This is a genomic window from Chromatiales bacterium (genome assembly GCA_020445605.1).
GTDB lineage: Bacteria > Pseudomonadota > Gammaproteobacteria > JAGRGH01 > JAGRGH01 > JAGRGH01.
This window is the reverse complement of the sequence record JAGRGH010000055.1, coordinates 56,504-102,179: the sequence shown is the minus strand read 5'-3', so window position 1 is coordinate 102,179 and position 45,676 is coordinate 56,504. Positions and strand designations below refer to the sequence as shown.

45 protein-coding genes (1 of these 45 only partly in view) are annotated in these 45,676 nt (G+C 67.4%); 28 read left to right on the top strand and 17 right to left on the bottom strand.

Annotated elements, in window-relative coordinates:
- Positions 1-659: hypothetical protein (locus KDG50_14425; protein ID MCB1866610.1), on the top strand; the 659-nt coding region annotated here is incomplete at its 5' end.
- Between the two features lie 16 nt (positions 660-675).
- A complete protein-coding gene (locus KDG50_14420) occupies positions 676-1,059 on the top strand; it encodes a hypothetical protein (GenBank protein ID MCB1866609.1) in 384 nt (127 codons plus the stop codon).
- 356 nt (positions 1,060-1,415) lie between these two features.
- On the opposite strand, the gene gatB is transcribed toward KDG50_14420, so the two are convergent.
- From gatB to gatC, 3 genes are read right to left on the bottom strand one after another with little or no spacing between them, the layout of a single operon-like run.
- Positions 1,416-2,858, bottom strand: coding sequence for an Asp-tRNA(Asn)/Glu-tRNA(Gln) amidotransferase subunit GatB (gene gatB / locus KDG50_14415; GenBank protein MCB1866608.1), 1,443 nt, complete (start codon positions 2,856-2,858; stop codon positions 1,416-1,418).
- A gap of 3 nt (positions 2,859-2,861) precedes the next feature.
- Positions 2,862-4,313 (bottom strand): Asp-tRNA(Asn)/Glu-tRNA(Gln) amidotransferase subunit GatA, encoded by a 1,452-nt coding sequence (gene gatA, locus KDG50_14410; protein ID MCB1866607.1) that lies wholly within the window; start codon positions 4,311-4,313, stop codon positions 2,862-2,864.
- 18 nt (positions 4,314-4,331) lie between these two features.
- Complete coding sequence (gene gatC, locus KDG50_14405) at positions 4,332-4,619, bottom strand: Asp-tRNA(Asn)/Glu-tRNA(Gln) amidotransferase subunit GatC (GenBank protein MCB1866606.1); 288 nt, start codon at positions 4,617-4,619, stop codon at positions 4,332-4,334.
- Positions 4,620-4,783: 164 nt separating this feature from the next.
- Between gatC and KDG50_14400 the strand changes: the two genes are divergently transcribed.
- The 14 genes from KDG50_14400 (at position 4,784) to KDG50_14335 (ending at position 17,895) form a co-directional block, all read left to right on the top strand.
- Positions 4,784-5,830 (top strand): rod shape-determining protein, encoded by a 1,047-nt coding sequence (locus KDG50_14400; GenBank protein MCB1866605.1) that lies wholly within the window; start codon positions 4,784-4,786, stop codon positions 5,828-5,830.
- An 88-nt stretch (positions 5,831-5,918) separates the two neighbouring features.
- Positions 5,919-6,767: a rod shape-determining protein MreC gene (gene mreC / locus KDG50_14395; protein ID MCB1866604.1), complete on the top strand. Its 849-nt coding sequence runs from the start codon at positions 5,919-5,921 to the stop codon at positions 6,765-6,767.
- A gap of 6 nt (positions 6,768-6,773) precedes the next feature.
- Positions 6,774-7,250 (top strand): rod shape-determining protein MreD, encoded by a 477-nt coding sequence (gene mreD, locus KDG50_14390; protein ID MCB1866603.1) that lies wholly within the window; start codon positions 6,774-6,776, stop codon positions 7,248-7,250.
- Positions 7,251-7,253: 3 nt separating this feature from the next.
- A complete protein-coding gene (gene mrdA / locus KDG50_14385) occupies positions 7,254-9,059 on the top strand; it encodes a penicillin-binding protein 2 (GenBank protein MCB1866602.1) in 1,806 nt (601 codons plus the stop codon).
- Between the two features lie 101 nt (positions 9,060-9,160).
- On the top strand, positions 9,161-10,195 hold the full coding sequence (gene rodA, locus KDG50_14380; GenBank protein MCB1866601.1) for a rod shape-determining protein RodA: 1,035 nt from the start codon (positions 9,161-9,163) through the stop codon (positions 10,193-10,195).
- Positions 10,195-11,181, top strand: coding sequence for a lytic murein transglycosylase B (mltB, locus tag KDG50_14375; GenBank protein MCB1866600.1), 987 nt, complete (start codon positions 10,195-10,197; stop codon positions 11,179-11,181). Before rodA ends, mltB begins: the two co-directional genes overlap by 1 nt.
- Positions 11,153-11,941 carry a septal ring lytic transglycosylase RlpA family protein gene (locus tag KDG50_14370; protein MCB1866599.1) on the top strand — a complete coding sequence of 263 codons (789 nt, stop codon included), beginning with the start codon at positions 11,153-11,155 and terminating at the stop codon, positions 11,939-11,941. The genes mltB and KDG50_14370 overlap by 29 nt, the downstream gene beginning before the upstream one ends.
- A gap of 64 nt (positions 11,942-12,005) precedes the next feature.
- Positions 12,006-13,163 (top strand): D-alanyl-D-alanine carboxypeptidase, encoded by a 1,158-nt coding sequence (locus tag KDG50_14365; GenBank protein ID MCB1866598.1) that lies wholly within the window; start codon positions 12,006-12,008, stop codon positions 13,161-13,163.
- Between the two features lie 13 nt (positions 13,164-13,176).
- On the top strand, positions 13,177-14,037 hold the full coding sequence (locus tag KDG50_14360) for a D-amino acid aminotransferase (protein MCB1866597.1): 861 nt from the start codon (positions 13,177-13,179) through the stop codon (positions 14,035-14,037).
- A complete protein-coding gene (locus KDG50_14355) occupies positions 14,034-14,300 on the top strand; it encodes a DUF493 domain-containing protein (GenBank protein ID MCB1866596.1) in 267 nt (88 codons plus the stop codon). The genes KDG50_14360 and KDG50_14355 overlap by 4 nt, the downstream gene beginning before the upstream one ends.
- Before the next feature lie 17 nt (positions 14,301-14,317).
- Entirely contained in the window at positions 14,318-14,947 is a 630-nt protein-coding gene (gene lipB / locus KDG50_14350; protein ID MCB1866595.1) for a lipoyl(octanoyl) transferase LipB, read from the top strand.
- Positions 14,944-15,921 (top strand): lipoyl synthase, encoded by a 978-nt coding sequence (gene lipA, locus KDG50_14345; GenBank protein MCB1866594.1) that lies wholly within the window; start codon positions 14,944-14,946, stop codon positions 15,919-15,921. Before lipB ends, lipA begins: the two co-directional genes overlap by 4 nt.
- Before the next feature lie 11 nt (positions 15,922-15,932).
- Positions 15,933-16,718 carry a YdcF family protein gene (locus KDG50_14340; protein ID MCB1866593.1) on the top strand — a complete coding sequence of 262 codons (786 nt, stop codon included), beginning with the start codon at positions 15,933-15,935 and terminating at the stop codon, positions 16,716-16,718.
- 235 nt (positions 16,719-16,953) lie between these two features.
- Complete coding sequence (locus KDG50_14335; protein MCB1866592.1) at positions 16,954-17,895, top strand: MBL fold metallo-hydrolase; 942 nt, start codon at positions 16,954-16,956, stop codon at positions 17,893-17,895.
- 131 nt (positions 17,896-18,026) lie between these two features.
- Here KDG50_14335 and KDG50_14330 read toward each other — a convergent pair whose 3' ends face one another.
- Genes KDG50_14330 through KDG50_14320 form a run of 3 tightly spaced genes read right to left on the bottom strand, consistent with a single transcriptional unit; the run spans position 18,027 to position 19,766 of the window.
- Positions 18,027-18,446: a sel1 repeat family protein gene (locus KDG50_14330; GenBank protein ID MCB1866591.1), complete on the bottom strand. Its 420-nt coding sequence runs from the start codon at positions 18,444-18,446 to the stop codon at positions 18,027-18,029.
- A 13-nt stretch (positions 18,447-18,459) separates the two neighbouring features.
- On the bottom strand, positions 18,460-18,984 hold the full coding sequence (locus KDG50_14325) for a DUF4442 domain-containing protein (GenBank protein MCB1866590.1): 525 nt from the start codon (positions 18,982-18,984) through the stop codon (positions 18,460-18,462).
- Positions 18,951-19,766 (bottom strand): inositol monophosphatase family protein, encoded by an 816-nt coding sequence (locus KDG50_14320; protein MCB1866589.1) that lies wholly within the window; start codon positions 19,764-19,766, stop codon positions 18,951-18,953. Before KDG50_14320 ends, KDG50_14325 begins: the two co-directional genes overlap by 34 nt.
- Positions 19,767-20,013: 247 nt before the next feature.
- Here KDG50_14320 and KDG50_14315 point away from each other — a divergent pair, with 247 nt between their 5' ends.
- Positions 20,014-21,942 (top strand): transglycosylase SLT domain-containing protein, encoded by a 1,929-nt coding sequence (locus tag KDG50_14315; protein MCB1866588.1) that lies wholly within the window; start codon positions 20,014-20,016, stop codon positions 21,940-21,942.
- A gap of 10 nt (positions 21,943-21,952) precedes the next feature.
- Here the strand turns inward: KDG50_14315 and KDG50_14310 are convergent, their stop codons facing one another.
- Entirely contained in the window at positions 21,953-24,316 is a 2,364-nt protein-coding gene (locus KDG50_14310; GenBank protein ID MCB1866587.1) for a hypothetical protein, read from the bottom strand.
- A 61-nt stretch (positions 24,317-24,377) separates the two neighbouring features.
- On the opposite strand from KDG50_14310, the gene KDG50_14305 reads away from it, so the two are divergent.
- Both KDG50_14305 and KDG50_14300 read left to right on the top strand, forming a co-directional pair.
- Positions 24,378-24,893 carry a hypothetical protein gene (locus KDG50_14305; protein ID MCB1866586.1) on the top strand — a complete coding sequence of 172 codons (516 nt, stop codon included), beginning with the start codon at positions 24,378-24,380 and terminating at the stop codon, positions 24,891-24,893.
- 95 nt (positions 24,894-24,988) lie between these two features.
- Positions 24,989-25,957 (top strand): complex I NDUFA9 subunit family protein, encoded by a 969-nt coding sequence (locus tag KDG50_14300; GenBank protein MCB1866585.1) that lies wholly within the window; start codon positions 24,989-24,991, stop codon positions 25,955-25,957.
- Positions 25,958-26,086: 129 nt separating this feature from the next.
- Here the strand turns inward: KDG50_14300 and KDG50_14295 are convergent, their stop codons facing one another.
- On the bottom strand, positions 26,087-26,686 hold the full coding sequence (locus KDG50_14295) for a hypothetical protein (GenBank protein ID MCB1866584.1): 600 nt from the start codon (positions 26,684-26,686) through the stop codon (positions 26,087-26,089).
- Between the two features lie 88 nt (positions 26,687-26,774).
- Here KDG50_14295 and hemC point away from each other — a divergent pair, with 88 nt between their 5' ends.
- The 4 genes from hemC to KDG50_14275 all read left to right on the top strand — a co-directional run bounded on the left by hemC (position 26,775) and on the right by KDG50_14275 (position 31,565).
- A complete protein-coding gene (gene hemC, locus KDG50_14290; GenBank protein MCB1866583.1) occupies positions 26,775-27,707 on the top strand; it encodes a hydroxymethylbilane synthase in 933 nt (310 codons plus the stop codon).
- A gap of 41 nt (positions 27,708-27,748) precedes the next feature.
- Positions 27,749-28,546, top strand: a complete 798-nt coding sequence (locus KDG50_14285; protein ID MCB1866582.1) for a uroporphyrinogen-III synthase — start codon at positions 27,749-27,751, stop codon at positions 28,544-28,546.
- A 380-nt stretch (positions 28,547-28,926) separates the two neighbouring features.
- Positions 28,927-30,294: a uroporphyrinogen-III C-methyltransferase gene (locus KDG50_14280; GenBank protein ID MCB1866581.1), complete on the top strand. Its 1,368-nt coding sequence runs from the start codon at positions 28,927-28,929 to the stop codon at positions 30,292-30,294.
- Positions 30,291-31,565, top strand: a complete 1,275-nt coding sequence (locus KDG50_14275) for a heme biosynthesis protein HemY (protein ID MCB1866580.1) — start codon at positions 30,291-30,293, stop codon at positions 31,563-31,565. Before KDG50_14280 ends, KDG50_14275 begins: the two co-directional genes overlap by 4 nt.
- 67 nt (positions 31,566-31,632) lie before the next feature.
- Here the strand turns inward: KDG50_14275 and KDG50_14270 are convergent, their stop codons facing one another.
- A complete protein-coding gene (locus KDG50_14270) occupies positions 31,633-32,658 on the bottom strand; it encodes a CDP-6-deoxy-delta-3,4-glucoseen reductase (protein MCB1866579.1) in 1,026 nt (341 codons plus the stop codon).
- Between the two features lie 151 nt (positions 32,659-32,809).
- On the opposite strand from KDG50_14270, the gene KDG50_14265 reads away from it, so the two are divergent.
- Together KDG50_14265 and KDG50_14260 are read left to right on the top strand one after the other, a co-directional pair.
- Entirely contained in the window at positions 32,810-33,661 is an 852-nt protein-coding gene (locus KDG50_14265; protein ID MCB1866578.1) for an SDR family oxidoreductase, read from the top strand.
- Positions 33,662-33,992: 331 nt separating this feature from the next.
- Entirely contained in the window at positions 33,993-35,003 is a 1,011-nt protein-coding gene (locus KDG50_14260) for a hypothetical protein (GenBank protein MCB1866577.1), read from the top strand.
- Positions 35,004-35,174: 171 nt separating this feature from the next.
- Here KDG50_14260 and KDG50_14255 read toward each other — a convergent pair whose 3' ends face one another.
- Positions 35,175-35,822 carry a ParA family protein gene (locus tag KDG50_14255; protein ID MCB1866576.1) on the bottom strand — a complete coding sequence of 216 codons (648 nt, stop codon included), beginning with the start codon at positions 35,820-35,822 and terminating at the stop codon, positions 35,175-35,177.
- Between the two features lie 159 nt (positions 35,823-35,981).
- Here KDG50_14255 and KDG50_14250 point away from each other — a divergent pair, with 159 nt between their 5' ends.
- Positions 35,982-37,145 carry a 4-phosphoerythronate dehydrogenase gene (locus KDG50_14250; protein ID MCB1866575.1) on the top strand — a complete coding sequence of 388 codons (1,164 nt, stop codon included), beginning with the start codon at positions 35,982-35,984 and terminating at the stop codon, positions 37,143-37,145.
- Positions 37,142-38,410 carry an MFS transporter gene (locus KDG50_14245; protein ID MCB1866574.1) on the top strand — a complete coding sequence of 423 codons (1,269 nt, stop codon included), beginning with the start codon at positions 37,142-37,144 and terminating at the stop codon, positions 38,408-38,410. The genes KDG50_14250 and KDG50_14245 overlap by 4 nt, the downstream gene beginning before the upstream one ends.
- An 11-nt stretch (positions 38,411-38,421) precedes the next feature.
- Here KDG50_14245 and KDG50_14240 read toward each other — a convergent pair whose 3' ends face one another.
- The 7 genes from KDG50_14240 to KDG50_14210 all read right to left on the bottom strand — a co-directional run bounded on the left by KDG50_14240 (position 38,422) and on the right by KDG50_14210 (position 45,323).
- Positions 38,422-38,751, bottom strand: coding sequence for a DUF2007 domain-containing protein (locus KDG50_14240; GenBank protein MCB1866573.1), 330 nt, complete (start codon positions 38,749-38,751; stop codon positions 38,422-38,424).
- Positions 38,748-39,680 carry an oxygen-dependent coproporphyrinogen oxidase gene (gene hemF / locus KDG50_14235; GenBank protein MCB1866572.1) on the bottom strand — a complete coding sequence of 311 codons (933 nt, stop codon included), beginning with the start codon at positions 39,678-39,680 and terminating at the stop codon, positions 38,748-38,750. Before hemF ends, KDG50_14240 begins: the two co-directional genes overlap by 4 nt.
- A 22-nt stretch (positions 39,681-39,702) precedes the next feature.
- A complete protein-coding gene (locus tag KDG50_14230) occupies positions 39,703-40,278 on the bottom strand; it encodes a Sua5/YciO/YrdC/YwlC family protein (protein MCB1866571.1) in 576 nt (191 codons plus the stop codon).
- On the bottom strand, positions 40,250-40,753 hold the full coding sequence (gene purE, locus KDG50_14225; protein ID MCB1866570.1) for a 5-(carboxyamino)imidazole ribonucleotide mutase: 504 nt from the start codon (positions 40,751-40,753) through the stop codon (positions 40,250-40,252). Before purE ends, KDG50_14230 begins: the two co-directional genes overlap by 29 nt.
- Before the next feature lie 13 nt (positions 40,754-40,766).
- Positions 40,767-43,064 carry a type I DNA topoisomerase gene (gene topA / locus KDG50_14220; protein ID MCB1866569.1) on the bottom strand — a complete coding sequence of 766 codons (2,298 nt, stop codon included), beginning with the start codon at positions 43,062-43,064 and terminating at the stop codon, positions 40,767-40,769.
- A gap of 110 nt (positions 43,065-43,174) precedes the next feature.
- Positions 43,175-44,284: a DNA-processing protein DprA gene (dprA, locus tag KDG50_14215; GenBank protein MCB1866568.1), complete on the bottom strand. Its 1,110-nt coding sequence runs from the start codon at positions 44,282-44,284 to the stop codon at positions 43,175-43,177.
- Between the two features lie 13 nt (positions 44,285-44,297).
- Complete coding sequence (locus KDG50_14210; protein MCB1866567.1) at positions 44,298-45,323, bottom strand: LysM peptidoglycan-binding domain-containing protein; 1,026 nt, start codon at positions 45,321-45,323, stop codon at positions 44,298-44,300.
- A gap of 141 nt (positions 45,324-45,464) precedes the next feature.
- On the opposite strand from KDG50_14210, the gene KDG50_14205 reads away from it, so the two are divergent.
- Positions 45,465-45,676, top strand: the beginning of a protein-coding gene (locus tag KDG50_14205; GenBank protein ID MCB1866566.1) for a peptide deformylase. 325 nt of this gene lie beyond the right edge of the window; 212 of the gene's 537 nt are visible here — the first part of the coding sequence; the start codon lies at positions 45,465-45,467; the stop codon falls past the right edge of the window.

The window sequence follows — 45,676 nt, the reverse complement described above, 5'->3', positions numbered from 1 at the left end:
GAACGTGCCACGATCAACATCAGGCGCGTCTGTCTGCAAACGGCGACAATCGGTCAATCGGAACGTCGCATCCGCCGGAACGAATCACGCCTCGTCGTCAAACACGGTTTTTCGACAGGCTCGTTAGAGCGATTATGGCTCGGCGGTTGCTATACATTGTGATTCTGGCGTTGCTCTCGACGGCTTGCTCCCGGGCACAAGAGCCCACAAGACTGCCTTTGCCAAGTGGCGCAGATGGTGCTGAGGAGTACCAACTTTTCGGTGATGGTGCCTATCAGACGTCGTTCAGTATCAATGTGGCGTATCCTGCGAATCCGGCTTTCGAACATTACGCTGCGGCATTAGATATCACATGGGGGCTCTGCGACTCGATGCCGGAGTGGTCGAGTTTCATCGATGGAACTGTTACTCCCAATCGGACGGTTCATCAACATATTTCCTATTGGGTAAACCGTCCCAAGAAAAGAATGATGATGCTAGCAACCCGTTATTATTCATCAGAGAATTGTGCTGGCCCTCCTGAAAACGACGATCAGATGGTTGATCTAGTGGAATATTTTGACGCCGAACTCGACGAAACACTTAAACGATTAGGGCTCGCGTGTCCGGTAGTTCGCTCTAACCAGTCACTCCAGCCGACCGCCTCCGGCGGCGGCTGAGTTTTGACGTTAAGCAATGGAAGAAGTCAAGCCGTTTGAGGCCATACACACTCTCTTATCGAGGTTAGAAGGTCTGCGGGTGATTAGATCTGTCGCTGGCGGACAATTTTCGAGAATAGAATTTACTGTGTCATCCTCTTACACACGTCTGCTTCTTCATTTTTGCGCAGAAGCAGCGAACATCGGTATACACAGTTGGGCGAATTGTAGGCCATCTGATTTGGATGATGCTGCTGATATTGATTCCCATCTGGTGTATAGGTTAAGTTTTAAATCCGCGGATGATTCAAATGTTTTCGGAGCGCATTTGGTCTGGGAAATGAACCGATGTAAAATTTTAAATTCAGATGAAGAGAAGAGTTTTGCAAAAATATTTCGCGCTGTCAGCCGATCTGCTTAACTAATCGCGGCAGCTGACATCCGCGTCCTTTTCAACATGGCAACCGAAAAGCGCCGTTTCCGGTTGAGCACGAAAATCAAACACCCGCCTGTTCGATCTTCGGGCGAGAGTCCCCTGCGTCGCGATGGCAGGCGGTTGAAATAAGAATTTCAACGGCCTGCTGACACGCGGTCCAACATCTGCATGGCCGTTCCCGGATTCCACGTCGGTCAAACTCCGTGCAGGGCTTTGGGGTGATTCGATCGGGTCGATCCGGCGTGGGAACTGTGACGACCGTTGTGCGTCGATTTACCGCCAGACGTAATGGATGTGCGAAGGAGGCGCGGTTGCTGGTGAGAGGCGCGTCTGTTGAACAATCAGTCGAGCTTGCTGCGCAGCAGCTCGTTGACCTGCTGCGGATTCGCCTTGCCCTGGGTGCGTTTCATGATCTGGCCGACGAAGTAGCCGAGCATTTTCGGGCGCTTCGCGGCATCGGCCGCGCGATAGTTTTCGACCTGAGCCTGGCTGGCCGCGAGTACTTCGTCGACGATCGCCTCGAGTGCGCCGCTGTCGCTGATCTGCTGCAGGCCGCGTACCTGAATGATCGTGTCCGCGTCGCCTTCGCCGGCCCACATGGCTTCGAACACCTGCTTGGCGATCTTGCCGGAAATCGTGCCGTCGGCGATGCGTGCGAGCAGCCCGGCGAGTGCGCTCGGCGGCACCGGCGCGCGTTCGATCGCGCAGTCGTCGCGATTCAGGGCGGCGGCCAGTTCGCCGTTGATCCAGTTTGCGGCGGCCTTTGCCTCCGCACCTGCCGCTACGGTCGATTCGAAATATTTGGCCGTCGCGCGATCGGTGGCAAGCGTGACGGCATCCGCGTGGCCGAGGCCGTGCGTCTGTTCAAAACGCAGTGCCCGCGCATCCGGAAGTTCCGGCAGGCCGGCACGCACCTTGTCGATGAACGCCGGTTCGATCACGACGGGCAGCAGGTCGGGGTCCGGGAAGTAGCGATAGTCGTTTGCCTCTTCCTTGCTGCGCATCGGGCGGGTCTCGTTGCGTTCGGCGTCATACAGGCGGGTTTCCTGCACGACCTTGCCGCCGGACTCGATGATGTCGATCTGTCGCTCGATTTCGAAATTCACCGCGCGTTCCAGAAAGCGGAACGAGTTCAGGTTCTTGAGCTCCGCGCGCGTGCCGAGTTTTTTCTGGCCGCGCGGGCGCACCGAAACGTTGGCGTCGAAACGCAGTGAGCCTTCCTGCATGTTGCCGTCGCAGATGCCGAGCGAGGTCACGATCGCGTGAACCTTGCGCGCGTACGCGGCGGCCTCCTGCGCCGAGCGCAGGTCCGGTTCCGAGACGATCTCCAGCAGCGGCGTGCCGGCGCGGTTGAGATCGATGCCGGTCAGCCCGTGGAAGTCTTCGTGCAGTGACTTGCCGGCGTCCTCTTCCAGATGCGCGCGGGTCACGCCGATGGTCTTCGCGCTGCCGTCGGCGCATTCGATCGTGACGTGGCCGCGACCGACGATGGGCAGCTCGTACTGGCTGATCTGGTAGCCCTTCGGCAGGTCCGGGTAGAAATAATTTTTGCGCGCGAACACCGAGCGCGCGCCGATTTCGGCATCGATCGCCAGCCCGAACATCACGGCCATGCGTACGGCCTCGGCATTGAGCACCGGCAGCACGCCGGGCAGACCGAGGTCAACGGCGCAGGCCTGCGTGTTGGGGGCGGCGCCGAATTCCGTGGACGCGCCGGAGAAGATCTTCGAGCGTGTCGCGAGCTGGGCGTGAATCTCGAGCCCGATGACGGTTTCCCATTCCATCGCTCAGGACTCCCTCGGCGAGCGCGTGTGCCAGTCCGTGAGCAACTGGTACTGATGCGCGGCGGCCAGCAGTCCGCCTTCGGCGAGGTAATTGCCCACGAGTTGCAGGCCGACCGGCAGACCGCTGACCAGGCCGCAGGGCAGGGACATGGCGGGCAGTCCCGCGAGATTCGCCGCGATCGTATAGATGTCGGACAGATACATCTGCACGGGGTCGCCGGTGCGCTCGCCGAGCCGGAACGCCGGGCCCGGGGCGGTCGGACCGGCGACGAGATCGACCGATTCGAACGCCGCGCGAAAATCGTCCGCGATCAATCGGCGCACCTTCTGGGCCTTCAGGTAGTACGCGTCGTAGTAGCCGGCCGACAGCGCGTAGGTGCCGATCATGATGCGGCGTTTAACCTCCGCGCCGAAGCCCTCGGCCCGTGAACGCTTGTAGAGGTCCTCGAGATCGGCCGGTGCCGCGCAGCGGTGACCGAAGCGCACGCCATCGAAACGCGAAAGGTTGGACGAGGCCTCGGCCGGCGCGACGACGTAGTACGCCGGCACCGACAGGCCGACGTTCGGCAGGCTGATCTCGACGAGCTTCGCGCCGGCGCGCTCGAACTCCGCAAGGGCCGCGTGCACGACATCACCCGTGGCGGCGTCCAGTCCGGCGTTGAAGTATTCCTGCGGCAGACCGATGCGCACGCCCGCGAGCGGCCGGTCGAGCGCCGCGACATAGTCCGGCACCGGCTCTTCGAGCGCGGTCGAGTCGCGCGAGTCGAAGCCGGCCATGGCGCCGAGCACGCGCGCACAGTCGGCGGCGCTGCGCGCCATCGGCCCTGCCTGGTCGAGGCTGGATGCGAACGCGATCATCCCGTAGCGGGACACGCGGCCGTAGGTCGGCTTCAGTCCGGTGAGCCCGGTCAGCGCGGCCGGCTGGCGGATCGATCCGCCGGTGTCCGTGCCCGTGGCGACCGGGGCGAGCCGCGCGGCCACGGCGGCCGCCGAGCCGCCCGACGAACCGCCGGGCACCCGTTCGGTGTCCCACGGATTGCGCACCGGACCGTAGAAGCTGGTCTCGTTCGACGAGCCCATCGCGAACTCGTCCATGTTCGTCTTGCCGAGCATGACCATGCCGGCGGCATCGAGCCGGGCGGTCACGGTCGACTCGTAGGGCGCGATGAAGTGGTCGAGCATCCGCGAGCCACAACTCGTGCGGACGCCGTCCGTGCAGAAGATGTCCTTGTGCGCGATCGGCGCGCCGGTCAGTGGGCCGGCACGCCCCGCGGCACGCGCGGTGTCGGCCGCCGCGGCCTGGGCCAGCGCGATTTCGGGGGTGACGGTGACGAAGGCGTTCAGCCGGGGCTGGTGGGACTCGATGCGCGAGAGCAGCGCGCCGGTCAGCTCCACGGCCGAAAAATCGCCGGCCGCGAGTCCGGCGGCGATGCCGGCCAGATCGAGTTCGTGCAGTTCGCTCATCGGCGGCGCCTATTCGACGACGCGCGGCACGAGGTACAGCCCGTCCTCGACCGCCGGCGCGATGGCCTGGAAGCGCCCGCGCTGGTCGGTTTCGCTGACCTCGTCGGCGCGCAGTCGCTGGGCGAGATCCAGCGGGTGGGCCATCGGCTCGACGTGGCGGGTGTCCGTCGCCTCCATCTGGTCGACCAGATCGAGGATGCGCGAAAGCTCGCCGGCCGAGTGCGCGGCCTCTTCGGGCGCGAGCGCGAGTCGGGCGAGATGCGCGATGCGCGCGACTTCGTCTGGACCGAGCGACATGGACTGAAAACATGGCGGAAAACGGCCCGGCACGTTATCACAGCCGACCGGCATCGGGCAGCCGGCCGCTTGCCGCACGCCCCACGCATTGCTAGATTACGGCGGCTTTCCGCCCTCTGCGCGCCACCGCGCGCGCCGCCTCCGTTCACCATCCCGGAATTTCGATGTTCAAGAAGATTCGCGGCCTGTTTTCGAACGATCTCTCGATCGATCTGGGCACGGCCAACACGCTGATTTACATCCGCGGTCACGACATCGTGCTGAACGAGCCGTCCGTGGTCGCCATCCGCGAGGACCGCGGTCCGGGGCACTCGCGATCGATCGCCGCCGTCGGCGCCGAGGCCAAGGCCATGCTCGGGCGCACGCCCGGCAACATCACGGCGATCCGTCCGCTCAAGGACGGGGTCATCGCGGATTTCACCGTGACCGAGAAGATGCTCCAGTACTTCATCGACAAAGTGCACGAGCGCCGCCTGCTGCGGCCGAGCCCGCGTGTGCTGGTCTGCGTGCCCTGCGGCTCGACCCAGGTTGAACGCCGCGCGATCAAAGAATCGGCGGCCGGCGCAGGCGCCCGCGAGGTCTATCTGATCGAGGAGCCGATGGCCGCGGCCATCGGCGCGGACCTGCCGATCTCCGAGGCGCGCGGTTCGATGGTGCTCGACATCGGCGGCGGCACCTCCGAAGTCGCGATCATTTCGCTCAACGGCATCGTCTACTCGAACTCGGTGCGCATCGGCGGCGATCGGCTCGACGAGGCCATCGTCAGCTATGTGCGCCGCAACTACGGCATCCTGATCGGCGAGGCCACGGCCGAGCGCATCAAGCACGAGATCGGCTCGGCGTTCCCGGGCAACCAGGTGCGCGAGATGGAGGTCAAGGGCCGTTCGCTGGCCGAGGGCGTGCCGCGCAGCTTCACGCTCAATTCCAATGAGATTCTGGAAGCCCTCCAGGAACCGCTCGCCGGCATCGTCGGTGCGGTGCGTCACGCGCTCGAACAGACCCCGCCGGAACTCGGCGCGGACGTCGCCGAATCCGGCATCGTGCTCACGGGCGGCGGCGCGCTGCTGCGCGATCTCGACAAGCTCATCGCCGAGGAAACCGGCCTGCCGGTGGTGGTCGCCGACGACCCGCTGACCTGCGTCGCGCGCGGTGGCGGCAAGGTGCTGGAACTCATGGACGAGCGCGGGCCGGAGTTGTTCGCGGTCGAATGAATGACTGCGACCGGCCGCAGGCCGCCGCGCGGCGTGCCGCCCGGGACGAACCCGGCGCGTTGTTGATCGCCACCGGTTCGCGCCTGCCGTGAAACCGATCTTTGCCGCCGCGCCATCGGCCAGCGCGCGGCTGGCGCTGGTCGTCATCATTTCCGTGGCGCTGATGGTCGCCGACCATCGCTTCGACCGCGTGCAGGGCCTGCGACGGGCCATTGCCGTTGTGCTGACCCCGGTCCAGTACCTCGTCGACGCGCCGAGCCGGTTGTGGCGCTGGGCCGCCGAGAGCCTGGCCGAGCGCGACCGATTGCTTACCGAGAACGCCGACCTGCGTGAACAGCAGCTGTTGTTGCGCGCCCAGACCCAAAGGCTGTCGGCGCTCGAATCGGAAAACCAGCGCCTGCGCGAACTCCTGAACTCCTCCATCGAGGTTGGCGACGAGGTGCTGATCGCCGAGCTCGTATCGGTCGATCTGAACCCGTACAGCCACAAGATTCTGCTCAACCGTGGCTCGTTCGACGATGTGTATACCGGTCAGCCGGTGGTGGACGCGCGCGGGGTCGTCGGCCAGGTCACGGAGGTGACGCCGCTGACGGCGACGGTGCTTCTGATCACCGATGCCCAGCACGCAATCCCGGTCCAGGTCGATCGCACCGGGCTGCGCACGATCGCGGTCGGCACCGGTCGCAGCGGCGTGATCGAGCTGCCCTATCTGCCGAACAACGCCGATATCGACGTCGGCGACGTGCTGGTGACCTCGGGTCTGGGCCAGCGGTTTCCGGTCGGCTATCCAGTGGCGCTGGTCGACCGCGTCGACCTCAGTCCGGGCCGGCCGTTCGCGCAAATCGAGGCGATCCCGAGCGCCGAACTCGAGCGCTCGCGCGAGTTCCTGCTGGTGTGGCCGCGGGCGCGCACACGCGCCCTGGCGGTGGACGGCTGAAGTCCGATGTGGCGCGCGATTGCGGTCATCGGCGGCAGCCTGCTCGTCGCCCTCATCCTGGCCCTGCTGCCGCTGCCCGACGGCGCGGAACCCTGGCGGCCCGACTGGGTCGCACTGGTGCTGATCTACTGGTGCATCGCGCTGCCCGACCGCGTCGGCGTGGGCATCGGCTGGGCGGTCGGGCTCGCGCTCGACGTGCTGTCGGCAAGCCTGCTCGGACTGAATGCGCTCGGGTTCGCCTTCATCGCGTATGTGGCGCTGCGCTGGCACCTGCGCGCACGCGTCTATCGCACCTGGCAGCGCATGCTGTGGGTCGCGATCCTGATTCTCGTCGAACGTGGCTTCATCACCTGGGTGCATGCGCTGACCGGGCATCCCGTCGATCCGATCCTGATCTGGGCGCCGGTGCTCACCAGCGCCGCGCTGTGGCCGTGGGTGTTCGTGATCCTGCGGGACCTGCGCCGTCGCGCGCAGTTGCGCTAGGCCATGGCCCAGCCGCTACGCATCAACGACTATTTCCGCGAGAGCCAGACCTTTCTCGCCCGAGCCGTCGCGGCGTTCGTGCTGGTCGGACTGCTGGTCGGCGCCATCGTCGCGCGCATGGCGTTCTTGCAGGTGCACGAGTACGAGCACTTCGCGACGCTGGCCCGCGGCAACCAGGTCAAGGTCGAGCCGCTCGCGCCGACGCGTGGCCTGATCTACGACCGCAACGGTGTGCTGCTCGCCGACAACCTGCCGTCCTATGACCTGGAGCTCGTGCCTGAGCGGATCGCGGACCTGGACGCGACCATCGCGCGCCTGCGCGAACTGCTCACGATCGACGAGAACGACCTGGAGCGTTTCGAGAAGCTGCGCCGGCAGTCGCGCCCGTATGCGGGCGTGCCTCTGCGCATCCGCCTGTCGCCCGACGAGGTTGCGAGCTTTGCGGTGAACCGGCACCGGTTCACCGGCGTCGAAGTCAACGCGCGGCTCACCCGGCATTACCCGCTCGGCGCCGATCTCGTGCACGCGGTCGGCTACGTGGGGCGCATCAACGCCGAGGAAGTCGAGCGGATCGACCGTGCCAGTTACAACGGCACCAGCCATATCGGCAAGATCGGCATCGAGCTGAAATATGAAGACCGGCTGCATGGCAGCGTCGGTCTGCAGCGCGTGGAGACCAACGCCTTCGGTCGCGTGCTGCGTCTGCTGGACGGCCGCGAGGCGCTCTCCGGTGAGCCGCTGGAACTGGCGCTGGACGTGCGCCTGCAACGCGAGGCGCTGCTCGCGCTTGGTAACCGCAATGGCGCGGTCGTCGCGATCGATCCCAACAACGGCGAGGTGCTGGCCCTGGTTTCCAAACCCGGGTTCGACCCGAACGCCTTCGTCAACGGCATCGGCCATGCGGCTTATGCGCAGCTCGAGCGCTCGCCGGACAAGCCGCTGTTCAACCGCGCGTTGCACGGGCAGTACCCGCCGGGCTCGACGATCAAGCCGCTGCTCGGACTGGCGAGCCTTTCGAGCGGGCTGGTGCCGGCGGGCTCGCGCAGTTTCTGCCCCGGTCACTATCAGCTGCCGAACCAGGACCACAAGTACCGCGACTGGAAAAAGGGTGGGCACGGCTGGATGACGCTCGACGATGCGATCGTGCAGTCCTGCGATGTGTACTTCTACGAGCTGTCGCGCGTGCTGGGCATCGACCGCATGCACGACTTTCTCGCCGGTTTCGGCTTCGGGCGGCCAACCGGCATCGATGCGCTTGGCGAACGCGATGGCCTGCTGCCGTCGCGGCAGTGGAAGCAGGCCGCGCGCGGCGAGGTCTGGTTTCCGGGCGAGACACTGATCACCGGCATCGGGCAGGGGTTTTTCCTCGCCACGCCGCTGCAACTGGCCAGCGCGACGGCAACCATTGCCGCGCGTGGCCGGCATTTCCGGCCGAGCCTGCTGCGTCTGGACGACGGCGTCGAGCCGGATTCGATTGTCGAGGCCGCGCCTGAGCACTGGTCGCGCGTGATCGGGGCGATGCGCGAGGTTGTGCACGGTCTGCGCGGGACCGCACATGGCGTCCAAACGGATCGCTATTCAATTGCCGGCAAGACCGGCACCGCGCAGGTCTATACCGTCGGCCAGGACGAGGAATACGACAAGGAAAACGTCGACGAACGCCTGCGCGATCACGCCTTGTTCGTCGGTTTCGCACCGGTCGAATCACCGCGCATCGCCGTTGCCGTCGTCGTCGAGAACGGCGGCGGCGGCGGCACGGTCGCGGCACCCGTGGCGCGCCGCGTCATGGACCGCTATCTGCTGCCGTGAGAGTACGCAATGCCGAGGCGCTGGCGAATGCCGGCTACTCCGCGCGCCATCGCGGGCTCGCCTATCGATGGCACGTGGACGTGCCGCTGCTGCTCCTGGTCATGGCGCTGGCGCTGTTCGGCCTGGTCGTGCTCTACAGCGCCGCCGGTGGCTCGACGGCCGTGGTGTTTCGTCAGGGCGCGCGCTTTGGCATTGGGCTGCTGGCGATGCTCGTCATCGCGCAGATCCCGCCCGAGCGGCTGCGGCGCTGGTCGCCGGTACTGTTCGGTGTCGGCTTGGCGCTGCTGGTCACCGTGCTGTGGATCGGACACGTCGGCAAGGGTGCGCAGCGCTGGATCAACCTGGGCTTCATGCGCTTTCAGCCGTCCGAACTGGTCAAACTCGCCACGCCGATGATGATCGCGTGGTTCATCGCCGCGCAGCCGCTGCCGCCGCGCTGGTGGCGCGTGGTTGCGGCGCTCGCCTGGGTCGCGCTGCCCGTGGTACTGACCGCGTTGCAGCCGGATTTGGGCACGGCCATCCTGATCGGCACGGGTGGCGCCGTCGTACTGTTTTTTGGCGGCATGTCCTGGCGCTGGGTCGGCGGCTTCGTCGCGGCGGTTGCGGCGGCGGCACCGGCACTGTGGTGGTGGGCGATGCACGACTACCAGCGCGAGCGCGTGCGCACGCTGCTTGATCCGGAGCGCGATCCGCTGGGCGCCGGCTATCACATCATCCAGTCGAAGATCGCGATCGGCTCGGGTGGCGTGTATGGCAAGGGCTGGCTGAACGGCACGCAGTCGCAGCTCGAATTTCTGCCCGAGCGCACCACGGATTTCATCTTCGCGGTGCTCAGCGAGGAGTTCGGATTCGTCGGGGTGCTGTTGCTGTTGGCCCTGTACATGGCCATCATTGCGCGCGGTCTGTATATCGCCACGCGCGCGCAGGACAGCTACACGCGCCTGCTGGCCGGCGCACTGGTGCTGTCGTTCAGTGTCTATGTCATCGTGAACACCGGCATGGTGTCGGGGTTGCTCCCCGTGGTGGGTATCCCGCTGCCGCTGGTGAGCTACGGCGGCACCTCGGTCGTGACCTTGCTCATCGGATTTGGAATCCTCATGTCCATTCATACCCATCGCAAGCTGCTGCCCACATGATGCGGGCAGTCGTTGTCTGTTTCGCGGCGTTGCTGCCATTAGCCGCTGCCGGTTCCGGGGCGGACCCTGCCGCCGTGGAGCGATTCGCGCGCGATGCGGCCGGTCGCTACGGGCTGGACGCGGCTGAAATCGGCGCGACCCTGGCGCAGGCGCAATGGAAGCCGGTGATTCTCGAGGCCATTTCGCGTCCGGCCGAGACCAAGCCCTGGCACGAGTACCGGAAGATCTTTCTGACCGAGGCGCGCATCGCCGGAGGCGTGGCGTTCTGGAATCGCAACGCCGAACTGCTGGACCGCGTCGAGGCGGCCTATGGGGTGCCGCCACAGATCGTCACGGCGATCATCGGCGTGGAAACCCGCTATGGCGCGAACACCGGCAGCTTCCGCGTGCTCGACAGCCTCTACACGCTCGGCTTCGGCTACCCGAAACGCAGTGAATTCTTTCTCGGCGAACTGGCGCAGTTTCTGGCGCTGGCGCGCGAGGAGCGCGTGGACCCGCTCGCCGCGACCGGCTCGTACGCCGGCGCGATGGGCATGCCGCAGTTCATCTCCTCGAGCTACCGGCGTTATGCGGTGGATTTCGACGGCGACGACCGCCGTGATCTGTGGAACAGCACCGCGGACATCATCGGCAGCGTCGGCAACTACTTTGCCCTGCATGGCTGGCGCGCCGCGGCGCCGGTCGCCTACCGGGCAACCGTGGCGGGCGAACCCGGCGACGACCACGGCACGCGCGGCCTCAAGCCGTGGACGACCCTGGCCGAACTGGCCGCGGCCGGGGTCGAGATCAATCCGAACCTGCCGGGCACGACACCCGCCGCGCTGATCCGTCTGGACCAGACCGAGGGGCCCGAATACTGGGCCGGACTCGACAACTTCTACACCATCACCCGCTACAACCACAGTGCGCTGTATGCGATGGCGGTGTTCCAGTTGTCCGAAGAGATCCGCGAGCGCCATGAACAGGCACATTCACTGTTCCCCTGAGCGGGCATGGGGCTGGCGGTCGGGCCTGCTTGCCCTGTTCGGCCTGCTCGCCGGCTGCGGCAGCGGGCCGCAGGGCGACGGCCCGCCGCCCGAGCCGATCGACGTCGCGGGGCTTGCCGAGCCCGAACCGCGCGTCGAGCGCCGCTCGCGCACGGCCAACCCACCTGTCTACGAGGTCAACGGCGAGCGCTACATGGTGCTGGCCGACGCCCACGGCTATCGCGAGCGTGGCATCGCCTCGTGGTACGGGCGCAAGTTTCACGGCCGCAACACGGCGCTCGGCGAGGTCTACGACATGTACGGCTTCAGCGCCGCGCACCGCAGCCTGCCGCTGCCGAGCTATGTGCGTGTCACCCGACTGGAAACCGGCGCATCGGTCGTGGTGCGGGTCAACGACCGCGGACCGTTCCACCCGGAGCGGCTGATCGACCTGTCCTGGGCGGCCGCCGAGCGGCTCGGGATCACCGCAGTCGGCACCGCGCCGGTCGAGGTGGTTGTGCTGGCGCCCGATGCACAGGCCGATGCCAGCGGTCAGTGGTATCTGCAGGTCGGCGCGTTCACGCAGGCCGAGAATGCCGAGCGCATGCGCCGTCGGCTTGAGAGTGACGGATTCCGCGAGGTTTCCGTCATCGCGGTGCCCGAGCGCGGCATCCAGCGCGTGCGCGTGGGCCCGGTCACGCGGCTCAGTGAACTCAACGCCCTGCGCGAGCGTCTGCACACGCGTGGCTACGACACGGTGCGCCTGCTGGACGCCGAGTAGCGCGCGGCGGGACCCGCTACACTGTGCGCCGCCGCAATTCCCCCGCCCACTGACCGAATCGAAGATGCTCCGAGCTGTCCGTTTATTGATCGCCGCCATCGTGCTCTCGTTCGCGCTGGCGCCTGCCGCCGCCCGCGCCCAGGCCGTTGCCGGCCCCGGCCCGACGCCTCCCGACCTCGACGCGCGCGCCTTTCTGCTGCTCGACTACGACAGCGGTCAGGTGCTTGCGGCCAGTCGCGCCGACGAGCGCATGGAGCCGGCGAGCCTGACCAAGATGATGACCGCGCATATCGTCTTCGACGAGGTGCAGGCCGGACGGATCGCGCTCGGCGACATGGTCACCATCAGCGAGAAGGCCTGGCGTACCGGCGGCTCGCGCATGTTCGTCGAAGTTGGCAAACAGGTTTCGGTCGAAAATCTGCTCAAGGGCCTGATCATCCAGTCCGGCAACGATGCCTCCGTGGCGCTCGCCGAATTCATCGCCGGCGACGAGACGGCCTTCGCCGGCATGATGAACCGCGCGGCGGAGCGGCTCGGCATGCGCGGCTCGCATTTCGTCAACGCGACCGGGCTGCCCGACGCCGACCACTACGTCACCGCCGCCGATCTCGCGAAACTCGCGGTGGCAATGGTGCGCGAGCACCCGCAGTTCTATTCGTGGCATGCGATCCGCAGCTATCAGTACAACGACATCACGCAGTACAACCGCAACAAGCTGCTGTGGCGCGACGACAGTGTGGACGGCATCAAGACCGGACACACCGAATCGGCCGGCTATTGTCTGGTCGCCTCGGCGAAACGCGATGCGATGCGCCTGATCTCCGTGGTCATGGGCTCCGGCAGCGAGGAGTCGCGCGCCGACGCCAGCCAGGCCCTGCTGAACTGGGGCTTCCGGTTCTTCGAAACCCACCATCCCTTCCGCGCCGGCAGCCCACTGGTGAGCGCGCGCGTGTGGAAGGGCGCGGAAGCCGAGGTCGACGTGGTGCCGCTCGCCGATGTCGTCGTCACCGTGCCGCGCGGTCGCTATGCCGATCTCGGCGCGGAGCTGAAGCTCGACGATCCGCTGCTCGCGCCGCTGGCGGCAGGTCAGACCATCGGCACGGTCGAGGTGACGCTCGACGGCCAGCTCGTCGCGAGTGCGCCGGTCGGCGTCGGCCGCGAGGTCGCCGCCGGCGGATTTTTCTCGCGCCTGGTCGACGGCCTGCGTCTGGCGCTACGCTGATCCCGGCATGTCCATACCCGTCGTATATCTGAACGGCGAATTCGTGGCCCTGGACGCCGCGCGGGTGTCCGTGCTCGATCGCGGTTTCCTGTTCGGCGACAGCGTCTACGAGGTCATTCCCGTGTACGGGGCGCGGCTGTTCCGCTTCGCGCAACACTGCGACCGGCTGTGGCGCAGCCTCGACGCGGTGCGCATGGCTGCGCCGTTCACGCGCGAGCAGTTGCAGACGCTGCTGGACGATCTTCTGGCGGCGAACCCGTCCGCGCACGATCGCTATGTCTATCTGCAGATCACCCGCGGCGCGCCGCCGCGGCGTGATCATGCGTTCCCGGCCGACATCGCGCCGACCGTGTTCGCAATGAGCGGAATCATCAGTCATGGTGCCGAACTCGCGAAGGGCGTCGCGGCCGTGACGCTGCCGGACGAACGCTGGCTGCGCTGCGACATCAAGTCCACCGCCCTGCTTGCGAACGTGCTGGCGCGTCAGCATGCCGTGGATGCCGGTGCCGTGGAGGTGATTTTGCTGCGCGACGAGGCCGTCACCGAGGGCGCGGCAAGCAATGTGTTCGTCGTCAGGGCCGGAGCGATCCGCACGCCGCCGGACGGGCCGGGGATCCTGGCGGGCATTACGCGCGACCTGGTGCTCGAAATCGCCCGCCAGCACGGACTCGACGCCGCGATGGCCCCGGTTTCGAGTGCGGACCTGCTGACGGCGGACGAGGTCTGGCTGACCAGTTCGACGCGCGAGATCCTGCCCGTCGTCACGCTGGACCGCCGACCGGTTGGTGCCGGTGCGCCGGGCCCCATGTTCGCGCGCATGCAGGCGCTGTATGGCGGCTACAAGCAGGCCGTGCGCGCGGGCCGCGCGGCATGAGCAACACCGAATCGCTGATGGAGTTTCCCTGCGACTTCCCGATCAAGGCGATCGGCGAGGCCGGCTTCGCGTTCGATGCCGTGGTGGTCGAGATCGTCAACCGCCACGCACAGACCGTTGGCGAGGGCGCGGTGACCACGCGCGAGAGCCGCGGCGGTCGCTATCTCGCGGTCACCGTCACGGTGCGTGCGCAAAGCCGCGAGCAGCTCGATGCGATCTATCAGGACTTGACCGCCGACCCGCGCGTGACCATGGCGCTGTGAGCGCATCCGCGCTCGGCGTGCGAGCGTGGCGGCGCTGGTCGTATCGCGACTGTCTCGCGGCGATGCGGGCGTTCACCGACCGCCGCGATGCCGGGACTGCCGACGAACTCTGGCTGGTCGAGCACGAGCCGGTATTCACGCTGGGGCTCAGCGGGCGGCGCGAGCACCTGCTGGCGCCGGGCGATATCCCGGTGGTCGAGACCGAACGCGGCGGGCAGGTCACCTATCACGGGCCGGGCCAGGTCGTGGCCTATCCACTGATCGATGTGCGCCGTCGCGGGATCGGGCCACGCGCGCTGGTGACGGCGCTGGAGTCGGCCGTGATCGAACTGCTGGCCGGCTACGGTCTCGAGACACACGCGGACCCGAAGGCGCCGGGCGTCTATCTCGGCTCCGCCAAGATCGCCGCCGTCGGACTGCGCATCCGCCGCGGGGCGAGCTATCACGGCGTCGCGCTGAACGTGGACATGGACCTCACGCCGTTTGCGCGGATCAACCCCTGCGGCCATCCGGGACTGGCCGTGACCCAGCTCCGCGAGCATTTCCCCGGGGTCGCCGCGGCCGATGTCGCGGCGCAGCTCGGTGCAGGCATTGCACGGGGGCTCGGTTACACTGGGACGATCGATCTGCCCGATTCCTTGCCATGAGCGTTCCCGACGATCTCGCACCACGTTCGCGTTCCACGCCCGACACCCACCAGCGTGGCGGCGACAAGCTCGCGCGCATTCCGGTGCGGGTCGAACGCACGGTTGAACCGCTGCGCAAGCCCGCGTGGATTCGCGCGAAACTGCCGGTCGGTCCGCGCGTCGCCGAGGTACGTCGCGTGCTGCGCGAGAACGGGCTGCACTCGGTCTGCGAGGAGGCCGCCTGTCCGAACCTCGCGGAATGCTTCGGCCATGGCACGGCGACCTTCATGATCATGGGCGACATCTGCACGCGCCGCTGTCCGTTCTGCGACGTCGCCCACGGCAAACCGAAGCCGCTGGATGCCGACGAGCCACGGCATCTGGCCGAGACCGTGGCCGCGCTGAAACTGGGCTATGTGGTGGTGACCTCGGTCGATCGCGACGATCTGCGCGACGGCGGGGCCGGGCACTTCGTGGAATGTATCCAGGCGCTGCGCGAGCGCAGCCCGGCCACCCGGATCGAGGTGCTGGTGCCGGATTTTCGCGGCCGCATGGAGGTTGCCATTGCGATCATGCGCAGCGCGCCGCCGGATGTCTTCAACCACAACCTCGAGACCGTGCCGCGCTTGTACCGCATGGCGCGGCCCGGCTCGGACTACGCGCATTCGCTCGGCCTTTTGAAGGCCTTCAAGGCTGCGCACCCGCAGGTGCCGGCCAAGTCCGGTCTCATGCTCGGACTGGGCGAGACCAACGATGAGGTGCTTGAGGTCATGCGCGACCTGCGCGCGCATGACTGCGACATGCTGACGCTGGGCCAGTACCTGCAACCCAGCCTCGATCACCTGCCGGTCGCGCGCTACGTGACACCGGACGAATTCGACGCCCTGCGCGTTGCCGGCGAGGCGATGGGATTCCGGCATGTCGCGAGCGGCCCGCTGGTGCGGTCGTCCTATCACGCGGACCAGCAGGCACACGCCGCGTCGAACGCCGGCTGAATCCGATCCAGATGGACGCGCGCTTCGAACAGATCGCTGAACTCCTGATCCTGCCGCCGGGTGGCCCCATCGTGCTGCTCGTGCTGGCGCTGTTCGTGTTCGCGCGCCGGCGGCGGTTTGCGTGGCTATTGAGTTTCATCGCCATGTTTGGGCTGTATGTGCCCTCGACACCCTGGTTCGTCGACTGGATGTATCCGCGCATCGCGACCTACGCGGCGCTCGATGTGCAGACGCTCCCGCAATCCGGCGCGCAGGCCATCGTCGCGCTCGGCGCCGGGCGCTACTACGGGGCGCCGGAATACGGCGGCGACAGCGTGGGCATGGATACGCTTGCACGCCTGCGTTACGCCGCGCGACTGGCACGTCAGTCCGGCTTGCCGCTGCTGGTCAATGGTGATTCAAAGGAACGTGGCCTGTCGCTCGCGGAACTCTCGCGTGATGTCGTGCAGAACGAGTTCGGGGTGCCCGTGCACTGGGTCGAGCCGGACTCGCGCACCACTCAGGAGAACGCCGATTTCGCCGCGCGGCTGCTGTTGCCTCGCGGGGTCAAGACCATCGTTCTGGTCACGCATGCGATCCACATGCCGCGTTCGGTCGCGGTGTTCGAGAAGGCCGGATTTGCGGTTGTCCCGGCGCCAACCCTGCTGGCCGGCGATCTGCTCGAAGGCGAGCCGTGGCGGACCTGGCTTCCGGACGCCGGCTCATTGTCCGCATCGCGCCTTTTGCTGCACGAATGGTTGGGCAGCCGCTGGTACGAACTGCGTGGGTGGTTTTCGGACGTCTTAGGGAAGCTCTGATCAATCCGTCCCGGATTGTCAGAGCAGCGAAAACGAAAAAGTGTGATTTTTCGTTTTCTTTCATTTTCAACGGCATGCCGCCGCTGAGAATGTCAGCGCCTCCGTGTGCTGAGGTCTTGACCCTGACCCGGGCCGGCACCAGGAACAGAATTGTCTGACCGGCAGGACATTGGAGCCATGTCCGGTCGGTCATGCCGGTTCTGCGCCGAGTCACCCTGAATCGAGAGCAGAATACATGTCCAGATCCAATGTTTTTACCGGCCTGCTGACGACAACGATCATGTTGCTTGCCGCTGTGGTGCAGGCGGCCGATCACGGCGACAGCCTCCGCCTGCAGAAGGTCAGCGACGGTGTTTATGCGATCGTTGGCCCCTTCGGCAACCGCTCGCCCGACAATCTGGGCAACAACGCCACCTTCGGATTCGTGGTGACGGACGAAGGTGTCGTGCTGGTCGACCCCGGTGGCAGTCACCAGGGGGCGGCAGCGATCGACGCGCTGATACGCCGGGTTACCGGTCAGCCGGTCCGAATCGTCATCAACAGCGGCGGACAGGATCACCGCTGGCTGGGCAACGGATTCTTCAAACATCAGGGCGCCCGCATCATTGCGAGTCGCGCCGCGGTTGACGATCAGCGTGCGCGTGGCGCGGAGCAGTTATCCGTGCTGCACATGCTCGTGGGCGCGGCGGGGATGGCCCACACCGAGCCTGTCTACGCGGACGAGACCTTCGAAGAACGCCTGGATTTTTCGCTGGGCGGTACCGCTTTCGAGTTGCGCAGGGTGGGACCGGCCCACACGCCGGGCGACAGCCTGGTGTGGCTTCCGCAACAGCGCATCGTATTCAGTGGCGACGCGGTCTATGTCGGCCGCATGCTGGGTGTGTTGCCACAATCGAAGAGCGCTCTCTGGATCGAGGCGTTTGCGGCCATGGCCGCACTCGAACCGGCAACCGTCATTCCGGGACATGGCCCTGTCGCTGACCTGGCGCGGGCGCGGGCCGATTCGCTCGACTACCTGGTGTTCCTGCGCGAAACCGTCGGCGCCCTGATGGAGACCGGCGGCGACATCACCCAGATTGGCACACTCGACCAGTCGCGCTTTTCGTACCTCGAGGACTACGAGACGCTCAAGGGTCGCAATGCCCAGCAGGTATTCCAGGAGATGGAGTGGGAGTGAGGCGGCAGTTGTCTGTTGACGTTGCCAAGGTGGCAGTCGGGGCCAGACGTTGGCCGGAGTCTGATCCCTGAACCGCCCCGAAAACCGGGAAAACGTGTGACGTGGCGGAATGGACGAGCGCTGCGCGCCCGTCAATTCAGATCGTCGAAGCCCGCGCGCTTGAACCAGTGGCTGGCCTTTTCGGCATCCGGGGCCACGCCATTACCGTCGCGATACATCATCGCCAGCGTGGTCATGGAACCGACCAGTCCCTGCTCGGCGGCGCGTTCGAACCAGAGCGCGGCGGCTGCCGGGTCGGCGGCGGTGCATTCGCCCTCGAGCAGCATGAAGCCGAGGCCGTGTTCGGCAAGGCTGAAACCGCTCTCGGCGGCCTGCTTCATGTATGCGTACGAACGTTTTGCATCCACGGCCATGCCCAGACCGTTCTGCAGCATGATCGCCATGCGGTATTGCGCGTCAGAGTTGCCGGCGTCGGCCAGTGGCGACAGCAGTTGCGCGGCGCGCGAGAAGTGTTTGGCCTCGAATGCGGCAATGCCGCTGCGCAGGTCCATTTCCTGGTTGGGATCAATCATCGGCGGTTTCGGGTCGGGCGGGGCGGTAGCCCCGCGGGCGGATGGCGATGCGCGCGTGCACCACGGTGCACAGGCGGCCGGAGCTGTCATGGTAGCCGTATTCAAACTGCGGCGTCGCGCGGCCACGTGCGGCAAGCTCGGTACGAATCTGCTCGATCTGCAGGTCGGTGAACTCAAACCGCAGATCCAGATCGCCGCGCGCCTCGTGCATGAAGTCGATCGAAAGCGAGCGTGTCCAGACCGAATGGCCGGGGAAGTTGCGTGCGCAGGCGAGTGCCGCGATCGGGTCGGCGAGCGCGGCCTGGCTGCCGCCGAACATCGTCCCGCCCGGATTGCGGGTCAGTCGCGTAAGCGGCAGCCGGATGCGCACCCGGCGCCAGTGCGGGTCGAGTTCCACGATCTTCAGGCGCATGAGCCAGAACGGCGGATACAGCGCCAGGCGCAGGCGCGGCGGCAACCGGGCCGCGAGGCCGCGCCGGCGCCCTATGGACTGCGGCTCGCCGCGGCTGACAGCCATTCGCGCCAGTCGTTGAACAGCGCCGTACTGGTGGCGGCGACCGCGGAACGCGGAGTCAGGCTCGCCTGCGCCTGATCGAGCCCGTCGAGCGTCGCGCTGACGCCGCCGGCCTCGCGCAGGATCAGTTCGCCGGCGGCCCAGTCCCACAGGCGCTGGCCGCCGTGCAGGTAGACATCGCAGCGCCCGTCGGCGAGCCAGCACCAGTCCAGTGCGACCGAGCCGATCGAACGCTGCGAGCGATACGGCGCAGCGCTGGCAAGTGCCCACGACAGCGGCGGCTTCAGTCGCTTGAAGTCGATCAGCGCAATCGCGCGCCGCAGGTTCGGCGCCGGATCGGTGACTTCCAAGCGACGGTCGCCGAGCCACGCGCCGGCACCGAGTTCGGCATGAAAGCACTCGTCGCGCACCGGGTCGTAGACCACGCCGAACACGCTGCGGCCTGCAACAAGCAGCGCCAGCGAGATTGCGAACACGGGCACGCCGGAGACGAAATTGCTTGTGCCGTCCAGCGGGTCCAGGCACCACAGCGGGCCATCGCCGGCGAGCAGGCGTGACTGCTCGTCGGCCGACATCTCCTCGCCGAGCAGCGCGATACCGGGCGCGATCGCGGCCAGACGCGCGGTTGCCTCCTGCTGGATCGCCAGGTCGATCTCGGTGACCACCGAGCCGTCATGCTTGCGCGTGGACTGCGTGCGCGCGAAACCGGGCAGCGCAATCTCGCGGCCGAGTTCGCGTATCAGGGCGCGAACGGCTGCAAAGTCGATGTCGGGTATTTGGGTCATCAAAACAAATCGGGAATGCCGCGCCGGGGTGATTGAAGCCCGGGAACCGATCGACGATCAAGCTTACGGAGCTACCCTGGCGTGCCGCAGCCCACGCCATCTGCGTCTGAACTGAGCAGCATCTCGGCGAGATCAGCGATGTCGCAATCATTGTAATGGCTATGACTGCGCGGCGATGTATGTTTGTCAGGCTGTATGCGGCGGCCCGATGGCGATAAAATCTCCGTGCGTCTGGAGACGCTCTACCATGAAATACCGGGCGAAACTTTCGATTCTGGCGTTTCTTGTCTGGCTGCCGGTGCAGTCGCTGGCCGCGGCTGCGCTCACCGGCGAGCAGACGGATTTTCTTGCCGCGGAAAAAGCACTCGAACGCGGCGATCAGAAAACCTTTGAAACACTGCGTAAACAACTCGCCGGCTATCCGCTGGCGCCCTACCTGGATTTTGCGCAGCTCAACGCGCGCCTGGCGAAGGCCGGTGCTGACGAGGTCCGCGCATTCATCGACAGCCGCGAGCGCATGCCGCTCGGTTCGCGACTGTTGCACGAATGGCTGGATCTGCTCGCGGCCAGGGGGCGCTGGAACGAATATCTGGATTTCTATCGGGCCGACGAGGCCGGCACCACCGAGCAGTGCTGGCAGGCGCGTGCGCTGCTGGCGACCGGCCGAACGGACGAGGCCTGGGCAGGGGCGCGCCGGCTGTGGCTGGTCGGTCGCTCGCAGCCGTCGGCCTGTGACCCATTGTTTGCGGCCTGGACCAAGGCCGGCGGCCGTGACGACGGGCTGATCTGGCAGCGCGTCGCGCTGGCGATGGAAGAGGGCGAGGTCTCGCTCGCGCGCTGGCTCGTCGAACAACTGCCCTCGGCGGATCGCGCCGCCGCCGCGAACTGGTTCGTTGCGCAGCAAAAGCCCGAGCGGCTGCTCGCGACCAAAGCCGCCTACGCACCGCATGCGTGGCGCGACGCCTGGCTGATCCATGCGCTGGTGCGCTTCACCCGTGACGATCCGCTCGCGGCGCACGCCTACTGGCAGCGCTGGCGGCGTGACCAGACCGTCGATGCCGAGCAGTTCGTGCAGGCGACGCCGCGACTGATCCGCGCGCTGTCTTCGACCGACCAGCGCTCGGCGCTGGCGTTCCTGAACGATCTCGTTCCGGAGCAGACCGATTTCGACGTCCACGAGACCCGCGTGCGCACGGCGTTGGGTTTCGCCGACTGGGATCTCGCCCTGCGCTGGATCGGCGAGATGCCTGCGGCGCTGGCCGAGCGCGCGACCTGGCGCTACTGGCGCGCGCGCGGGCTGGCCGAGCGCGGCCATGCGGGCAAGTCCCGCTCTCTGCTGGATGCGCTCGCCGGCGAGCGGGATTTCTATGGCTTTCTGGCGGCCGATCGGCTTGGCCGAGACTACAAGATCGCCGCCGACCCGGAGACCGTGAACGCCGCGCGCATCGACGCGCTCGGCACCACGCCGGCGGCACGGCGCATCGTCGAGCTGCGCGCACTGGATCGCGATCTGGATGCGCGCCGCGAGTGGCGCGACTGGACTGCCGCACTGGATGCCGACGATCTCGTGGCCGCCGCGAAACTCGCCGCGCGCTGGGATTGGCATCGTCAGGCGATTCTGACGGTCGCCCGCGCCGAGGAGTGGGACCACCTGGATCTGCGCTTTCCGATCGCCTACCGCGACGCCATCGAACGCAACGCAGCGGCGCAGTCGCTGGAGGTGGACTGGGTGTTCGGTCTGGTGCGCCAGGAGAGCGCGTTCGACCCGGCGGTGCGTTCGCCGGTCGGGGCGACCGGCCTGATGCAGCTGATGCCGCAGACCGCCCGCTCGGTCGCCCGCACGGCCAAGCTGCGCCGTCCGCGACTCGCCGACCTCAAGACCGCCGATACCAACCTGCGGCTTGGCACGACCTACCTGAAATCCATGCTGGAACGTTTCGACGGCAATCGCGTACTGGCGACGGCCGCCTACAATGCCGGCCCGCAGCGGGTAAAGCGCTGGCTGCCCGATGCCGAAATGCCTGCGGATCTATGGATCGAGACGATCCCCTATCGCGAGACCCGCGACTATGTGCGCCGCGTGTTCGCCTACAGCGCGATCTACCGCTTCCAGATGGGCGTCGGCGATGGCCGGCGGGTCAGCGACTGGCTCGCACCGGTCGCAGCCCAAGTCTGAAGGTACCCGCTCAGCCGGGCACGCCGCCCGGGTCTTCCGTTGCGCGGCCCGCGGCGAGCGCCTTGCGAACGTTGCTCAGCGCGCCGGCCGGCGTGACCACCTCGTAGAACGCCGGTTCACCTTCCGGCAGGCCGATGCCCGACGAGCCCGGCCACGGCTCGGGATGGACCTCGCGCACGATCAGCCAGCGCAGGTTTCCCGCGCCGTCGGGATAACGCCCGGCATACACGCGCTCCATGCGGCCGTCCTCGAACAGGTCGATTTCGATGCGGTGCAGCGAAACGTCGCGCCGCAGGCGTGCGAAACCGTCCGGACTCAGGGCGATGCCATCGACGTTGTGCCAGAGCTTCTCGCCGTCGCGCTCGAAGCTGCGCACACGGTTCTGGGTCGCGGTTGCGCCCTTGCGCGCAAGACTGCTGCTCGACGAGGCGCGGTCGGCCGCGGAGATCGCCGGTGAGATGGTGATCCGGCGTTCGCCGTCGTACAGAAACGTCGGTTTGCCCGGGGCGATGGCGATCCCGATGCCGATTTCCAGCGCCGGCACGTCGTATTTGCGGATCTGATCGTTCTGTGCCTGCACGACCCGCAGGATCTCGCGCGCCAGCCCGCAGGCGCGTGCGACGGTCAGTCGTTCGCTGCGCGTGTTCGTGTACTCGTACAGGGCGAGGATGATCGCGTCGCCCTCGATGAACACCTTTTCCGCCTCGAACTCGCCGATCAGTTTGTCGATCGGCGTGTAGAAGTTCACGCTGAAATGCGAGGCCGGATTCAGGCCGCGTTTCAGCAGCTGTTCGGTCAGGATCGTCGATCCGCGCAGGTCCGCCTTGATGACGACATGGTGGCGCGCCTCGCGCGCCTCGTTCGCGGGCCGGGCGCTGGCGTCGGGCGCGAAGTCGTACAGGGTGCTGTTGGTGCGCGAGAGCGTGAGATCGGACTCCGCTGACAGCACCCGCACCTGTTCCATGGCGCGAAACAGCAGATAGGCGTATTTGAGATCGCGCCGGAACCGTGCGAAGTCCACGAGATATTGCGCGGCGAGTTCGCGCGCGCCGTGGGTCGCGCGTGAATGAACGTGTTCGGCGGTCTGTTCGAGCAGGTTCAGGTCGACCGGCTCGGGCGCGGTCTCCGAGAGCGTCTCGATCTTGCGCCGCAGGTGCCGCTGGCCGCGTGGATCGGCGACATAGGCATGCAGCGTCTCGACCGGAACGGTGTACTGGAACGCGACGTTGAGCTTCGAGACCTCGTAGCCCGCGGCCGCGGCATGCAGCATGCGGTCGCGTTGCAGTGCCTCGAACCAGCGATCGGCGAACTGACGCTGCACGCGCACGGTGGCGTCGTACTGCCGCAGTCCGTCACGGTCGTCCTGCTGGCGCAGGATTTCGCGATACGCCTCGTTGGCCTCGGCCTTGGTGATGCGCTCGACGACGTTCGGGTCGTCGAACCAGGTCGACAGCGGCTGCTGATACTCCTGCGCGGCGAGCACGTCCTTGAGCAGCATCTCGGTCTCGAGGAAACCCGCGAGGCCGCCTTCGTCGATGCGTTCGATCGGGCCGCTGGATACGCCATCCATGGTGCCCCGCACGGCGATGGTGATGTCCTCGGGCAGCAGGGCCGCGAAGCAGGTCAATGCACGGCGGTTGAGTTCCGCGAAGCAGGCACGGCCCGCGGCATCGTGGAACAGCGGGTAGTGCTCGATCAGCAGGTTTGCATCGCGCAGGGTCGGCAACTGCACGAGCGGGTTGAACAGGATGCGGCGCGGGATCGGCCAGGAACGCCCGGTGATGGCCTTGCGCTGTTTTGCCAGACGCCGTGTCTCCGCGCGGTCGAACTGGTCGAACAGCAGGCGGTTGACCTCGTACTGCGCCGCCGCGCCGCGGCGGGCCAGCAGCACGATGCGCTGCTGGAGCTCCAGCGAACGTCCGGACGATTGCTCGGACGCGGCATAACGCGCCGAGCGCAGGCGGTCGGTGAGCGCGCGGAACGCGGTCGCGGAACTCGCCAGCAGAAACTTCGTCGTCGCGAGTTGCAGGACCTGGATCGGCACCAGCGACCGATCGCGCCGGGCGCGCAGGATCGCGATGTCCATCATCATCTGGTAGCCGCCGGAGAACTGCGTCGCCTCTTCGGTCTCGAACGCCGGATCGGCCGTGCGGTCGCCGACCAGGCGCGCGGCGCACTGGCGCATCAGCCGCTCGAGTACGCCGACCAGGGACTTGCGAAAGCCCGGGAAGAGCGCGGCATCGATGTGGATGTTGTCAATGCCGCGCAGGGCGGCATTCAGTCCCAGATCCGGGACCTGCGGGCTGCCCAGCGTCTTGACGAACGCCTGCGCGTCGAATGGACGTGTGACTCGATCCTGTAGCCAGCGCAGCATGGAAGCGGTGCGATACGGGTCGCGGTCGACGATAATCGGGACAATGATGTCGGGGGAGTGTATGCGTTTCAGTGCGCTATGGCACGGTTTGCGTGCCCGGATCGATCGGCGGGCCGTCGCGCGTGGCGGCCGGCGCGTGGCGTTGGCCGCGTTTCTGGCATTGCCGGCTCCGGGGTTCGCCGCGCAGTCGCTGTTCGGCGAGATGTTGCGCGAGATGGCCGACTGGGCCCGCGAGCGCAACGAACCGCGCGCCCCGGCGCTGCAGGACTGGGTGCCGTCCGCGCCGCCGATCTCGCCCTGGGGCGCGACCACGGCCGGACGCAACGTCGCGGCCGTGGGGCTGGACGGCACCTGGTTCGGTCGCTACGGCGAGCGCATGGTCATCCGTGGCGACCGTCTCGCGCTGATCTGGGGCAATCACCGCGCGCCGACGAGTTCGGAGCTCATCGTGCGCGGCCGGCACTGGCTCGTCTACCGGCCCGAACTCGATCAGCTCGATCGTTACGAGTTCTACCGGTTCGGCAATCAGCTGGTGCTGACCGACGGCAGGACCACTTGGACCTACGAGCGCCGCTGAGGCGCGGGCGTGCTGCGCGAAGTCATGGGTTCGCATGCGGTGATGTGGTAGCGTTCGCGCGCCTTTCCCGCGGCAGTTGAAACGGATCGAGCAGCATGTCGTCCGCATTCTCCCGAATTGCCGTTTTTGGCGGCACCGGCTTCGTGGGCCGACACCTGGTCGCGCGGCTCGCGCGCGACGGCCATGCGCTGCGCGTGGTGACGCGCGCCCCGGCGCGGCATCGCGAGCTGAAGGTGCTGCCCGGCGTGGAACTGCGCCAGGCCGATGTATTCAATGACGGCGCGCTCGCGCAGGCCGTTGCCGGCTGCGATGCCGTGATCAATCTGGTCGGCATCCTGAATGAAGGTCGCGGTGCCGCGCGCAGTTTCGACCAGGTGCACATGCAACTGCCGGCGCGCATCGCGCGTGTCGCAAGACGTTTCGATGTGCGGCGCTTCATGCACATGAGTGCGCTTGGCGTGCACGCCGAGGCGCCCAGCCGCTATCTGCGCAGCAAGGCGGCGGGCGAGCTGGCGGTGCGCAACGTGCTCGGCGATGCGGTCGACTGCGCGTTCCTGCGGCCGTCCGTGATCTTCGGCGCGGACGATTCGTTCATCAACCGCTTCGCCGGCCTGCTGGCGCTCGCGCCGGGGTTCGTGCCGCTGGCGGCGGCCGACGCGCAATTCGCGCCGGTCCATGTCCGTGACGTCGTGGAGGCCTTTGCGCGGGTCCTCGGCGGTCCGCCGGCGCGCGGCGCGGCGTTCGAACTGTGCGGTCCGCAACGCTTCACGCTGGCCGAGATCGTCGCGGCCATTGCGGCGGCGGCCGGGCTGAGGCGCCGGATCATCGCGCTGCCCCGCCCGCTGGCGCGCGTCCAGGCGGCGCTCATGCAGTGGCTGCCGGGCAAACCGTTTACGCCAGACAACCTGCGCTCCCTGTCCGTGCCCAGCGTGTGCGCCGACAACGCCTGCGCGCGTCTGGGGATCGTGCCGACGGCGCTTGCGGTTGTGCTCGCCGAGCGGTTTGGCGCCGGCCAGCCGGCGCGCACCTTCGACCGCCTGCGGCGCCGGTATCCGGGTGCGTGAACCCGGGGCCCGGGGGCGCAGAAGCCCGTTTGGCAGGCTGTGGAATTTCGCTTTTCAACAGCCTGATATCGCGAGACGGGGACGTCTCGATGTTGAAAAGGCCATGGATGGGCCTTTTTCAACGAGCTGTCAGGCCGGACCGGGTTCGAGCAGTGTGCGCAGCGCGCCGGCGTCGGCGCGCTGCACGGGCAGTCCGTCGACATGGCTCAGCGGTCGCTGGCGCCCATTGCGTTCGTTGAAGACCGTGAGTTCGATGATGTGGTCGGCCTCGGTGATGCGAAACAGCGGCAGGTCGGTTTCCTGGCCGCGCCCGGTTCGCACACGGCGTTCGCCGGTCGTGTAGCTGATCGGCCAGTCGAACAGTGCGAGCGCGATTTCCTTGGTGGAGTCCGCGAACACGTGCAGGCTGATGACGCTGCCGGTGTCAGCGGTACCGTCGAGTACGGCACCGACCAGTCGCGGCGAGAACCGCTCCAGGCGCTGCATCCAGCGCAGTGCGGTCTGGCGCAGTTCACGCAGGGCGCCGGCCTGGCGATCGGACAGAAACAGCTGCTGGTAACTGCGCAGGGCCTGCTGGATCTCGGTATTCGACGGCAGCGGGCTGTGGGTGGGCAGGCGCAGACGCTCGCGGGCCTTGTCCTTCGCCACCTGATAATCCGCGACCTGTTCGGTCGCCATGATGCGCGCGGCCTCGGCGGCAATGCTCAGACGTAGCTTGTGCGTGCTCATGCGCGGCTCACGGGGACTTGCACGTCGGCATGCACTATTGCATAGAATTCCCGGCCCGTGTTAACCGGCCGAGCCGGAGAATCCCGACATGACCCGAACCCTGCATATCGCGACACGCCGGTCACCGCTTGCCCTGTGGCAGGCCGAGCATGTGGCCGATCGACTGCGCGGCCAGTTGCCGGGGCACGCCGTGAAACTCGTGCCGATGAGCACCATCGGCGATCGTGTGCTCGACAGCCCGCTCGCGAAAATCGGCGGCAAGGGGCTGTTCGTGAAGGAACTCGAACAGGCGCTGGTCGACGGCCGCGCCGACCTCGCCGTGCACTCCATGAAGGACGTGCCGGCCGAACTGCCGGACGGGCTGGTGATCAGCTGCATCCTGGAGCGCGAAGACCCCTGCGATGCCTTCGTCAGTTCGAAATATGCCGACATCGACGAACTGCCCGCCGGGGCCCGTGTGGGCACCTCGAGCCTGCGCCGCCGCGCGCAGATCAGCGCCATGCGCCCGGACCTGGAGATCTTCGATCTGCGCGGCAACGTCGGCACCCGACTGCAAAAACTCGACGACGGCGAGTTCGACGCGATCCTGCTCGCCTGCGCGGGTCTGGAGCGGCTCGGACTGGCCGATCGCGTGCGTGCGCGCATCGATGCACGGCGCATGTTGCCGGCCATCGGGCAGGGTGCGATCGGCATCGAATGTCGTGCCGACGACGCGGAATTGCGTGGTTGGCTCGCGCCGCTGGCCGACGCGGACACCACGGCCTGTGTCACCGCCGAACGCGCGATGAATGCCCGGCTCAATGGCGGATGCCAGGTGCCGATTGCCGGTCATGCCACGCTCAGCGCCGGACAGCTGTCGCTGCACGGCCTGGTGGCTAGCGTCGACGGCAAACAAACGGTACGTTCCACACGCGCGGGTGCGGTACAGTCCGCGGCAGTGATCGGCGAGGCGGTCGCCGCTGACCTGCTCGCGCGCGGCGCCGGTCCGCTGCTGGCGGCCGTTGGCATTAGCCCGGACTGAAAGCGCCGGTTTTTTTTCGAACTCCTTCAACACACGACGAAATGACGAACTACGACGATATCGATCTGGCCGGCCTGGGCGTACTCGTCACCCGGCCCGAGGCGCAGGGGCGCCAGCTGTGTACGGCGATCGAAGGGCTCGGCGGGCGCGCCGAATGTATTCCGGCACTGGATATCGTCGGGCCTGCCGACGATGTGACCAAGAAGCTCGCGAAGATCAAGCTTTCGAAATACGACTGCGTGATCTTCGTCAGTCGCAACGCTGTCGACTGGGCGCAGAAGATTTTCCCGGACCTGCGCGAGCAGCTGAACGGACCGAACATCGCCGCGGTCGGCACGGGTACCGCCGACGCATTGAACCGGCTCGGCGTCGGCGTGGACATCTGTCCGGAAACGCGTCAGTCCAGCGAGGGCCTGCTCGAACTCGAACCGCTCTACGATGTGCTCGACCGCAAGATCGCCATCGTGCGCGGCGAGGGCGGGCGCGAAATCCTGCGCGATGAACTGACCGATCGCGGTGCCGATGTCGACTACATCGAGGTCTATCGTCGCGCCCAGCCCGACATGGACATCGGAAATCTGCTCGATCGCTGGAAGGAAGACGTCCAGGTCGTGGTCATGACCAGCGTCGAGTCGCTGGAAAACTTCCTGCGCATGCTCGGTCGCAACGGCGTGCGAATGCTGCGCCAGACGCCCATGGTCACGGCCGGCGAACGCATCACGGCCGCGGCGGAAAAGGCCGGCATCGAGACCGTCATGACGGCGGCCGGCGCGAGCGACGAGGCGATCCTCGGCGCCCTGATCGAGCTGGCCGACTCAGACGAGGACGACGACGGCTAGCCCGATCTCGTCGGCGACCTGGTCGCTAGTGCAGTGCGACGCTCTTGGAGGTACTTTCAGTGAGTCACAGTGCGTCCAGCTGCAAGGCGGGCCTGCGCAGGAATGGCCATTCCCTTTCAAGCAGGCGCAACGCCGCAGATGGACGCACTGTGGCTCACCCGCAGGGAGCCCCCCAAAAGTGTCAGCTCCGCGTTGCGGCGCTTGCCAAGGGCGGGTCATTCCCTGCGCACCGCGCCTTGATCTGACACTTTTGGGGAGGCTCTGAATGTGCCTCCGAGAGCGTCGCACTACACTATGGGCGCTCTGGCAGGCATGCGATCCACCGGGGCGTTGTGGCTTGTGCCATCATCGGTGCACACACCCGCGCCAATCTCCGTTTCATGACTGAACTCGAACCCGCACCGGAACCGACGCCCGATCCGCCCCCCGAGCCGGCACAGACGCAAGCTCGGTCGAGCGACAGCGACGCGCGCAAGCCCGCCGGTCGCGGTCTCGCCTGGCTCGCGCTGGTCGTCGGGTTGGCGGCACTTGCCGGACTCGTCGCGGCTGGCTGGTTCGGCTGGCAGGCGGTTCAGGATCAGGCGAACTCGCGCAGCGCCATTGATGAACGCGTCGCGACGCTGGATCGGGCGCTCGCTGCGCTGCGCGACGCCAGCGGCCAGAACGCGAGCCGGTTCGACGTCGAGCGGATCGACCGACGCGTGGGCGAGATGGTCGGACGCATCGACGCGGCGGCCGACACGGCGGTCCGACCCGAACGTGTCGATGCGCTGGATCAGCGTCTGGCGCAGATCACCACCGAGCTCGCCCGGGTGCGAATCGACACCGGTGCGGCCGGTGCCGCGCAGGCCGAGCGAGCCCGCATGCTGGGCGTCGAGCAGCTGTTGGCCGCCGCACAGATGCAGGCGCTGGTCTCGCGCGACTACCCAAGTGCGATCGCCGTACTCGAGGCCGCCGCAGACGCGCTGCGCGAGTTGTCCGACCGTGCCGAACTTGCCGTCGTGCGCGAGCGCATCGCCACGGACATCGAGGCGCTGCGTACTGCGGCGCCAGTCGACCGGGCGGCCCTGCTCGGCCGGCTCGAGGGCGTTGCCGGGGCGGTGATGGCACTGCCGGGGCGCGAGACCCTGCGCGAGCGCGCCGGGGTGTCCACGGGCAGCGATTCGGCCGCCGGCCGGCCGCTGTGGCGCCAGCTCCTGGACGATGCCTGGGCCGGGCTGCGCTCGCTGGTCGTCATCCGCCGTGCCGACCGCCCGGTCGAACCGCTGCCCTCGCCGGAGCTGGAGGCGCTCGATCGCCGGGGTATTGCGATCCAGATCGACATCGCCCAGCTCGCCGCCGCCCGTGGCGACGCGGCGAGCTTCTCCGCCGCGCTCGGTCGCGCGCGCGACGGTCTGACACTGCGCTTCAATCCCGACGATCCAGCCGTCACGCGGCTGACCGAGTCGATCACCGAACTCATGCAGGTCGATCTCGACGCCCCCCCGCCGCAGGTCGGCGCGGGTCTGACCGCCCTGCGTGCGGTGCTGTCCGAACGGCGGCCAGCCCATCGCGCGCCGGTTGTGCCGGCCGCGCCCGAGCCCACCGAAAACCCGCCGGTCGGCGTGGCGCCCGAGCCCGTCGCCGAGCCGCCGCCGGCCACGAACGAGGTTGCGGCCGCGATCGCCACACCTGCTGAAACGACGCCGGAATCTTCCCCCGCGGCCGATCCCGTTGGCGTCACCGGGTTCGCGGAGCCGCGCCCGTGAGGGTCGCGCTGTGGTCGCTCGTCGCGCTGGTCGTTGCCGGTCTGCTGGTGACCGTGCTGCGCGCCGAAAACGGCTACGTGCTGATCAGCGTCGGCGCCTGGGTCATCGAGACCAGCGTCGCGATGCTGGTCATCGCGATCGCAGTGCTGTGGGTGATCGCCAATGCGCTGGGCGCGATGATCGCGCGAGTGACCTCCGTACCCGTGCGGATGCGGCTGTGGACCAGTCGGCGCCAGCTGCGCCAGGCCCAGCGTGATCTGAACCGCGGCCTGATGGCGCTGGCCGAAGGACGCTGGTCGGTCTCCGAACATCTGCTCCAGCGTTCCGCGCCGCTGACCGAAAGCCCGCTGATCGGCTATCTGGCGGCCGCGCGCGCGGCCCAGCAGCAGGCAGCGGATGCGCGCCGCGACCAGTACCTCAAGCAGGCGCTAAAGAGCATGCCAGAGGCCGAACTCGCGGTCGGGCTGACCCAGGCCGAATTGCAGATGGCCGGTGGCCGCACCGAGCAGGCGCTCGCGACCCTGATGCATCTGCGCGCGCTGGCGCCGCGGCATGACTATGTGCTGAAACTGCTGGTCGGCGCGCGCGTGCGGCTCGGCGACTGGGATGGCGTCGCCGAGCTGCTGCCGGAGCTGCGCAAGCGCGATGTATTGCCGGTGGCCGAGCTGGACGATCTGAGCGCGCGGCTCGAACTCGACCGGCTCGCCCATGCCGGCACGGACCCGGCCGCTCTGGATGCCGTCTGGGCGCACATCGGCAAGGCGCAACGCCAGGATGCCCGCGTGGTCGAGCGCTACGCCAGCGCGCTGGCCGAAGGTGGCGTCGGCGATGCGGCCGAACGCGTGCTGCGCGCGGCGCTGGATCGGCGTTGGGAGCCGACCCTGCTGGCACTGTACGCGCGTCTGCCCGCGGGCGATTTCACCCAGCAGCTCTCGACCGTGGAGCGCTGGCTCGAGGCGCGGCCGGAAGACCCCGCGCTGCTGCTCCTGGCCGGACGGCTTGCCATGCGCAACCGTCTGTGGGGCAAGGCGCGGTCCTATCTGGAGGCGAGTCTCGGCGCGCGCGAGTCGGCCGAGGCCTGCCACGAACTCGGCCTGCTGCTCGAACGCCTGGGTGAACCGGACCGCGCGCGCGAGTACCTCGTGCGTGGCCTGGCGATCGCCAATGGCGGAATGCCTGTGGCCGCGCTGGCGGATATCGGCGTCGGCAGCGTCAGTGCGCCGAAGCCGGCTGCCCCTGGCGGTCGTGCCGGCAAGCGCGTTCCGGCCTGACGCGATCGCACTTTTTCAGACTCACGGCGCCGGCGATCCGAAACGGATTGAGCGGCGCCTCCCTGCTTCAGCGAGGCGCCGAATCTTCGCTGAACTCGAACGAGTCGAAGAACAGCTGCACTTCGTCCAGCCCGGCGGCCGCGAAGCTGTGGCGCGCGGCCTGGATCATCGGTGGCGGTCCGCTCATGTATACCGAATGCCCGGACAGGTCCGGATAGTCCGCCAGCACCGCCTCGTGCACCCAGCCGCGTCGAATCGCGCGATCGGCCTCGCTGCCCGGCGCCGAAAGCACCGCGACATAGCGGATGTGCCCGTGACGCTCGGCCCATTCCTGCGCCAGCTCATGCAGGTACAGGTCGCGCAGGTCGCGCGCACCCCAGTACAGATCAATCGGCCGCGTGTCGTCGCGGTGCAGCGCATCCTCGACCATCGCCTTGATCGGTGCGAAGCCCGTTCCGCCGGCCATGAGGATGCGCGGGCGCGGATCGTCCGGACGCAGGAAAAATGTGCCGAACGGGCCTTCCGCGCGCAGGATGGCCTTCGGGGCGAGGGATTCGAAAACCCGGCCCGTGAACCAGCCGTCCGGAACATGACGGATGTGCAGCTCGATGGATTCGTCGTCATGCGGCGCGTTGGCCAGGGAAAACGAACGCCGCCGTCCGCCTTCAAGCAGGAACTGCAGATACTGGCCGGCGAGGAACTGCAAGCGTCCGTCGCCCGGGAGCCGCAGACGCATGCGCATGACGTCCGGGGCAAGGCGCTCGAGATCGAGCACCCGGCACGGGAACACCCGCGGCCTGAGGTCGCCGGCGACCTCGATCACGCGAGCGCGCACCGTCACGTCCGTGCGCGGGACGGCCTGACAGCAGAGCACCCGCCCGGCCGCGCGATCGTCCGCGCCCAGTGCCGGTGGTTCGCCATCCGGATACTCGACCTCGCCGTTCACGAGGGTGCCCATGCACGAACCGCACAAACCGCTGCGACAGGAATACGGCAGCGCGTGACCGGCACGAAGGGCTGCGTCCAGCACGGATTCGCCGGCTTCGGCGCTGAATTCGTGGCCGCTCGGTTCGATGCGAATGCGTTGGCTCATGCGTCTGGAGGATTCCTGAAGTGATGCGGCCGGATGGCCCTGTGTCGGGGTGCCTGCTCGCGGCCTGCGCAAATGGGTGCCTCGCGGCAATGGATCAACCCGCCCGCGCGATTTCACCACGATCGGTCGCTTGCCGTCGGCGTCTGTCGCGATGACCGATCGCGTGCTGATCGTGGGTTGCGGTTACACCGGTCGGCGGCTCGCTGCCGCGCTCGCGCCGCGCCCCGTGTCGGCCATCGTGCGAACCGGGGCTTCGGCAGCCGCGCTGCACGCGAGCGGGATTCGCGCCGAGGCGCTCGATCTCGACGCTGACCTGCGCGCGCACAGGCTCGGCGGGCAGGTGCTGGTGTGGCTCGTGCCACCGCCGCCGACGGGCGTCGTCGATACCCGGCTGCGCGGGTTTTTGGACCGCGTCGAGCAGCCGCCAGTCGCGATCGTGCTGTTGTCGACCACCGGGGTCTATGGCGACTGCGCGGGCGCCTGGGTCGATGAAACCGCGCCGCTGCGGCCGCAGGCGGATCGCGCACTGCGCCGGGCCGACGCGGAAGCCGCGCTGGGTGTCTTTGCGCCGGCGAACGGTGTGCGGGCCGTGGTACTGCGCGTTGCGGGCATCTATGGTCCCGGACGCCTGCCAGCGGCACGCCTGCGCGCCCGCGAGCCGGTCATCGACGATGCGCACGCGCCGCTGACCAACCGCATCCATGTGGACGATCTCGTCGAGACCCTCATTGCTGCGATCCAGCGTGGCCCTGACGGCGCCGTTTACAACGTCGCCGACGGCGATCCGCAGCCCATGAACGCCTATTTCGACCGGGTTGCCGATGCGCTCGGTCTGCCGCGCCCGCCGCGCATCGCGCCGGGCGAGGCCGACGCGCGCATCAGCGCCGGGATGCGCTCGTATCTGGCCGAATCCCGCCGGATCGACAACCGGCGCCTGCGCGAGGAACTCGGCGTGCGATTGCGCTACCCGACGCTCGCCGCCGGTCTGGCGAACAGTACTTAGGGAAGCTCTGATTAATCCATCCTGGATTAACAGAGCGACGAAAACGAAAAAGCGCGGCTTTTCGTTTTCTTACATTTTCAATGGCTTATGCACATTGAAAATGGTGGCACGTCCCTGTGCCGCGGGAAACTCTGAATTGTTCAGAGTTTCCTTAGCGGGCGAAGCGGGTAGCATGAAGTCCGGTTCGACCGATCCAGTCCGCCGCGGAGGATCAGCCATGCGCCATCTGAAGAATGCCCTGATCAATCTGTCCTAGATTGCCAGAGCAGCGAAAACGAAAAAGCGCCATTTTTCGTCTTCTTTTCGTTCTCAACGGCTTGCAGCCGTCGTTGTGGCGGCACTTCCGTGTGCCGCGGGAAACTCTGGAGTATTCAGAATTTCCCTGACCGGCATCGTTTCGTCTGGCCTGCTGCTGGCGTTCGCCGGCCTCGCCAACGCCCGCAGCTACCCGGGCATGCCGACCGTCATTTCCCAGCCGATGGTGGAGGCGGCGCAGGTGGTGCTCGACCTGCCGGCCGACAACCTCGTCCTGGACTGGCACCACAACGCCGACTTCGTCATGAGTTTTTACTGGCGGCCGGCGTGGTCGTCCGGCATGCCGCCGCAGGGCCCGCCGCGTTTCGATGTCAGGGAATGCATCCCGGGCCTGCCGTACGCGCGCGGCTGTCCGCCGCCCGGCCTGCTCGAACACGGCTATTTTCCGGCACCCGCTCCGGTGCGCCTCTATGGCATCGATTACCGGTTGTGCATTTTTTCCGGTAACACCTGTGACTCCACGCCGCAGCCGGATCGTTATCTGAGTCCCGTCACCCGCAACACCTTCACGAATGCCAGGCTCGAAGCGGCCCGCTGGCGCGGGGAAGAGGTTAGCTGGGCGGTCCAGGCATGTAGCGTCTATACGAATCCGGCGCTGCCCAAGGCGCAGTCGTTTATCCGGCCGCCCTGCGTGTGGTCCGCCAGCCGCCGGCTGGACTGGCAGGCGAAGCGGCTGCCCGCACCACAGAACGCAGGCATGGCGGATATTTCCGTGCCCGATCTCTGGGGCGTGCTGTTTGACTGGAGCGAAGACAACCGGGCGGACGGCTACAACCTGTGTATCGCCCGCCAGCGCAGTGAGCTGGAAAACAATTGTACGAATGGCGATCCAAATCTGCCGGCGAGTTCATCGGTCATCTATGCCGACCGCGTCGGCGATCCACCGGAGCGCATTCTGGGCAGCCCGCATGCGGGCACCGGGAGTTCGGGAGATGTCTTTTTCTGGAAGGTGGGGGCCTGCAACGCGATGTTGCCGGTCGATGTCCGCTGTAGCTACACGGGCATCCTCCAGGGTCGGTGGCCGTGATCAACCGTTCCCTGACCCACGGGACAGGACACTAGCCGGTTGTTGAAAAAGGTCCGTCCATGGCCCTTTCAACGTCGCAACCGAAAAGCGCGGTTTTCGGTCACTAACGAAAATCAAACACTTGTGCGTTCGATTTTCGGGCGGGACGCCCCTGTCTCGCGCTAACAGGCCCTAATGCTTCGGGCGGCTCGCGGCGCTGTCGAGCCAGGTCAGCAGCGGCACCCACTGGTCGACGTCAGCCTGGGCGGCGGACGGCGCCAGTTCGAAGATTCCGAGCCCGGTCTGCGCCGCGCGCACGTAATTCTGGCTTTCGCGCAGGGTCGCGACGAGTGGCACGCCCAGCTTGTGCAGGAACGCATCCAGATCATGGGCAATGACGGTGCGCTCGCGCACCCGGTTGGCGACCAGTGCCATGCGCGTCTTGTCCTTGGAAATCGCTGCGGTCTTGCCCAGTTCCTCGACGTAGCGCACCGCTGCACGCATGTCGATCGGTGAGGGCAGTACCGGCATGATGACCGACTGCGCATGCGCGAGCAGGTTGGCCAGTTCGTGGCCATGGGTGCGCGCGGGCACGTCCATGATCACGTAGTCGCTGTTCGCGGGGATGCGCGGTTTGGCCTGCCAAGCCGCCACACCCCTGATCTCGGGAATCCCGGTATAGTCGCGACGGGCCTCCAGCCAGTCCAGGCACGAGCCCTGCGGATCGTAGTCGGCCAACGTGACGCGCTGGCCCTCGTCCGCGTAATAGGTGGCAAGATTCATGGAGATCGTACTCTTGCCCGAACCGCCCTTCGGGTTCAACACCATGATCGTTCGCATTGTTTTGCTCCTCTGCGCGGCGTCCCGCGGTCGACGCAGCCTCTCACGCAAAGTAGTACATCGCACCGCACCCTTCAAGCGCGCGGGTCGATGCGTGCGTCGCCAGGCGCCCTGTATTGCCGAAATTTCCAGCCGTTTTCGCAGCCCGGACTGCGCGGTATGCGTGATCCCATGAGTCTTCCCGTGGTCGTGGCCGATCAGGAAATCCCAGCGGTTTCCGCTGCCTTCGACGGTGTCGCACGCCTGCGTCTGGCCGACGGGCGGGGCATGGATCGTTCGATGCTGGTCAATGCCGATGCGCTGATCGTGCGCTCGGTCACGCGGGTGGATGCGGCGCTGGTCGCCGGCACCGCGCTCAGGTTCGTCGCGACCGCCACGGCCGGGACCGATCATGTCGATGTCGACGCACTGGCCGATGCGGGCATCGCGTTCGCGAGCGCGCCGGGCGCGAACGCCGCGGCCGCCGCCGAGTACACGCTTGCGGGCCTGGCCGCGCTGGCCGTTCGCGCGGGTCGTCCCCTGGCCGGACTGCGTCTGGGCATCGTCGGCTGTGGACATGTCGGCACTGCACTGGCGCAACGGGCCCGCGCGCTGGGCCTGGTGGTTGCCTGCAACGATCCGCCGCGCGCCGAGCGCGAGGGTCCGAGTGGCTTCGTCACGCTCGATGAGGTCGCCGGCATGGACGCCGTTTGCGTACACACGCCGCTGACGCGCAGCGGTCCGCACGCGACGGCCGGCCTGCTCGGGGCGGACTTCATCGCGGCCCTGAGGCCGGGGACGATCCTGTGCAATGCCGGTCGCGGCGGTGTGCTGGACGAGCCGGCGCTTCGCGCGCGACTGGCGCTTGACGATGATCTGCATGTGCACCTGGACGTCTGGGCCGGTGAACCCCTGATCGATGCAAGCCTCGCCCACAGGGTCGGATTCGCGAGTCCACATGTGGCGGGTTATTCCCAGGAGGGCCGCCTGCGCGGCACCGAGCGCGTGCTCGACGCTTACGCGCGCAATTTCGGGCTGCGGCCGACCTGGCGCATGGCCGATGCCCTGCCGCCGGTACCTGATCCCATCGTGGTCGGCGCGGGCGGCGATGCCGCGATCGCCGCGGTGCTGGGGCAGGTCGCCGGCCTGCGTCGCGACACGCTGGAACTGCGCGCCGGCCTTGGCGGGTCCGAAGCCGAACGCCGGGCGGCGTTCGACGGGCTGCGCCGCAACTATCCTCTGCGGCGCGAATGGTCCGCGCACCGGCTGCTCGCCGATACCGACGATCAGGCAGCGTATCGACGACTGCTCGCCGCCGGATTTGGCACGCCGACCGCGTCATGACGCGCGCGCTGTGGCCACTGGCGGCGCTGTTCACCAGCATCGCCGTGGTGCTGATCGGCAACGGCATCATCGCCCTCGCGCTGCCGCTGCGCTCGGCGGCGCTGGGGCGCGAATCCGGCGTCACCGGCCTGCTGCTCGGCGGCTACTTCGTCGGCTTCATCGTCGGTACGTTTCTGGTACCGCGGCTGGTGCGCGCCGTCGGTCACATCCGCGTGTTCGCGGCGCTGGCCGCGATCGGCTCGACCATGGCGCTGGCGCTGGCGTATTCCGAGACCGCGGTCGGCTGGTGGCTGTTGCGACTCGTGCAGGGCATCGCGCTGGTCGGCCTGTATCTCGTCACCGAGAGCTGGATCAATGCGGTCACGCCGACGGCGCATCGCGGGCGCGTGTTTGGCGCCTACATGATGGTGACGCTGCTGGCGCTGGCCGTCGGGGTGGTCGGCGCGCCGTGGATCGGTGGCGGCGACCCGTCGCTCGCGCTGGTGCTCGCCGCGGCGCTGTTCAGTCTGGGCATTCTGCCGGTCGCGTTGTTGCCGTTCAGCGCGCCGGGCAGCGTGACCGCGCCCCCGGCCGGTTCGCTGGTCCTGGCACGGGTTGCGCCGCTTGCGACCGTGGCGGTCGTCGCCAGCGGCATCGCCAACGGTGCGTTCTGGAGTTACGGCGCGCAGTTCTTTCTCGCGGCCAGTGGCGATGCGCGGGCGACCGGCCTTTTCACCGGGCTGGTGATCGTCGGCGGGGTCGTGCTGCAGTGGCCGTTCGGTTGGTTGTCCGACCGGGTCGGCCGGCGTGGCGTGCTCACGGCGGTCGCCTGGGTCGGCGGGCTGGTTGCGCTGTACATCGGCATCGCCCTGCCGCAGTCGCGCTGGTTGCTCGGCGTCAGCGCGTTCGTCTACGGCGGCATGATGCTGAGCCTCTATTCGCTGGCCGTCGCACATCTGAACGACCAGGTGCCCCGCGAGCGCGCGCTCGACGCCGCGCGGGCGATGCTGCTGGCCTACGGGCTGGGTGCCGCGCTCGGGCCGCTGTTCGTGGTCGGACCGATGCAGCTGTTCGGCGAGCGCATGTTCGCGCTGATCTCGTCCGCGGTACTCGGGGTGGTCGGGGTCTACGGCCTGTGGCGCCGTACGCGGCGCGCGCCGGTCGCACTCGAAGCGCAGGTGCCGTTCGTACCGATGGTGCGGACCTCGCAGGCCGCGCTCGAGCCCTATCCGGAGATCACCGACCGCAGCGGCAACGTGGAGCGGGAAGCGGACAGCCGCCGTTGAGCTATGGCCACTCAGTCACCGGCGGATTCATCGGGCACGCGGTTGCAGCTCCAGCAGCGATCGAATCCACCGGTATTGGTCTCGCCGCAGTGCGGGCAGATCCAGTCCGGTTGCGCGGCGCGTTCCGTGGCCTCGCGGTTGAAGCGTCGCACCAGATTGGTGGCATGGGCGTAGAGGTCGTCGTCGGTGATCAGCACGCGTGGATATTGCAGCGCCGGAAGTTCGCCGACCGCGCCGAGCAGATATTCACCCTGCACGATCGCGTGAACACCGTGTTCGGCGAGATGATCCACCAGCAGGCGCGCCTCGATCGGGTTGGCGGCCTCGTAGACGAGCTTCATCCTGCGGACGGATCTTCGGCCAGCCAGTCGCGCGGTCTGAGGAACACTTCATAGAGTCGCGCCTCTGGCGTGCCGGCTTCGGGGTGCCAGTCGTAACGCCACTCGACCTGTGGCGGCAGCGACATCAGGATCGATTCCGTGCGCCCGCCGGATTGCAGCCCGAACAGCGTGCCGCGGTCGTACACCAGGTTGAATTCCACGTAGCGGCCGCGCCGGTAGCGCTGGAACGATCGTTCCCGCTCGCCGTAGGCGGCATCGCGTCGCCGCTCGACGATGGGCGCGTAGGCCGGCAGGTAGTGATCACCGACGCTACGAAGGAACGCGAAGCTGCGCTCGAAACCCCATTCGTTCAGATCGTCGAAGAACAGGCCACCGACGCCACGAGGCTCCCCGCGGTGCTTCAGGAAAAAATACTCGTCGCACCAGCGCTTGAAGCGCGCATGCACGTCGGCGCCGAACGGCTCGCAGGCCGTCCGTGCGGTGCGATGCCAGTGCACGGCGTCGTCCTCGAAGCCGTAGTAGGGCGTCAGATCGAAACCGCCGCCGACCCACCAGACCGGCTCCGCGCCGGGCTTTTCGGCGACGAACAGGCGCACGTTCGCGTGGCTGGTCGGCACGTACGGATTGCGCGGGTGGATCACCAGCGAAACGCCCATTGCCTCGAAGCTGCGACCCGCGAGTTCCGGCCGCGCGGCCGTTGCCGACGGTGGCAGTCCCGGGCCGTGCACATGCGAGAAGTTGATGCCGGCCTTCTCGTACAGGCTGCCGTCCTCGAGCACGCGGGTGCGTCCGCCGCCGCCGTCCGGGCGGTCCCAGGCGTCTTCGCGGAACATCGAGTCCTCGCCGCAGGCAAGTAGCCCCGCGCAGATTCGATCCTGCAGATCCAGCAGGTAGGAACGGACGGCGGATACGTCAGGACGGTCGCTCATCGGCGGTGGACTCCTCGGTTGGTCAGCGCAGGCGGGCGCCGGTCAGTGCGTCGTAGATGCGACTCGGCTCGCGGTTGCCGCCGAGTGCGCCGGGCAGGATGTAGTCGAGCCGCCCGCCGAAGTAGCGCCGCAACGCCAGCGGCGTTCGGGCCGGCGCGCGGCCGCTGGGATTTGCGCTGGTCGAGACGATCGCGCCACCGAAGGCCGCGGTCAAGGCGGCGACGGCCGGATGTGCGCTGTGGCGCACGGCAATGCCCGCGTTTGTGCCGCGCAGCCACTCGGGCACGCCTGCCGCCGCGGGCACGATCCAGGTCACCGGGCCGGGCCAGCTCGCGTCGATCGCCTCGCGTGCGGCATCCAATAGCGGGGCCATGAAGGGGGCCAGCGCCGCGCGTGTGCCGGCAGCGAGGATGAATCCCCGTGCCGGGTCTCGCCCCTTGACCGCGAGCAGGCGGTCGACCGCATCCGGGTTCAGCGGATCGCAGCTCAGGCCCCAAACCGCCTCGGTCGGGCAGGCGATGACCCCGCCCGCGGCCAGCGCCCGGGCGGCCAGCCGCAGGTGTAGCGGTTCAGGCCCCGCCGTTCGGGAGGCTGTCATTCTTGGCCAGTACGGCCGCGGCCTTCTTTTCGCGATCGGCGCGAATGCGCTGGTCGATGGCGGGATCGGCGATCGCGAGCATCTGCGCGGCGAGGTAGCCCGCGTTCGTGGCGCCGGCCTTGCCGATCGCCACGCAGGCGACGGGAATGCCGCCGGGCATCTGCACGGTCGAGAGCAGGGAATCGAAGCCGCCGAGCGATCCGGCCGCCAGCGGCACGCCGATGACCGGCTTGGTGGTCAGGCCGGCGACCGTGCCGGCGAGATGCGCCGCCAACCCGGCGGCGGCGATGAATACGGCACAGCCGCGCTTTTCCGCGCCGTGCACATACTCATGGGTCGCCGCCGGCGTGCGATGCGCGGAGGTCACGCGCACCTCCCAGGGAATCTCCAGCGCGCTCAGCGTATCGAGCGTGGCCTGCATGACGGGCAGATCGGAATCCGAGCCCATGAGGACGGCAACGAATGGTTTGGTCATGAATCGGGCTCCTTCAGCTGGAAGCGGGCGGGTCGCCGTCGTACGGCTCGGTGTGGGCACAGTTCTTCTGCGGGCAGACCTTCTGTGCGCCGTAACGCTTGGTGGTCTTGATGGTCATGATCGGCCAGCGGCATTTCGGGCAGAGCTCGGCCAGCGGCGGGTTCCAGACCGCGTAGTCGCAGCTCGGATAGGTCGAACACGAATAGAACACCTTGCCGCGCCGCGACTTGCGCTTGAGCAGCGTGCCGGCGTGGCACTGCGGGCAGCGCACGCCCGTATCTTCGGGCTTGTCCAGGGGTTCGATGAAGCGGCAGTCGGGATAGCCGCTGCAACCGATGAACTTGCCATAGCGGCCGTTCTTGACCAGCAGTTGCGAACCGCATTGTGGACAGCTGCGGCCCTCGACGACCTCGGCCTCGGGGGCCGGCGCGTCGGCGCGGGCTTCGAGGTCACGGGTGTAATCGCATTCCGGATAGCCCGTGCAGCCGATGAAGCGGCCGTGACGACCGAGTCGGATCGCCAGCTTCTTGCCGCACTTCGGGCAGTCCTCGTCGGTCTGTTCCTGGGTGACGTCGCTGCGCCGGACGTTCTGCTCGGTGTCGTCGACCTTGTCCTTGAACGGCCGCCAGAACGATTCCAGCAGCGGAATCCAGTCCTTTTCGCCGCGCGAGACGGCATCGAGTTCGTCCTCAAGGCGCGCGGTGAAGTCGTAGTCGACATACTGGGTGAAGTACAGCGTCAGGAAGCGGTTGACCACGCGGCCGACGTCGGTCGGCACGAAGCGCTTCTTGTCGAGCTGGACATACTCGCGCTGCTCCAGCGTCGAGATGATCGACGCATAGGTCGATGGGCGACCGATGCCGAATTCCTCGAGCGCCTTGACCAGCGACGCTTCCGAGTAACGCGGCGGCGGCTCGGTGAAATGCTGGTCGGCGCGCAGGGTCTCGAGCCGGATGCGCTCGCCCTCGGCCAGCGGCGGCAGGGTGCGCTCGTCCTCGTCGCCGGATTTGGCGTCGTCGACGCCCTCCAGATACACCTGCATGAAACCCGGGTCGGCCACTGTCGAGCCGTTCGCGCGCAGCCGGTGGCCGTCCCCGGCGTCGAGGTCGACGGCGACCTGGTCGATCGTCGCATGCAGCATCTGACTGGCAACGGCGCGCTTCCAGATCAGTTCGTAGAGCCGCTGCTGATCGCGACTGAGGTGGGCCTTGAGCGAATCGGGCAGGCGTTCGAACGACGTTGGCCGCACGGCCTCGTGGGCCTCCTGGGCGTTCTTCGCCTTGGTCTTGTAGACGCGCGGCGCCTCGGGCAGCGCCGCGGCGCCGTAACGCGTCGCGATGAGTTCGCGAACCTGGGCCACGGCCTCGGCCGCGAGCTGCACGGAGTCCGTACGCATGTAGGTGATCAGACCGACCGCGCCGTCGCCGGTGTCCACGCCTTCATAGAGCTGCTGGGCGACGCGCATGGTGCGCTGGGCCGTGAAACCGAGCTTGCGCGCCGCCTCCTGTTGCAGCGTGGAGGTCGTGAACGGCGCCGCCGGATTGCGCCGACGCTGCTTGCGCTCGACCGCCGCGACCGTGAGCTCGCCCTTGGCGGCGCGCTCGATCGCCTCGCGCGCCGCGTGCGCGCCGGTGCCTTCGGTCAAGGTGAACTGCTCGACCTTTTCGCCGGCCAGGTGTGTGAGTCTGGCCGTGAAGCGCTGCTGGTCCTTCGCGCAGTCGGCCTCGATCGTCCAGTATTCGCGCGCGACGAACGCCTCGATTTCCAGCTCGCGCTCGACGATCAGGCGCAGCGCCGGACTCTGTACGCGTCCGGCCGACAGCCCGCGGCGAACCTTGCGCCAGAGCAGCGGCGAGAGATTGAAGCCGACCAGATAGTCGAGCGCACGCCGCGCCTGCTGCGCATTGACCAGATCGCGCGAAAGCTCGCGCGGATGTGCGATGGCGTCCTGCACCGCGCGCTTGGTGATTTCGTTGAACGCCACGCGATGCACCGGCCGGTCGCCAAGCTGTTTGCGATGGTTCAGATGCTCGACGATGTGCCAGGAAATGGCCTCGCCCTCGCGATCCGGGTCGGTCGCGAGATACAGGGCGTCGGCCTTTTTCAGCGCCTTGGCGATCGCCTGCATGTGTTTCTCGTTGCGCTCGATCAGTTCGTAGCGCATCGAGTAGCCGTTGTTCGGGTCGACCGCGCCCTCCTTGGGGACGAGATCGCGCACGTGACCATAGGAGGCCAGCACCTCGAAGTCCTTGCCCAGGTACTTCTTGATGGTCTTGGCCTTGGCCGGAGATTCGACGACGACGAGGTTCATGGGCGATGCAGGATAGGGCGCCGGGCGGCTACGTCAAGCCGGAAGGTTGCGTGGCAATGGTCGCCGTGCGCCGACGGCGGCCGGCGAACTGCGGTGTGCGGCGTCGGGAATCAGCCCGCGCGCAGGCGCTGGTAACGGCCGCCGGGCGCGGATGATACCCGACCGTCAAGTTCCAGAACCAGAAGCATCGAGGAGACCTCCGCGGCACGCATCCCGGTGCGTTCGCACAGCTGGTCCATGCTGACCGGGTCAAAACCCATGGCTTCGAGCAGGCGCTGGTGATCGGCGTCCGGGGTGAATTCAGCGCCACCGCGGGGTGTCGCGGCGGCGGGCCTGCGCGCGGCGCCGACGGCCGCGAGCGGGCCGAGTTCCTCGATGATTTCCTGCGCCGTCTCGATGAGTTTCGCGCCCTCGCGAATGAGCTGGTGGCAGCCGCGGGCCTGCGGGTTGTGAATCGAACCGGGAATCGCGAACACCTCGCGACCCTGTTCGGCGGCGAGCCGCGCGGTGATCAGCGAGCCGCTGCGCGGTGCTGCCTCGACGACCAGCACGCCCAGCGACAGGCCGCTGATGATGCGGTTGCGCCGCGGAAAGTGTCCGGCGCGCGCCGGCGTGCCGGGCGCAAATTCGCTGACGGTGGCGCCCGCCGACGTGATGGCCGACTGGAGCTGCGCGTGCGCGGCTGGATAGATCACGTCCGTGCCGCAGCCGAGTACGGCCAGTGTCGGCGCGCCCGCATCGAGTGCGCCGCGATGCGCTGCCGCGTCGATGCCGTGGGCCATGCCGGAGGTGATCACCAAACCCAGTCCGGCGAGATAACGCGCGAAGGCGCGCGCGTTGTCGAGTCCGCCTGCGGTCGCGCTGCGCGAGCCGACGATGGCGAGCTGGGGCGCGGCGAGAAGACCCGGGTCGCCGGTCACGAACAGTCCGGCCGGCGGGTCGTCGATGGCCTCGAGCAGGACCGGCCAGGCCGCGTCGCCCGGCAGGATCAGGTGGTTCGCCGGCGCGTCCAGCCAGCGCAGGTCGGTGTCGAGCCGAGCATGGTCCGGCGCCGCCAGCCAGTCGCGGGCGGGTTCGGGAAAGCCGAGCTCACGCCACGCGGCCGGTCCCGCGGCGAGCACCGCGGGCGCGTCGCCGGCCCTTGCGAGGGCCTCGCGCAGGCGCGTGGAGCCGATGCCGGGTGCCCGGTGCAGCGCCAGCCATGCGCGACGTGCCTCCATGCCGGCGCGGCTGTCAGCGGTCGGGCGTGCGGACGATGTCGTCGAGATGGATCGCGCGAATCGCCGACATCACCAGCCCGTAGCTCACGCGCGGAAAGGTGCGGAAGATCAGCACGGTTCCTGCGGGTTCATCGGGCAGCCGAACCGTGTCCTTGGGATCGGGGCTGACCGGGTCCTTGATGGTCTCGCCGGCCTGCTCGACCAGCAGCACGTGGCCGGGTTCGAGGCCGTCCCAGCCGCCGCGATCGATGGTCACGATCCGCAGCGATCCGATCTGGTTGACGCCGTCGAGCACCCGGATGATGTGGCCACGAACGTTGTGGTTCGGTGCGTGCGGCATGAAGTTTGTGCGCAGTTCGGCGTCCGGTGTGGGCAGCAGGCGGTCACCGACGAGGGCCTCGCGCGTGGTGCTGGTCAGGGTCAGGGTTGCCGGATCGCCGTCGCGCACGCGCCGGGCGTCGCCGACAAAGATGGCCTCGTGCCCGAGCAGTTCCTTCGTTTCGGAATCCAGCAGCGGTTTGCCGGGTCGGTAAACCTGGTGATCGAGGCCCGGACGCAGATTACGCGCGTAGACGTTCTGGCCGGTGCCGCCGGCGATATGTTCGTCCGCAAACGCGACGATATAGGGCGCCGCCTCGAGTTCGCCCTCGTCGACGACCAGCGGTTCGGTCAGGAACGGTGCGATATGTTCGATCGGGATGGTCGGGATGGCCTGGTCAATCGGCGAGCGCCGCACGCCCGGCGACAATCGCACGGTGCGCTTGCCGCTGCGTGTCAGCAGCGGCCGGCCGTCGGCGTAGGTCATGACCAGTTCGTCGCCCGGATAGATCAGGTGCGGGTTGTCGACCTGCGGGTTGACCTGCCAGATCTCGGGCCATTCCCAGGGCTTGTTCAGGAATCGCGCGGCGATGTCCCAGAGCGTGTCGCCGCGCTGGACGATGTAGCGGTCGGGATGCGCCGGATTCAGGTCGGCGGCGGTTGCGCCGAGCGCGAGCAGCGCGGCGCCGGCCAGCGCGATCAGGGGTTTGGCGTTGAGCATGATGGCAGTTATCCTTATATAGCTCCGGAGTCTAACCGGCTGCGATATGGATTGGTGCCAACGCGTTCACAGATTCCGGCACCGCAATCATGATGTTAGCGCAATCTTCTAGAATTGTCCGCAGCCTTTGAGGTGATTTAGGTGGCTTTGCTGAACATTCTGCATTTTCCCGACCCCAGGCTTCGGAACAAGGCGCAGCCCGTGAACGAGGTCGACGACGGCGTGCGCCGGCTGGTCGACGACATGTTCGAGACCATGTATGCCGCGCCGGGAATCGGGCTGGCCGCGATCCAGGTCAACGTCGGCAAGCGCGTGGTCGTCATCGACATCTCCGAGGAGCGCGACGAACCCCG

Bases quoted from the DNA above. Each gene is read 5' to 3' on its own strand.
- KDG50_14305 (MCB1866586.1), top strand. From the start codon at position 24,378: ATGCGTTTCAGTGCGCTATGGCACGGTTTGCGTGCCCGGATCGATCGG.
- KDG50_14400 (MCB1866605.1), top strand. From the start codon at position 4,784: ATGTTCAAGAAGATTCGCGGCCTGTTTTCGAACGATCTCTCGATCGAT.
- KDG50_14280 (MCB1866581.1), top strand. From the start codon at position 28,927: ATGACTGAACTCGAACCCGCACCGGAACCGACGCCCGATCCGCCCCCC.
- KDG50_14365 (MCB1866598.1), top strand. From the start codon at position 12,006: ATGCTCCGAGCTGTCCGTTTATTGATCGCCGCCATCGTGCTCTCGTTC.
- gatC (MCB1866606.1), bottom strand. From the start codon at position 4,619: ATGTCGCTCGGTCCAGACGAAGTCGCGCGCATCGCGCATCTCGCCCGA.
- KDG50_14370 (MCB1866599.1), top strand. From the start codon at position 11,153: ATGAACAGGCACATTCACTGTTCCCCTGAGCGGGCATGGGGCTGGCGG.
- KDG50_14310 (MCB1866587.1), bottom strand. From the start codon at position 24,316: ATGCTGCGCTGGCTACAGGATCGAGTCACACGTCCATTCGACGCGCAG.
- dprA (MCB1866568.1), bottom strand. From the start codon at position 44,284: ATGGAGGCACGTCGCGCATGGCTGGCGCTGCACCGGGCACCCGGCATC.
- KDG50_14335 (MCB1866592.1), top strand. From the start codon at position 16,954: ATGTCCAGATCCAATGTTTTTACCGGCCTGCTGACGACAACGATCATG.
- gatB (MCB1866608.1), bottom strand. From the start codon at position 2,858: ATGGAATGGGAAACCGTCATCGGGCTCGAGATTCACGCCCAGCTCGCG.
- KDG50_14210 (MCB1866567.1), bottom strand. From the start codon at position 45,323: ATGCTCAACGCCAAACCCCTGATCGCGCTGGCCGGCGCCGCGCTGCTC.
- lipA (MCB1866594.1), top strand. From the start codon at position 14,944: ATGAGCGTTCCCGACGATCTCGCACCACGTTCGCGTTCCACGCCCGAC.
- KDG50_14420 (MCB1866609.1), top strand. From the start codon at position 676: ATGGAAGAAGTCAAGCCGTTTGAGGCCATACACACTCTCTTATCGAGG.
- KDG50_14300 (MCB1866585.1), top strand. From the start codon at position 24,989: ATGTCGTCCGCATTCTCCCGAATTGCCGTTTTTGGCGGCACCGGCTTC.
- topA (MCB1866569.1), bottom strand. From the start codon at position 43,064: ATGAACCTCGTCGTCGTCGAATCTCCGGCCAAGGCCAAGACCATCAAG.
- KDG50_14325 (MCB1866590.1), bottom strand. From the start codon at position 18,984: ATGGCTGTCAGCCGCGGCGAGCCGCAGTCCATAGGGCGCCGGCGCGGC.
- KDG50_14255 (MCB1866576.1), bottom strand. From the start codon at position 35,822: ATGCGAACGATCATGGTGTTGAACCCGAAGGGCGGTTCGGGCAAGAGT.
- KDG50_14270 (MCB1866579.1), bottom strand. From the start codon at position 32,658: ATGAGCCAACGCATTCGCATCGAACCGAGCGGCCACGAATTCAGCGCC.
- KDG50_14330 (MCB1866591.1), bottom strand. From the start codon at position 18,446: ATGGACCTGCGCAGCGGCATTGCCGCATTCGAGGCCAAACACTTCTCG.
- rodA (MCB1866601.1), top strand. From the start codon at position 9,161: ATGGCGCTGGCGCTGTTCGGCCTGGTCGTGCTCTACAGCGCCGCCGGT.
- hemF (MCB1866572.1), bottom strand. From the start codon at position 39,680: ATGAGCGACCGTCCTGACGTATCCGCCGTCCGTTCCTACCTGCTGGAT.
- KDG50_14315 (MCB1866588.1), top strand. From the start codon at position 20,014: ATGAAATACCGGGCGAAACTTTCGATTCTGGCGTTTCTTGTCTGGCTG.
- KDG50_14285 (MCB1866582.1), top strand. From the start codon at position 27,749: ATGACGAACTACGACGATATCGATCTGGCCGGCCTGGGCGTACTCGTC.
- mrdA (MCB1866602.1), top strand. From the start codon at position 7,254: ATGGCCCAGCCGCTACGCATCAACGACTATTTCCGCGAGAGCCAGACC.
- purE (MCB1866570.1), bottom strand. From the start codon at position 40,753: ATGACCAAACCATTCGTTGCCGTCCTCATGGGCTCGGATTCCGATCTG.
- KDG50_14355 (MCB1866596.1), top strand. From the start codon at position 14,034: ATGAGCAACACCGAATCGCTGATGGAGTTTCCCTGCGACTTCCCGATC.
- mltB (MCB1866600.1), top strand. From the start codon at position 10,195: ATGCGGGCAGTCGTTGTCTGTTTCGCGGCGTTGCTGCCATTAGCCGCT.
- mreD (MCB1866603.1), top strand. From the start codon at position 6,774: ATGTGGCGCGCGATTGCGGTCATCGGCGGCAGCCTGCTCGTCGCCCTC.
- KDG50_14240 (MCB1866573.1), bottom strand. From the start codon at position 38,751: ATGAAGCTCGTCTACGAGGCCGCCAACCCGATCGAGGCGCGCCTGCTG.
- hemC (MCB1866583.1), top strand. From the start codon at position 26,775: ATGACCCGAACCCTGCATATCGCGACACGCCGGTCACCGCTTGCCCTG.
- KDG50_14320 (MCB1866589.1), bottom strand. From the start codon at position 19,766: ATGACCCAAATACCCGACATCGACTTTGCAGCCGTTCGCGCCCTGATA.
- KDG50_14265 (MCB1866578.1), top strand. From the start codon at position 32,810: ATGACCGATCGCGTGCTGATCGTGGGTTGCGGTTACACCGGTCGGCGG.
- KDG50_14245 (MCB1866574.1), top strand. From the start codon at position 37,142: ATGACGCGCGCGCTGTGGCCACTGGCGGCGCTGTTCACCAGCATCGCC.
- KDG50_14250 (MCB1866575.1), top strand. From the start codon at position 35,982: ATGCGTGATCCCATGAGTCTTCCCGTGGTCGTGGCCGATCAGGAAATC.
- KDG50_14295 (MCB1866584.1), bottom strand. From the start codon at position 26,686: ATGAGCACGCACAAGCTACGTCTGAGCATTGCCGCCGAGGCCGCGCGC.
- KDG50_14230 (MCB1866571.1), bottom strand. From the start codon at position 40,278: ATGACAGCCTCCCGAACGGCGGGGCCTGAACCGCTACACCTGCGGCTG.
- KDG50_14340 (MCB1866593.1), top strand. From the start codon at position 15,933: ATGGACGCGCGCTTCGAACAGATCGCTGAACTCCTGATCCTGCCGCCG.